Raw genomic sequence first — 55,901 nt, 5'->3', positions numbered from 1 at the left:
GCTCCGGCGCCAGGTTGCTCGAGAACACCGGCCAGACGTCGAACGGCAGCACGAAGCGATTGCCGGAATCGAGCGTCAGGAAATCGACGCCGCGATCGAGCGGCCGCAGCCAGCGGTTGAGCAGGTCGCGCGGCGCGACGCGCTGGCGGCCCAGATCGTCGATGATGTACATGCCCATGTTCGCCTTCATGTGCGGCGGGGCCTGGTAGAAGCCGGCGGCTTCGTCACGGCGCAGGTCGAGCTCGTCGAGCGTCAGCTCGCCGCCGGACATCACGACCGGCCGCTCGCAGAGACGCCAGCGGCGATCGATCGATTGGCCGTCCGTTTGCGACGCCGCGTCGACATGCACGAGCGGGTCGTAGATCTGGATCACTTCGCCGGCCGCGTAGATCGCATACGGTATCGGCACGTGGCCGCCCATCAGCGCGCCGAGCCGTTCCGCGAGGAAGGTCTTGCCGCTGCCGGCCGGGCCGTAGATCAGCAGCGGACGGCCGGAGTTCAGCGCGGCCGCCGCCGAATCGAGGATCGCCGTGTCCATGACGACGCCGTCGAACACCGCCCACACGTCGTTCTGGGCCACGCGCAACTTGCGCACCGAATGGGTGGACAAGCAGTCGAGATACGCGTCGAGCGTCACCGGCGCGGGCCCGCTGTAACTGCTGCGCGCACGCTCTTCGAGCGCGGCCACGCGGCCCGCGTCGGTCAGGCGGAACGTCACGTCGAGGTCCGTCTTGCCGCGATGGGTCAGTTCGACCAGATGCTCGCGCACCAGGAACGCGAAGATGTCGTCGAGTACCGCGAGCGGCAGGCAGTGGCGCTCGATCAGGTCGCCGTAGGACGGGCGGCCGAGCACCAGTGTCGACTTCAGCACGAGCCCTGCGACGAACGCCTGGCTCAGTCCGGTTTCCTCGAGCGAGCGCGGCGCCGCCGGCAGTTGGGCGCCCGGCTTCGCGTGCGCCTCCCGCGTCGGCGACGGAAGCGGCAGGTGTGCAACCTGCGCTTCGCGTCTCGGTTCGGTGGGGATCGTGTTCATGTTCGGTCCATCCTCGTTGCAGGTCGGCGCGCTACGCGCACGATACGAACAGCATGCCCAGCGTGCCAGCGGCGATCGCGACGCCATACGGCAACGCACCGACCGACGCGAACGCCACGGGGCCGTCGGTTGCCCCTGCACGCGCGCCGGACGAGCGACGCGCAATCAGCGCGACGACATTCGCCCACATCTGGTGCGTGCGTCCGCGCAGCAGCGCGAAACCGATCGCGCCGATTCCGCCGGCCAGGAAGGCGGCCAGCACGATATAGAAAGTCATCTGTGCGCCGACCCACGCGCCGATCGCGAGCATCAGCTTCACGTCGCCCGCAGCCATCCCGCGCAGCAGATAGAACGGCAGCAGCAGGCCGAAGCCGGTCGCGGCACCGGCAAGCCATGCGAGTGCGCCGGCCTGGACGCCGTGCAGCGCGCACTGGGCAATCAGCGCGCCGCCGAGCCCGACCAGGACGAGCCGGTTCGGGATGCGTCGGCTCGTGATGTCCGTGCTGGCCGCGACGACGACGAGCAGCGTCACGCACAACGGAACCGGAAAAGGCAGCGCGGCAGGCAACATGGCGAACCTCGATTGAACGTAGTGCCCGGGATCACTGACCCAGTGCGGTATTGACCACATCGGTCACGACCGACGCGATCATGTTGTACGCGTCGTCAAGCGAGCCGCCCAGCGTCATCACGCTTGCCAGGACGAGTGTGGCAAACAGCGCCGCGATCAACGCATACTCGATCGACGTCACGCCCTGCTCGTCGCCGATCCATCGCAATACCGATACCGCGCGTTCCCTGGCCCGCATGGCAGCCTCCGATTCGGTCGATCAAGGAGCGGGGGCGGCTCGAGCGCTGCACCGGCCGAGCCATCCGCCGTTCGTTCCATCCGACATCCGTGGGTGTTGCGTCCGGCCCTGCACGCGCGACGGATTGGCGACGAACGGGCCGGACCCACCGTTCGCCGCCCCGTCATTCAGAGCGCTGCCCCGAGGTCGTCTGCAATCAAGTTGAAGACGTCGTTGAGGTCTTTGCCGACCAACGTCAGTGCTGCAACGAGGGTGACTGCAATCAGCGCGGCGATCAGGCCGTATTCGATGGCCGTCACGCCTTGCTCGTCTTGAACGAAACCGCGGACCTTCTGAATGAACGTGGACATGGCTATTCTCCTTTCGCACTACTATGGGATTCCCTTTGTCGGGGATCGACGCAGGGAGCGGGTACTACCGGCACAACAAACGAATTCGGATGAGACGCTCAGCGACGCACACGGCAAGGTACGAGCCTCGCTTGTTGAACGAACGTCGGTGAGCTGATGCGTGCGATATGCATGCGCGCTGCGATCAGGCGAATGGCACGATCGAGCAGAACGGTGAAACGACCGCTCCGGGCATGAATACGGATTGAACGGATGACGCCAACGCGTCGATCGTGTTGCGGGTCTTCTGCACGGCGTGCAAGCCGCGGTGTGCTTTGGTCTTTCATTTTTATTCCCCAATGCTGTCATGTGATTCTTGTCGCGCGGACAATGCCGTCGCCTATTCGCTCGGTCGACGTTTTCTGGCGGCTTTCAAGGCCTGGGCGGCGTATTTCCCCGACGCGCCATGGATCCGTTGCTTTCCGCAGGTGATTGAGCCCGGTTTTGTCAGTCTGTTGCGTCAACCGGTCTTTCATCACGTCGTCGACTGTCGTGCGGACCATCTCGCAAAGAGCAGGCCAGCCTTGAAGAAATCCAGGCGCAGCAAGGGTTCCGGCGATTCGCCCGGATGCCCGGTCCCGGCGCGATGCCCGAAATGTTTCAAGTTTGATATACGCGCGCCGGCCCGCCCGGACGGCCAGCCGGGCGCGGCCGCGCTGCGCAAGGGCTCCAAAAAATTTTGTCGGGACTTTCCCGAATCCGCGAAGTCGTGTATCCGACGCCCATTCCGGACGGTGCCGGTCCGGCCAAAAACCCGGAATGTTTCAACCGAGAAACATCCGTTGCACCGCCCCGGTTTTTTCAGACGCGAAAACCCGGTTTTCAGCCTGATTGCCGCCGATTCGATATCGCTCGATCCAGCCGGTGGTTTGCGTCACGCGATTTTTTCTCCAACAATGCATTCACCGGACAGCGCCGTTGAATGCGATTCGAGCCGGATACACGACAACACAAAAAAGGCTGCGGAACACCAGGCAGCCTTCACTGCAGACGGGGCATCATGTACACGGCCAATCGTGGAGTGCGCTATCGCGCCAAACGCTGTGCTCAATGGCTGACAGCAGACCGAATCGTTCCGTACAGCTGCATCATGCTGCTGCTGTCCGCGGCTTTTCTGGTCACCTGGGCCGTCGTAACGGATGCCTTCACATCGCAGGCGACCGCCCGGCCGGGCGTCGACTTCTCCGTCTTCTGGACCGCATCGCAGCTCGTGCTGCAAGGCCATGCCGCAGCAACCTACGATCCGGTCTTCTTCTCCCATGCCGAGGTAGCGCGATTTGGTGCCTATATGGGTCACCAGTCGCTGCCCTGGCTCTATCCGCCGACGATGCTCCTGTTCGTCGCGCCGATTGCCCTCGTGCCTTTCCTGCCCGCGTTCTTCCTCTTTTTTGCGGGCAGTCTTTTATGCTATGCGTATGCCGTCCTGCGACTGTCGGGACTGCGTGCGCACCTGCCCGTTCCGCGCGCCGCCGCGCTGGTCGTGCTCGCCTACTCGGGCGTATTCTGGTCCATCCTGTATGGGCAGAACAGCGTCCTCACCGCCGGCATCGCCGCACTCGCACTGCATTGCCTCGGCCGACGCCCGATCGTCGCCGGCGTGCTGATCGGGCTGCTCGCGATCAAGCCACAGATGGCGATGGTGTTTCCGTTCGTGCTGATCGCGACGCGCGCATGGCGCACCTTCGCGGCGGCGGCGGTCGCAACCACGCTGTTCGCGGCGGCCGGCATTGCGTTGACCGGCACCGAATCCCTGACCGGCCTGGCGCATGCGATGTCGATCGTGCGCGGCATGCATTTCACCCTGCCTGCCTACTGGTTCGTTTCGCCGTCGCCGTTCGCGGCACTGCGGCTCGCGGGTGCATCGATTCCGGTCGCGCTCGCCGCGCAAGCGGCCGTGGGCCTGCTCGCCCTCGCGGCCGCTGTCCAGGTCTGGCGTCGCACGGCCGACATGCGCCTGCGCGCCGCGGCACTGGCGGTCGCCACGCTGTTGACGACACCCTATCTGTGGCATTACGAACTGGCCTGGCTCGGCATCGCGATCTTCTGCGTGATCGCCCACGGGCTCGACGAAGGCTGGCTGCCGGGCGACCAGATCGTGATCGTGCTCGCGTGGCTGCTGCCGGTATTCGAGGTATTCAACCGGATCTCGAAGCTGCCGCAGATCGGCCCGGTCGTGCTGCTCGCCGTCCTGTTCGTCGTCGTGCGTCGCGCCAACCTTGCACCTCGGAGCGCACCATGAAATCGCCGCTCCCCCTCATGCACGCGGATTCGGCAATGGACGCCCATCCGGAGCTGCCGATCGCCGGCCCGCGCCGTTTCCCGCATTGGCTCAATCGTGATCGGGTGCGCCTCTATGCGGCAGCGGTATTGTTTGCCGAACTGCTGTTCATGTTCGTGTATCTCGCGCGCGTACATTGGTCGCAAACATCCCTGCCAGAACCCCTGGCACAGGATGTCGCGCCGATCTGGAGCGCCGCGTGGCTCGCCGCGCACGGCCTCGGGATCCACGCGTGGAACCTGCCGTCGCTGTTCGAGGTCGAGAAGATCGCGCTCCCGCTGATGAACGCCGCGAACGGCTCGCTGCCGTGGCTCTACCCGCCCACGATGCTGATGTTCGTGCTGCCGCTCGGCTGGCTGCCGTACATGTTCGCGCTGGTGCTGTGGCTGGGCGCCACCTACGCGCTGTTCGTGACGACGATCCGTGCAACCGTACAGCGCGAGGGCGCGCTGATCTGCGCGCTCGCGTTCCCCGGCGCGTTTCTCGCGGTGATCGTCGGGCAGACGAGCCTGCTGACCGCGACGCTCGCAGGCGTCGGGCTGCTGACCCTGAATCGACGTCCCGTCATCGCCGGCATCTGCTTCGGGATGCTGACGATGAAGCCGCAGATGGCGGTACTGTTTCCGCTCGCGCTGCTGTGCGCCGGACAATGGCGTGCGCTGGCCGCATGGGTCGCGACGATCGCCGGCGGCTTCGTGCTGTCGACGCTGATGTTCGGCTTCGACGCCTGGGTCGCATTCGCGCACGGCTTGCACGCCGCCTACCAGATCGTCGGCGCCGGCCACGCGCGGCTCACGCGCATGCCGACCGTGTTCGTGCTCGCCACCAGTCTCGGCTGGCCCCATTCCGTCGCGCTCGGCCTGCAACTGCTGTCGGCCGCGAGCGCCGCGTTCACCGTCATGTACGCGTGGCGCGGTGCATGTTCGTATGCGCTGCGCGCCGCGACGCTCGCGTGCGCGTCCCTGGTCGTCGGCCCCTATCTGTACGACTACGACCTGACCTGGTACGGACTCGTGATCGCGTGGTACGCACGCTATGCGTGGACGCACGGCTGGCGGCGCTTCGACCGTGAATGGCTGCTGCTGATGTGGGTGATGCCGCTCGCCGGCCTGCTGGTCGTGCCGCACCTGTCGTTCCAGTTCATGCCGCTCGTCACGCTCGCATCGCTGGCGCTGCTCGTCGCCCGGATTGCACAGGAACGACACGACGCGCCGTCGATGCCCGACGCACGCGACCATTCGACCGAGACCGGCTTCACGCATCCGGTCCGATCGCACCACCGCCCGGCGCACGGACTGCGCCGCATCGGCCGCGCGAGCTTCCGCGCCGATCGCTGACACGTGATTACAGGGGAAACCATCATGCGCGAACCACTCTACACACCGCTCGTCTCGCTGGTCGTACCGTTCTACAACGAAGGCGAAGCCGTCGAACGCTTCTTCGACGTGGTCATTCCGCTGATGGCCGGCCTCGAGACGGTCCGCTTCGAGATCGTCTGCGTCAACGACGGCAGCCGCGACGACACGCTCGAACGCCTGATCCGGATCAGCATGAGCGATCGCCGCGTGCGCGTCATCGATCTCACCCGCAACTTCGGCAAGGAAGCGGCACTGACGGCCGGCCTCGACGAAGCCGACGGCGACGCCGTGATCCCGCTCGACGCGGACCTGCAGGATCCGCCGAGCCTGATCCCGGTGATGCTCGAGCACTGGCGCGACGGCGCGGAAGTCGTCGCCGCGAAGCGCAGCAACCGCGCATGCGATTCGTTCGCGAAGCGCACCGCCGCCGCGATCTACTACCGCGTGCACAACCTGCTGTCGGACGTGAAGCTGCCGGAGAACGTCGGCGACTTCCGGCTGATGGATCGCAAGGTCGTGAACGCACTGCGCAGCCTGCCCGAGCGGCATCGTTTCATGAAAGGCCTGTTCGCATGGGTCGGCTATCAGACCGTGATCATCGAGTACCAGCGCGAGGCGCGCAGCGCCGGGCACTCGAAGTTCTCCGGCTGGAAGCTGTGGAACTTCGCGCTCGAGGGGATCACGAGCTTCAGCACCGTGCCGCTGCGCAGCTGGACCTACATCGGTCTCGGCATCGCCGCGCTCGCGTTCCTGTACGGCGCGTTCATCATCGGTCGCACGCTGCTGTTCGGCAACCCGGTGCACGGCTACTCGTCGCTGCTGTCCGCCGTGCTGTTCATCGGCGGCATCGAGCTCATCGGCATCGGCGTGGTGGGCGAGTACATCGGGCGCATCTACGACGAATCGAAGCAACGCCCGGTCTATCTGATTCGCCGCCGCTACCAGGCGCACGGCAAGGTGATCGAGCTGCCGGTCGCGCGCGATGCGCGCCGCGCGGCCGCACGCCGCCGCTTGCAACCGGCCCGCGTCCAGCCGGCCCGCGTGCGGGTCGGCGAGCGCTGACCGGCGGAGGCGGCGATGTTCGAACTGCTCTATGCCGAGCGCGTGCGGCTGGCGCGCTTCGGCCTGTCCGGACTTTGCTCGACCGCGCTGCATGTGCTGATCGCGTCCGCGATGTACGCGCTGATCGACGCGACGCAGGTGATCGCGAACGCCACCGCGTTCGTTTGCGCGACGGCGTTCTCGTATCTCGCGAATACGCTGTGGAGTTTCTCGTCGACGGTGCAGTCGCGCAACCTGCTGCGCTACCTGACCGTCGCGGCGGCCGGCTTCGTCGAAACCATGCTGCTCGCGCGCGCCGCCGAACTGCTCGACGTGCCGCGCGGCTGGGCCATCGTCGCGATCGCGCTGCTGATCCCGCCGACGATGTTCGTGTTGCACCGGTCGTGGACGTATCGGTGAAGCGGTGCTGTGCCATCGCGTGGCCGGTACGGCAGCGTTCTGGCGGTGGCACCCTGCACGCAATCGCCGTCACGGAACGGCTGCGCGACGCGATACGGTAGCGGACAGGCGTCATGGCATCGCTGCCGGACCGCACGTACACGGATCGCCGCCCGACGCAACGGCACGTCAACGGTTGAGTTCCTCGAGTCGCAAGCCGTTGGTCCTCGGCCCGAAGAAACCGATCGATACCGCGACCGCCAGCATGCACGCGGTGATGCCGGCAAATACCCCGGGCAACCCGAAATCCCGGAGCAGGAACGCGATCGAAAAACCCGACATCATCGCGCCGACCCGGCTGGCCGAGTACACGATGCCGTTGGCCCGGCACCGCACCGCCGTCGGAAACAGCTCCGCCTGGTACGCGTGGTAGCAGACCGAGATGATCTGGCCGGCGAAGCTGATCAGTACGCCGAGCAGGATGAGCGGCACCACCGCCTTGACCTGCGCGAACGCCGTCCCGCACACGATCACGACGAGCGCGGCGCCGACGATCAGGTACTTGCGCTGGATCCTGTCGGCGACGGCCATCGCCAGCAGCGGCCCGACCGGCAACGCGAACGCGATGATGAACGAATACAGCAGGCTCTTCGTGACCGTGATGCCCTGGCTGATCAACAGCGTCGGCACCCAGTTCGCAAAACCGTAATAGCCGATCGCCTGACAGAAGTTGAAGACGACCAGCATCGCCAGGCGCGATCGATACGGCGGCTGCCACAACGCCGCGAGCGATGCGCGTCGATGCCGCGGCTGCTCGACGGCCGGCGACGGCGGCGGCAGCGGGTGCCCCGCCTGACGTTCGACGATCGCCTCGATGTTCCGCACGATCGCGTCGCTCTTGTCGACCTGCCCGTGCGTCGCGAGCCAGCGCGGACTCTCAGGCACGCCGCGCCGGATGAACCACACCAGCAGCGCGCCGAGCGCGCCCGCGAGCACCACGACGCGCCATCCGTCGATACCGAATACCGTGGTCGGCACGAGCCAGTACGACAGGATCGCGGCGACCGGCGCCGCCGCGAACATCACGCTCTGGTTGAACGCCATCGCGCGGCCGCGCATCTGCTGCGGGACGAGCTCCGTCACGTAGCTGTCGATCGTGATGATCTCGACCCCGACGCCGATCCCGGTGATGAAGCGCCAGAGGATCATGCCTTCGGCGGTCGTCTGGCATGCCATGATCACCGACCCGATCGAATACCAGAGCAGCGATACCGTGAACACCGCGCGCCGTCCGTAGCGATCGGGCATCCAGCCCAGCCCGAACGTCCCGACGAACAGGCCCGCAAACGTCGCGGCGATGAAGCCGGCGATCCCGGTGAAGCCGAAGAACGCGTGCGTGGTCGTTTGCAGCACCCCGCTCTTCGCCATGCCCGGTGCGATATAGCCGGTGAAGATCAGGTCGTAGACCTCGAAAAAACCGCCCAGCGAAATCAGCAGCACCAGCATCCACAGATGGCGGGTAATGGGCAGGCGATCCATGCGCGCGGCGATCGTGGCGCCCGGCGTGACGCCGACATCGATGAAGGGCGAATCGTGCGGACGGGAATCCGCGGTGACGGTGGGTTGCATGCATGTCTCCTGAATACGGCGAATGTCGGCGGCCTTGTTGTTGGATCGTGGTCCGCCTGCCGGTGTTGCACGCCGCGCACGTCATGCACGGCGCGCGGTTCTCGTCGGTTGGTTGTTTGCTCCAGCACCTCGACCAACCGGATCGCGGCCGAGGCGCTGGCGGGTCATGCGGCCGCGCGGCCGGTCAGCCGTGAAAGAATCTCGTGCGTGTGTTCGCCGACCCGGGCGAGCGCCTGCCGGACTCCCGGCCGGCGACCGCCCATCGTCAGCGGCAACAGGACGACGTCGGTCGTCGTGCCGTCGTCGGTCTCCATCGGCACGAGGCCGCCGCTGGCCTTGAGATGCGGATCGTCGAGCAGCTGCTCCGGGCGCACGATCGGTGCGTACGGAATGCCCGCGGCCTCGAGCTTCGGCATCAGTTCGTCGATGCGGTGGTCCTTCAGGATGCCGCCGAGGACATCGAGCAACGCCGGCCGGACCGCCACCCGCAATGCATTGCTCGCGAAGCGCGGCTCGGCGGGCAGGTCCTGGCGGCCGAGCACGTCGCACAGCGTGACGAACTGCTTGTCGCTGACCGCGCCGATGAACAGCTGTTCGTTGCCGGCAAGCGTGAACACGTCGTACACGCTCCAAGCGGACACGCGCGCGGGCATCGGCGGCGGCGCTTCATGCGTCATCGCATACTGCTGCATGTGCTGCGCGGAGAGGAACACGCAGTTCTCGAAGAGTGCGCTTTGCACTTCCTGGCCGCGTCCCGTGACATCCCGTTCGCGCAACGCGGCGAGCACGCCGATCGCGCCGAACATGCCGCCCATGATGTCGTTGACCGACGTTCCCGCGCGCAACGGCCGGCCCACCGGCCCCGTCATGTACGACAGCCCGCCCATCATCTGCACGACTTCGTCGAGCGCGAGACGCTTCTCGTACGGACCGGGCAGGAAGCCCTTGTGCGACACGTAGACGAGCCGTGGGAATGTCTTCGAAAGCGTGTCGTAGTCCAGACCGAGCTTCGTCATCAGGCCCGGACGGAAATTCTCGAGCATCACGTCGCAGGTGCCGATCAGTTCGACCGCGGCGTCCCTGCCCTCCGGCGTGTTGATGTCGAGCACGACGCTCTTCTTGTTGCGGTTGAAGGTCCGGAAGAAGCCGATGCCGAGGCCCGGCAGCCTGCGCGTCTTGTCGCCGCCGGGCGGCTCGATCTTGATGACCTCCGCGCCGAGATCCGCGAGGATCATCCCGCACGTCGGCCCCATGACCATGTGCGTGAACTCGATCACGCGCACGCCGTCGAGCGGGAGTCTTGCGTTGGTTTCCATGATGTCCTCAGGCGGTGCGCGCAGTCGACGCGCGATGTGTTTTCGGCAAGCCGGCACGCCACAGCGCGCCGTGCAACGTTTCGCCGTCGAGCCAGCGCGCGACCTTGGCGCGCAGCGCCAGCAGCGCCGGCAGGTCGATACCCGTGTCGATGCCCATGTCGGCCAGCATGAACGCGAGGTCTTCGCTCGACGCATTGCCGCTCGCACCCGGCGCATGCGGACACCCGCCGATTCCGGCGAGCGTCGCGTCGAAACGCGCGACGCCGGTTTCCAGCGCGGCATAGACGTTGGCGAGCGCAAGGCCGCGCGTGTCGTGAAAGTGGCCGCAATGGAAGCGGTCGCCGGCAATGCGGCGTGCGCGCTCGAACAGCTCGCGCACGGCCGCCGGCCCCGCGTAGCCGACCGTATCGGCGATGCTGACGCGATCCGCCCCCGCATCGAGCAGCGCCTGCATGCAACGCAGGACCTCGTCCGGTTCGACGCGCCCCTGGATCGTGCAGCCGAACGCCGTGCCGATGCCGCCTTCGATCAGCGTCGCCGACCCGGCGGCATCGCGCTCCGCACGGATGCGCGCGACTTCGGCGACCACTTCGTCGGGCGTCTTGCGCAGGTTCGCGAGGCTGTGTTCCCGGCTCGCGGACAAAGGCACGAGCAGCAGGTCGGCGCCGGTCTCGATGGCGCGCTGCGCACCTTTCAGGTTCGGCACCAGCACCGACACGGTGAGGCCCGGCAGCGTTTTCGCGTAGGCGACGAGTTCGGCCGTATCCGCCAGTTGCGGCAGAAGCCGCGCCGGCACGAAGGAGCCGGCTTCGATCTCGCGCTGGCCGGCCGCGTACGCGTCGGCGATCCATTCGATCTTGCGCGCGGTCGGCAGGATGGCCTGGATGCTCTGCAGGCCGTCACGCAATCCGACCTCGCGAATCACGACATGGGTGGGAAAAGAAGGCATGGCGTTGCTGTCTCCGCAATCTGGGGCCGGTCATGGCGCGCCGGCGATAGCCCTACTTTAGAGATTCCCGAAAAAACGTAAAGAATCGATTTGGAACCGAAAACGTTCCGAAACGGAATCCCAGGAATCGGGCGGCGGCCGCATCGTGACGGCGCCGACCATCGCCATGCAGGCATGTCGAAAGGCACGTCCGCGGCGCGCCGCACCCGCGTCGTCGTGGTAATTTCTGACATTCCCGGATTACCCGGAAACCGGCTGAATCGACCCAAAACCTTCCGACCCGGAACGTTTCGACACGCGGAGACTGCACCGATGCGCGACATCGACCTCAAGACACTGCGGTTGTTCGTGGCCGTGTGCGACCACGGCAACATCGCGCGTGCCGCGAAGGAAGCACACATCGAGCCTTCGGCGATCAGCAAGCGCATCGCGCAGCTCGAGAGCGATCTCGGCGTGCCGGCGCTGACGCGGTCGCGACGCGGCGTCACGCCGACGCCGGCCGGCATCGCACTGCTCGAGCATGCGCGCAGCATGCTGTTCACGATGGACCGGATCGCGGCCGACGTCACCGCGATCGGCGACGGGCTGCAAGGGCGCGTGAGCATCTGCGCGTCGGCGTCGGCGATCGCGGAAGTGTTGCTGGACGACATCGCGTCGTTCATGCGCGATCCCGCCAACCGGAACATCAAGGTCGACGTGGAAGAGCGGCTGTCGCGCGACCTCGTCCGGCAGGTGCGCGAAGGGGCATCCGCGATCGGCGTGTGCTGGGACAACGTCGACTTGCAAGGGCTGCAGGCGCGTTCATATCGCCATGACCGGCTGGCGCTCGCCGTGCATCCCGAGCATCCGCTGGCCGGCCGTCAATCGGTCGGCTTCGACGACACGCTCGAATTCGAGCATGTCGGCCTGCCGCCGGCCACGGCCGTTCACACGATGCTCAAGCGGGCAGCCGCGGACCGCGGCCGGACCGTGTCGTACCGCGTGATCGTGTCGAGTTTCGACGCGGCGTTTCGCGTCGTGGCCGCCGGCCTGGGGATCAGCGTGATTCCGGTCGAAGTCGCGGCGGCTTACCGGCAGTCGCTCGGCGTGCAGGTGATCCCGCTCACCGATGCATGGGCCCGGCGTCGCTTCATCGTGTGTTTCCAGCGCTTCGATACGCTGCAGCCCGCCGCGCAGCGGATGGTCGATCATCTCGCGAGTCGCGCGGCGCGTGACGACCACGGGCAGTAGCGAATTCCGGCTCGTCGGCATGCGCGGCAGTACCCATTGAACCGGACGGGCGACAGCCCGAAGCATTCACCGATTCGTCACGGAACGGTCTCGCTCGATGCGCGCGACGCCTGCTAGCATGGCCCATGGCCTGTCCGAATCGCGACGACGGTTGGGTTGTAAAGATGTCGCGTGGCGTGGTGGTGATCGGCCAGCCGACTCCGTGCCGGTCACGCCGGCGCGCTTCGACGCGGACGCGTGCCGCAGCACGAATCGTGCTCTGCCCGCACGCGACTTCCATCCGACGGCCGGCTGCGCCGCATGCTGTTGCGCGCGCCGCCCGAACGAGATTCGTCCATGCCCAGGAAAAAATCCAGCCTCTGGCTACGGCCTTTCGACCTGTTGACCGCCGCGACGCGCACGCGGCCCAAAAGGAAGACGACCCAACCGGCGGCGCCTGCCAAGCGCACTGCCAAGCGCCCTGCCGACACACGGGCCACGCGTCGCACCGGGTCCGTGCCCACCGCCCGGACATCGCCCCGCCAGGCACCCGGCACGTGGCTGCGCTCGTTTCATTCCGCGCGTCCGGCCGCCGGCCGCCTCGTCAACCATCTTGCCTACGCGCTTTACCTGCCCGCCGCGCCGGCGACGACCTCGGGCATGCCCGTCGTCGTCATGCTGCACGGCTGCAAGCAGACGGCCGAGTCGTTCGCCGCGGGCACCCGTATTTGCCGCGTCGCCGAGCGCGCCGGGTTTGCCGTGCTGTTTCCCGAACAGGCGAAGACCGCCCACTCGCATCGCTGCTGGAACTGGCATGGCGATGCGTCGCAGTCGGAGGCCCCGGCGGTCGCGTCGCTCGTCGACGCGATCGTGCGCGAGCGCGGGTTCGACCGCGACCGCGTCTATCTGGCCGGCATGTCGGCCGGCGCCGGGCTGGCCGCGCGTCTGGCGATCGAATTTCCCGATCGCTTCGCGGCCGTCGGCCTGCACTCCGGTCCGGCCATCGCGCCGCCGTTGTCGACGATGGCCGCGATGAGCCTGATGCGCCGCGGTCTGCGCGACGATCCGATACGCGTCGTCGACGCATGCGTCGACGTGCGCGCCTTTCCGGGCATGCCCGCGCTCGTCGTGCATGGCGGACTCGATACGGTCGTCGCCGAGCACAACGCACGGCAACTCGGCGTCGCGTTCGCGCGGCTCAACCGGCTCGTCGACGAACAGGGTGAACCGCGCGTCGGCGAGCAACAAACGTACGCGCTCGACGATGCGGCGTACACGGACTATCTGCGCGGTGGCACGCTGATCGTCCGGGTCTGCATCGTGCGCCGCCTCGCGCACGCATGGAGCGGCGGCGATCCGCGCGAAGCATTCCACGCCGCGACGGGGCCGGACGCAACCGCGATGTTCTGGCATTTCTTTCGACGGCGGCGGCGCAAGCGGGCGCGGTGACGACGCCTCACCGCGCGCTCATGCCCGTTGCTCGACTGCCGCCGCGTCCACGTGGCCTTCCGCGCGCCGGATCGGCAGTCGAACGCAGAACGTCGTGCCGCGCCCCGGCTCGCTCGTCACATCGATTGCGCCGCGATGGCGCTCGACGATGCCGTGCGACACCGACAACCCCAGCCCCGTTCCCTGCCCGACCGGCTTCGTCGTGAAGAACGGATCGAAGATCCGTCGCACGATGTCGGGCGTCATGCCGGTTCCGGTGTCGCTGATCGCGATCGACACCTGCTCGCCGTCGCTCGACGTGCGGATCGTGATCACCCCGCGCTCGGGAATCGCGTGCGCCGCGTTGACGAGCAGGTTCATGAATACCTGGTTCAACTGCGACGGAATACATTCGACGTGCGGCACGTCGCCGTATTCGCGCACGATGTCGGCCTTGTACTTGAGTTCGTTATGGGCGACGTTGAGCGTGCTTTCGAGGCCCGAGTGGATGTCGACCACGCTCCACTCGCCGCTGCCCGGCCGCGAGAAATCGCGCAGATCCTGCACGATGCGCCGCACCCGCACCGCTCCATCGATCGATTCGTCGATCAGCGTCACGATCTCGTCGCGCACGTAGTCCAGATCGGCCGCGGCGTGCAGCGCCGCCAGCGCGTCGCGCGCCGGGGGCGCCAGCTGCGGCAGCGCGGCTTCATGCGCGGCGATCACGTCCAGCAGGCTTCGCACCCACGTCCTCAGCGTATTGAGGTTCGCGCTGATGAAGCCGATCGGATTATTGATTTCGTGCGCGACACCGGCCGCGAGCTGGCCGATCGACGCGAGTTTTTCCGATTGCAGCAATTGCACGTGGGTGTCCTCCAGCGCCCGCAGCAGGCGCCGCTGTTCGTCCTTCTCCTGTTCGAGCCGGATCTGCGCCGCCCGGCGCTCCACGATCTCGGTCGCCATGTTCTCGCGCGTGCGTTGCAGCATCGCCGTCGTCTGCTCGTAGCGCCGCAACGCCGTTTCGAGCTCCGCGGTCCGCAATCGCACCAACCGTTCGAGCGTGTCCGTCATGCCGCGCAGAAAGGTCGTGCGTGCATCGAAGCGGCAGACGAGCAGCGTGACGATCAGCGTCGCCGTGGTGAACAGCGCAATGGTCGTCGCGAGCCACGGCGCATCGATACCGTTCGCGGCACCGCAGCGCGCATCCGGCGCGAAATGCGCGGCCGCCATCGCGGTGTAGTGCATGCCCGTGATGGCGATGCCCATGATCAGCGCGGCGCCGATGCGTTGCGCGGTCGCATGGCGCGCCTGTTGCGCGCGCAACGTCTGCGCCATCCAGAGCGCGACGGTCGACGCGATCACCGCCACGCCGATCGACGCCGCGAACAGCGCGGGATCGTAGCGGATGCCCGGCGCCATGCGCATCGCGGCCATGCCCGTGTAGTGCATCCCGACGATCCCTGCGCCCATCAACGCGCCGCCAACCAACAGGCGCCCGCGGCTCAACCGCGCGCGCGTGACGACGTTCAGCGCGAAATACGACACGAGCACCGCGATCGCCAGCGACGCGCCGGTATCCGGCAGCGCATACCCGAGCGGAATCGGCAGCGACAGCGCCAGCATGCCGACGAAATGCATCGACCAGATCCCGGTGCCCATCGCGGCCGCGCCGCCGGCCAGCCACGCGCGCTTGAGCTTCGGGTCGTCGAGCAGCGCAATGAACGCGGCCAGGTCGAGCGCCGTATAAGCGGCCAGCGTCGCGATGACGAGCGACAGCAGGACTAGCAGCAGGTTGTAGGTGCCATGCATGATCGAGCGTCCCGGTCGAATTGAACGCGTTGCCGCGACGCGCGGTCGATCGCGCGCCACGGCCGTGCGGTGTGCTGGATGTCACGCAGGCGGTGTGTCGGCCGGCGTCGGCGCCGGCGCCTGCGTTGACACGGCAGTGCCGGTCAGCACGAGAATGTCGAACGAGGTGCCTTCGCGTGCCTCGAAGCGGCGCACGAGCTCGATCTGGTGCGCCGACATCACGCTGCCCTTCGTCATCAACAGCACGCCGCGATGCGTGCGCAGATCGTCGGCGAGCTGCATCCCTTCGCGCAGCTGCGCGGACCGGATCTCCGCGACGGACGCCGCGATGCCCAGGCTCGCCGGATCCCGCGTCAGCTCGATGAAGCGCGCGACGAGCAGCGGGTCGTAACGCACGCCGGCCTGCGAGTGCAGCACGTCGATCGCCTGCTCGACCGAATGCGGCGAACCGATCTCGCCGTTGCGCAGCCCTTCGAAGTCGCGCGCGATCGCGACGATCCGCGAGCCGAGCGGAATCGCGTCGCCCGCCAGCCCGTCCGGCGTGCCGCGCCCGTTGAATCGCTCGTACTGGTGCAGCACGATCGACGCGACCTTGTGCAATTGCACGACCGGCGTGAGCACCATCTGCGCGCGCAGCGGATGCTGCTGGAACAGGCTGTGTTCGTCCGTCGTCATCCTGACGATCGGCTTGTGCAGCAGTTCGTCGGGCAATGACAGCTTGCCGATGCCGTGCAGCAGTCCCGCGAAATACACGTCCTGCGCGTGCAGGCTGCTCATCCCGGCCGACAGCGCGAGACGGCGCGCGATCTCGCCGACGCGCATCGCATGGCCGCTCGCCGATCCGCAGCGCATCTCGATCATGCTCGCGCAAACCTGGACCATCGCGGTGAAGCTGCTTTTCAGGTCGTGCTGCGCCGCTTCGAGGAACATCACGGTTTGCGCGAGTTCCTCGGTGCGCGCGCGCACCTGTGTTTCGAGTTCCGTGTTGAAACGGCGCAGCGTTTCGTTCTGCGCCTCGGTCAGCGCGGCCAGCCGCGCGGCTTCGCCGCGCAGGCGCCGCTGCTCGAGCGCCTGCGCGATGGTCATCAGCAGGTCGTGATCGTCCCACGGCTTGTTCAGGTAGCGATACACGCCGCCTTCGTTGACGGCCTCCACGATCGACGCGATGTCGGAATAGCCGGTCAACAGGATCCGCATCGTGTCCGGGTACAGCGAGCGGGCGCGTGCGAGAAACGCCGCGCCGCTCATGTTCGGCATCCGCATGTCGGACACGATCAGGTCGACGTCGGTCGACGCCAGGATGTCGAGCGCGGCTTCGCCGCTTTCGGCGGTCAGGATGTCGTAGCGCGCGGGCCGCAACACGCGCTTGAGCGCGGACAGCACACTGGGTTCGTCGTCGACCAGCAGGATCGACGGGGTCGCCGTGGCGTTGTCGGATGCGGCTTCGGCGATCGTTTCGGGTGGTGCTTCGTTCGTTCCGTCTATTGCGGATGTCGTCATGGCTGGCCTCGGATGGATTTATCTTCACCACCTCTGTGACATCGGCCGGATCACGCACATTCCGTATCAGGGAAAACGCTGACAAGCACGATGCAGACGCCGGCGTCATGAAAGCCGCATGCAACCACCGCGCCGACTTCCGGTATCGTTGCCGGATGCGCCGTCACGGCGCACGTCGCATCACGACCCGTTCGCATCATTCACCCCCTATGGAGCCTTCATGATTCTGGAAATGGCATCGCTCGAAATCGATCCGTCGCAGGCCGAGCCATTCGAGGCGGCGGTTCGCCAGGCACTCCCGCTGTTCGCCCGTGCGCGCGGCTGCGGCGGCGCCGAGCTGCACCGCGTGATCGAACGCAGCGGCGGCTACCTGCTCGTCGTCAAGTGGGACACCGTGGACGACCACATGGTGCATTTCCGGCAATCGGACGACTTCCAGGCGTGGCGGCAACTGGCGGGCCCGTTCTTCAAGAGCCCGCCGCAAGTCGTGCATACGGAAGTCGCGGTCAGGTAATCCCGCGATCATTGAACCGACACCCGAGGATGGCGCTTCCCGCGGCGCCCCGAGCGCCCGCGCAACCCGCGCACCCGATTCCCCCACGAGCCCTTTCATGCCCATCGATCCTTCCGTCCTCTCCGCGTTCACCCCGACCGGCAAGCTGCGCGCGTCGATCAATCTCGGCAACTCGATCCTTGCGAACCGCGACCCGGCCACAGGCGAGCCGTTCGGCGTGTCGATCGACCTCGCGCGCGCGTTCGCCGAGCGGCTGTCGGCCGAGCTGGAACTCGTGGTGTTCGACGCCGCCGGCAAGTCGGTGCAGGCGCTGACCGAAGAGCGCGCCGACTTCGGCTTCTTCGCGGTCGATCCGCTGCGCGGCGAAACGGTCGCGTTCACCGAACCGTACGTGCTGATCGAAGGCTTCTATCTCGTGCGTGACGATTCGCCGATCCGCGGCAATGCGGACGTCGACCAGCCGCACAACCGGGTGGCGGTCGGCAAGGGCAGCGCGTACGACCTGTTCCTCACGCGCGAGCTGAAGGCCGCGCAGATCGTGCGCGCGCCGACGTCGCCGGCTGTCGTGCCGACGTTCGTCGAACAGCAGCTCGAAGTCGCGGCCGGCGTGAAGCAGCAGCTCGAAGCCGATGCCGCGAAGACGCCGGGCCTGCGCCTGCTCGACGAGCGCTTCATGGTGATCCGCCAGGCGATGGGCGTGCCGAAGAGCCGCGGCGAAGCGGCCGCCGCGTTGCTCGGTGCGTTCGTCGAAGAGATGAAGGCGTCGGGCTTCGTCGCGGATGCGCTGAAGCGCCATGGGATCACGGGCGCGTCGGTCGCCCCCCTGGCGTGATCAGGATCGGACACCGGCTGACGCGACGACGGCGCCGGTGTCTCGTTCGACATCGGCGCCGCACGCCGGAAGCGTTGCGCGGACCTAATCGCTATTGGCGCGCCGCCACTGCATCGGCGACATCTCGTACCGTGCGCGAAACGCGCGGCTGAACGCCGCCTCGGACGTATAGCCGACGCGGTTCGCGATATCCGATACCGGCGCGCGGCTGTAGCGCAACAGCTCCGCCGCCCGGTCCAGACGCCAGGTCGTCAGATAGCTCAGCGGTGCCTGGCCCACGACCCGCTGGAAGCGATCCGCGAACGCCGAGCGGGACAGGTTCGACAGCTCGGCAAGGTCGTTGACGGTCCATGCGCGGCCGGGATCCGCGTGAATCGCGGACATCGCCGGATTGATCCTGCTGTCGATCGCGCCGGACAGCCAGCCGTGGCCCGTTTCCCCCTCCGTCGCCCAGGTGCGCAGCAACTGGACGAAGATGACGTCCAGCAACCGGGAGATCATCGCGGCGGCGCCCGCGCGCGGGCTCAATGCCTCGTCGAGGATGAAATGGCAGCTCAGCTCCAGCCACTCGAACGGCCGTTCCCGCAAACCCTTCAGCACCAGCACCGGCGGCAGCACGGACAGCAGGCGCCGCGACAGCACGCCGTCGAAGCCGAAATCGCCGCACAGCCACGTGGTGTCGCCGCTGCCTATCGTCAGGCGCTCACGGTCGTAGTACTGTGGCGCGAGCTCCGTGACGAGGCGGGCGGAACGGCCCGGCCGGTCGGCGATGACATGGCCGTGGCCATGCATCAGCATGACCAGGTCGCCCTGCGACGCCTGATAGCGCTAGCCGAGCCCCTCCACCTCGATCGTCACGCTGCCGCTTCGAATGATATGCAGGCGGTATTTCCCGGCAGGAAAGCGCAACCCGAAAGGCGCCGATGCCGCGCAGGTGAAAACCGTGTTGCCACGGATGCGGATCAGCTCCAGCACGTCGGAAAAGGCGTCGCGCCTGAACGCGAACGGATCTGCGCCATCGTCCAGCCCGGTCGGCGTTTCAGCAAAGAATTCCGGTTTTTCAGCCATGTCGCGTAGTCGGATGGTCCTTAAGATGGACACATCATTCACGCCGGGCGGTGCCGATGTCAAAGAGATTCGACGGAGCGCCCGGCACACTCGCGGGCGTGACGGGCGTCATCCAGCGACCACAGGAGCAGGCATATGAATCCGGAAACGCGTACCGACACGGTTGTATTGATACATGGCCTGTGGATGACGCCGCTGTCGTGGGAGCATTGGGTCGCCCGCTACGAGCAGCGCGGCATGCGGGTCATCACGCCAGGCTATCCGGGCATCGAGCCGGGCACGGCCGGGGTCGAGGCACTGCGCCGCGATCCGTCGCCGCTCGTGAACCTCGGCGCGCGCGAAATCTTCGAGCACCTCGCCGCAACGATCGCGGCACTCGACACGAAGCCGATCATCATGGGGCATTCGTTCGGCGGCGCGTTCGTGCAGCTCCTGCTCGACGCGGGCTTCGGCACGGCCGGCGTATCGATCGACGGTGCGGCGGTGAAGGGCGTGTGGGCGCTGCCGTTCAGCGAGATCAAGGCGACCTTCCCCGTCCTGCGCAATCCGGCCAACCTGCATCGCGCCGTGCCCATCACCGAGACGGAATTCCACTACGCGTTCACGAACAACCTGAGCCTCGCGGAATCGAAGCCGGTCTATGACCGCTACGCCGTCCCCGTGTCCGGGCGCATCCTGTTTCAGGGCGGCTTCGCGAACGTCACGCCGAATGCGGCGACGAGCTACAACTTCGCGAACGACCAGCGCGCACCGCTGCTCTTCATCGCCGGCGGCAACGACCACATCCTGCCGCCGACCGTCCAGCGCGAGAACTACGAGAAGAACGCGAAACGCTCGCGGGCGATCTCGGCATACCGGCTGTTCCCCGGCCGCAGTCATTACACCTGCGGCGAGCAAGGCTGGGAGGCGGTCGCCGACTTCGCGCTCGACTGGGCGCAGGCGCCGGTGGCAGGCGATCTCGGTCACGGTTGACGGGCGCCGGGGCGCTCGTCGCGAAGTCGCGTTGCGTTGTACAGGCTCTGCGCCGACGCCAGCCCTTGAAGGTTGCGCGATGCCGCCGTGGACCGCGCGGCCGCGACGTCCCGGCCTTCGAAACGGCCCGGCCAACGATATGCGCGTTCATGATGCTGCGCGGTGTCCCGCTGTCGTTGCGCCCGCAGGCGATCGAGGTGCGGCCGTCGCGGGACGCGCGGGCGACGGGGACGCAGCGGCGCTTGGCCCGGAAGCCGGCTGCGGCGCGGGTCCTGCCCCTGCTCCTGCTCCGGGTGCGGGTCTGGGCGCAGACGCCGTATTCGGCGACGACGCTGCCGGTTGGCTGGCGCTGGCACCCGCTGCCGAGCCTGACGCCGCGGAACCCGAAGCCGCGGGAGCGGTGACCGGCGGCGCGCGCAGCCCGCCGTCCAGCGAGGTCCGGCGCGCGGCCATGTCGGCCTGTTCGGCGCTGCGCTGCGCGGTGCGATCGGCAGACAGGCGCGCCGCTTCGGCATCCGGATTGATGGTATTGACGCGGATGCGTTCGATGTCGCCCACGCCCGCCAGCCGGTTCAACGGTACGTAATCCGTACGAAACACCAGTTCCACGCCGCTGCTCAGGTTGACGTCGGCGTGCGAACTCTCGGTCGTCTGGGTCCGGTCGGTCGACACGTAGCCGATCGTGCTCTGCACGTTGGCCTCGGCGCCCCAGGGCCCGAAGCGGGCACCCCCGCTCACGCCCACCGTGTTGCGCGTATCGAATTGCGAACCGCGATCGTTGGCGGCGGCGCTGCTCGCGTCGATATGGAAATTCATCGCGGCGTTGAGCCGCCCGCTCTCGATGACGATGCGCTGCAAACCCATCTGCACCATCGTCGCGAGCAACTGCTGGCGGTTGCGTGCCAGCACCTGTTGCGCGAGCGGCACCAGGCGCTCGGGATCGGAGGCCGACACCGCATCGCCCGGGCCCATTCCCAACGCACTGCGCAGCGCCGCTTCGGTCGGCGGCGTCGCGCCCGGGCGCAACGCCAGCCGGGTCGCGGCATCGCGCTCGGCCTGCAGTTCCTGCTGGCGCTGGCGGCGCTCGTCCGGCGGCAGGCCCGCCAGTTCGTCGGCGTCGTCCGCGGCCTCGTCGTCGCCGGTGACCTCGTACGCGGTCGGGAAATGCTCGGCCAGCCACTGCCGCGCGCCGGCGATGCCGACGTTGCTGTCCGCGAAGCCTTCGGTGGTCTGCGCGACATTGCGGATCAGGTCGACGAACGCAGTCAGCTGCTGCTGGTTCGAATCGTTCATCGCCTTGAATACACCCGTGATCAGCTCGGTGACGAAGCGCGGGAACGACACCGCGTCGAGCACCGCCCGCGTGGTGCCGGCCATCCGGTCGATGGCGGTGCCCGAATACTCCGAGCCCGCGTTCTGCGCGACGGCCAGCGCGGTGCCGGGACGCGCCGCGAGCGCGTCGTGGTCCAGCGCGAGCGAGCCGATCCGCACCAGCCCGGACGCGAGATCGCGGCGCGTGGCCGGATCGAGCGTGTCGAAGCCCTGCTGCGCGGAGAGCAGTTCGCGGACACGATGACGAACGTCGGGCCGCGGCGCCGGCGAACGCGCAAGGTGCGCGGTTGCCGTCATGTCAGCGGCTCCCCCGCGCGGCGAGTATCTCGCGACGCCTGAAGCCCGGCCGCGAGGGCGACGGCACGCGAGCCGCCTTCGGCACCCCGGTTGTGCCGCCCGTATCGCGACGGCCTGAGCGACGCGGTTTCATGTCAGCGCCCCAGTGCCGCCCACGCGTTCGGCGGCGCTCCCGCCCGCGAAGCCGGCGGCCCGGCGCGGCCGGCGTCCGCAATGACCGGCGCCGGGCCGTCGGGTTTCTCGCCGAGGCTGAGCGTCGCCTCGATCCAGTCGGCGGCGGCGGCGATCACCGGATTGTCGGTGCTCAGCAGCGGCGACGCGCCGTCCAGCACATCCGCGACGTCCGCCAGCCACGCGATCACGGTCATCCCCGCCTTGCCGCGCCGGACATAGGCGGCGGGCGGGCGCGGCGGCTGCCGCGAGAGCCGGCCGATGCCGGAAACCACGCCCCAGATGTCGCGCGCGGCGAAGCCGTGACGCAGGTCGGCATGGCCGAGGATCGCGAACGCGTCCCTGAGCATGCCGACGATCTCGCCGGCCATGAACGCGGTCACGCCGGTACAGGCGGCGCCGAGGTTCTGCGCGAGCGCGCGGGCGGCGTCGCGGACCCGCGCCTGATGCCCGAGATCCCCGCGCGGGTCGGCGCCCGGCGTCTCGTCGAGCTTGTAGAGCGCCTCGCAAAGCTCGAGCATGCACTCCTCGAACGGGACGTTGCGCCCGGCATCCGCGGCCGCCGGGCCGTACGCGGTGCCGAACAACCGCGAATAGAACGCCGCACGCTCGCCGGCCGCGAGCTTCTCGGCGCGGTGGCGCCACCAGTTGGCGACCAGCGGCTCCGCGCCGCCGAGATCGACGCCCACGGCGCCGCTCGCGGACAGGCCGGCGAGCGCCTCGACCGCGGGGATCACGCCCGCGGGCTCGAGATCGGCCGCCAGATAGAGCGACGCGAGCGCCCGCAGCTGCGCCTTGTCGACGCGTGCGGCAACGGGATCGGGAATCGCGATGTCGCCGAGCTCGTCGAGCGCGAACGCCAGGCCGTGCGCGGTCGCGCGCTCGACGAGCCGCTCCCCCGACCGGATGGCGGCCGCGAGCCCGGCATCCGCCGGCGGGGCGATGAGCATGCGCGCCATGATTCAGTGCTGCCCGGCGGGCAAACCGGCGGCGGGGGCCGGCTTGTTGGGGTTGTACGGCGTCGAGTTGCCCTGGATCACCGACATCATCTCGGGCGTCGCCATCTTCTCGAGCGGCAGGTAGTCGCTCTTGAAGTTGACGCGGACTTCGCCCGACAGCTTCGCTTTCACCTCCGCCTTCGATTCGCTGGTGTCGTCGAGCGCCGACCCGACGGTGGCCACGTGTTCCTGCTGCCCCTCGAACGCGGCGTCGGCGGAATACGGCGTGTACCAGCTGCCGTAATGCGCGTTGAGCGATTCCTTGTACTTCTGGCTCTCGCGGTCGTGCATCGACGCGGTGTAGGTACGCTTCGCGGTGTCGCTGGCGCGCATGTCGAACACCACCTTGGCGTTGATCGACCCGTCGGTGACGACGATGCGATTGATGCCGAGCATGACCATCGACGACAGCAGCTGCTGACGCTGCTTCGCCATCTGCAGGCGCGCCGCGGTGACGAGGCGCAGCTCGGACTTGTCGTCGGACAGGTCGGTCACCGGCGGATCGAGGTTGTAGTTCCGGCTGATCTCGGCAAGCCGTTGCTGCGCGTTGTCGCCCTGCGCCACCAGCCGCGTCGGCGCCGCGGCGGCGGCCGCGCCGGCGCTGTCCGCGTCGAACGCGTCGGCGCCGTCCTGCGCCTGCACCGACAGCACGTCAGGGAACGAATCGGCGAGATAGTCGCGGCCGGCCCCCTCGCTGATGTTGTCGCTCATGAACTGGGCGGTGGTCTTGGCGACATTCGCGATCAGCTCGCCATACGCGCGCATCTGCTCGATCGAGCTTTCGACGATCGCCTGGAACACGTTCTTGATCAGGCCTCCTACGAATTTCGGGAAATCGACCTTCTGCACCATCTGGCCGAACTGCTCGACGCCCTGCTTCACCGCGCCGGCCTGGAAGTCCTTGCCGGCGAAGCCGGGATCCTGCGCGAGCTGGCGCTTGGTCGCGGTGACGGGATCGTCGGCCAGCGCTGCGGCGGCCGGCGCCGGACGCGGCTGCGCGATCGGGCGCGCGAGGCCGGTCGGCGGCAGTTCGCCGTTCGCCTCGCGCTCGGCGATCTCGGCATGCACGCCGTTCGGATCGGCCAGGTAGGCGAGCACCCGCACCGTGTCGGCGGCGATGCGGCGGCGCTCGTCGTCGGGCAGGTCGAGGAACGACGGAATCGCGGTCAGCAGGCGGCGCACCTCGGGCCGCGTCGCGTCGAACGCGGCGGCGCTCGTCGGCGGCCGCACCGGGTGAAGCGCGTCGGGGGGAGCGGGCAGGCGCATGGCTCAGTTTCCCCTGGTCGGAGCCGGCGCGGCGGCCGGAGCCGGAGCCGCAGCCGCGGCCGGGGCTGAAGCCGGCGCGGCAGCCGGTGCGGCCGCCGCCGCGGCCGTTTTCGGACTGGGCAGCACGTTGGGATCGGCCGGCGTCGCGTTGCCGGTGATGGTGGCGATCATCTGCGGCGTCGCCATCTTGTCGAGCGGCAGGTAGTCGCTCTTGAAATTGACGTCGACCGCGCCGGACATCTGGATCTTGGTCTGCATCGCCGCGTTGCTGGTTTCCGACGCGGCAGTCGACGCGGTGATGATCGGCTTGTTCTCGTATTCGTAGTCGCCCTTCGCGTAGTAGTCCGCACTGTACTGGCGGCCGTTGTCCTTGTCGTTGCTCGAGTCGTACTTGCCGCCGCGATCGTAGGTGCCCTTGCCGGCATGGGTCGTCTGCACGTTGCCGTCCTTGTCGCGGGCGAGGTCGACCGCGGTCGCGCTACGCTGCTTGGAAAGCGTGTCCTGCGCGCGCACGTCGTAGATGATCTTCGCGGAGATCTTGCCGTCGGTGACGACGATGCGGTTGATGCCCATCAGCACGATCGAGGCCAGCATCTGCTGGCGCTGCTTGGCGAGCTGCATCTTGAAGCGGTTGACGATGGCCAGCTCGGAGGCTTCGTCCGACAGGTCGAAGGTATCGCCGTCGCCCATCTGCAGGCGGGCGCGCACGGTCTTCGACGCTTCGTCGGGGTCGACCCCGTCGCGCACCTGCACGCGCGGGCTCGGCGTATCGCCGCTGTCGTCCATGCCGATCTCGAACAGGTCGGGAAACTGGCCGACCATATGATCGCGCGCCTGGTTCTCCGTCACGTGCTCGTCGGCGAACTGGCCGAGCGATTTCGCCACCTGCGCGATCATTTCCTGATACGCCTTCATCTGCTCGATCGAGCTGTGGGTGATCGACTGGAACACGCCGCTGATCAGGCTGGCGACGAAGGTCGGAAACTTGACCTGGTTCAGCAGCTCGCCCGCGACCGCGGCACCCTCGTGCGCGGCCGACGCGGTGAACGTGGACTTGCCGATGCTGTCGACGGCCTGGTTGTGCGTGTTGAAATCCGCCTCGTGCGCCGAATGATCGGTGTCGTCCAGCGCGCGCGCCGGCGCGGTGCCCACACCGCCCGGAATCTCGTGGCCGGCGAACCCCTCGGGCCGCGCGAGGTAATCGGCGATCAACGCGGTGTTGCGCGCGATGTCGCGGCGATCGGCGTCGGGCATTGCGTTGAACGCCTGCGACCGGGTCAGCATCTGCGCGACGCCGTGGCGCACTTCGTCGGCCGGCACCGGCGGCGTGTGACGCGGGGCGGCCGCGGCGGCGCGCGGCGGCGGCGCGATCGGCGTGGAACGGGCAGCTTGCGGGAACATGGCGACCTCGCGGGAAACGCGTGACGAAGCGATTCAGTTGGCCTGGGCGGACGCGTCCACCGGCAGTTCGAACTCGATGGGGCGCAGGTAGAGACTCACCCGTGCCGGGCAGGCCGCGTCCGTGCGCAGGCTGATGATCGAGAAGCGCCCCGGCCAATGCGCGTCCTCCGGCGTGAACGCGCCCATCCATCGCTCGAGCGCCTGCAGCCCGCGCGGCCGCTCGGCGAGCCCCATCGTCAGCAGGCTGAGGAACGCCGGCGGCACGTCGGGGATCGCCGACAGCAGCACGTAGAGTTCGACATCCGGCCCGTCCGGCCCGAGCCCGAAGGCGAGCAGCGCGCCGTGCGGCGGCAGGTCGAACCGACCGCCGAGCACCAGCCCCAGGAGCTGCATGATGCCGGGCAGGCGATGACCGATGCCGAGCGCATCCATGACCGGCTGCAGATCGGTGAGCCGCAGTGCCTGCGTGCATGCGAACGTGAGCCGCTGGCCGCCGAGATCGCGCTGGGCCGCCATCGTGGTGAACAGCGGCTTGAGCCCGGGCACCATCCGCAGCGCGGCCTGGACGATGCCGGCCAGGTCGCGCGGCAGGTTATCGATCGTGCCGGTGTCGCCGGGCAGCTCGTAGTACACCTTGGACGCGTAGAGGCCGTCGCGGTCGTAGCTGGAGCCGAAGAACGCGCCGTAGTCGAGGTTGCCGCCGGGCCGCGCGAAGCCCCGGAACGGTTCGCTCGCCTGGTCGAACCAGTGCAGCGCTTCACGGCCGATGAAGTCCCGGATCAGCTTGCGCATTTCGCGGGTCGACTCGTCGCGCCGGTCGATCGCGGACGCCTCCGGCGGCAACGGCTCGATCGTGAAGCGCAGCTTGCCCGGCTGGCTTTCCGAGAAGCTGGGCTCGAACGGTACCGCCATCGGCATCAGCGCGTTGTCGCGGAACCGCAGATCGTCGGCGCCGTCGCCGAACGTGCGCAGGAACAGGTCGCGCGACGGCGCGAAGGGATCGGCGGTGCCGAGGCTTCGCGCGGCGCTCTTCAGGCGGCGTTCGACCCGGGCGACGACCGGTTCGCGGAATGAGGTCAGGGGCATGGCTCGGCTCCGGCAGGGTTCGGGAATGGCGCAGCGCACGCAACGCCGGTTCAGTGCGGGCGGTTCGAGTAGAAGCTCGCGCCGTTGTGCGTGCCGACACCGTAGCCCGCCTTCACCGGCACGCCCGCGCCGAGCCCGATGCCCGCGCCGATGTCGCCGACGCCGTCCAGCATCTCGCGCGCCATCGCCGGGATCGGCACCGGCTTCGACGTCATCTGCGGCGCCTCGCGCGGCTGCGAGAACTGCTCGATCTGCGTATCGGTGGTCGCGGTATCGGCCAGCCACAGCTCGCACGCGTTGACCAGGTCGTAGTCGGTGGGGTCGACCGTCGACTTGTGGTTCGACGAGACATCGGGATTGGCGATCTGGTCGATGCTGAGCAGCGGGCCGGTCGCCTTGTTGACGCGATCGACGTTGTTGGCCAGCCATGCGGTGATGATCGTGCCGCAGGTCGCCAGCGTGCGATAGCGCGAGCTGGTGCGCGCGCCGCCCAGATCGTAGGTCGCGACCTGGTCGATCACCTGCCACATGTCCTTGGCGCCGTAGCAGCCGCGGATCTCGGGATCCTGCAGCAGATCGATCATGAACTTGACCTGCGACTGGATCTCGCGCGCGGCGTAATGCGCCATGCCGTAGCCATGCAGCGACAGGTTGCCGGCGAGATCGCGGGCGGCCTTGCGCACCTGCTGGTGGTTGATCGGGTTCGGCACGCTCGCGCGCAGCAGCGAGTCGACTTCGGTCTGGCGCACGAACGACGACACCGACGACACGAAGCGGATCCACAGGTCGTTGAACTCGCGGTTGCCCGCGGTGTTCGGATCGCCGCCCGGCACGCCGAGCGTGATGGCCGCGAAGTTCTTGCGCTCCTGCTCGGAGATGCGGTTCGGCGTTTCGCGCCAGTAGCGATAGAGCAGCTTGCCGGCATTGCCCGGGCCGATCGGCAGCGTGCCGTGCTGGAACTGCTCGACGATGCGGTCGACCACCTGGAACACCTTGAGCTCGTCGAACATCGCGGCGACGATCATCGGGCCCATCACGCGCACGTTGTCGGCGACGATGTTCGCGTCCTCCAGATCCTCGAGGTTCGGCAGGTCGATGCCGAGATCGGCGATAGCGTCCTCGCCGCCGATGTTCTGGACGGTGTTCAGCTCCTCGTTGATGCGGCGGCGCAACTGCGGCTCGTCGGCCTGGATCTTGCGGGCCTGCAGGCCGCGCATCACGCGCGCGAATTCGGTGGTGACCACGCCCGGCTGCTCGCCGCCACGGCCGTCGGGATCGCCCTCGATACACAGCAGCGCCAGCGTCCGCTGCGCGAGCGCGCCGTACGAATTGGCCTCGCCCACCGCCGCGAAGAACTGGCGGGTAAAGGCGTTCATCAGCACGTTGTCGTCGTCCGGCACGGTCCTGCCGCCGTCGACCTTCACGGGCGGCGGCGTGGCGCCGTCCACCGCGAGGATGCCCAGCACCAGCGCGACGAGCGTGATCGACGCGGGCTCGGGATCCGCGCCGTTCGCGCCGTTCACACCATTGACGCCGCCCGCGTCGAGCGTGCCGAACACCAGCTGGCCGTTGATTTCGGAGAGCAACGGCGGGTTGACCAGCGACTTGCTGGCGAGCAGTTCGCGGGTGGCGACGAACAGCGGATCGCACACCTCCGCCACGCCGCCGGACGGCTGCGTGTCGTAGACGACCGCGAGGATGGCCTTGCACAGCGCGAGCTGCTCCCGCTCGGCGGCGACCGGCGGCCGCTTCAGCGACTCGAGCCGGTTGACGATATCGACCAGCCCGTCGCGTGCCCGGGTCTCGAGGTCGACGAGGTCGAGGAAGCGGACTTGATTGTTGACGTGAAACATTTAACTTCTCCTTGAAATCCGGTCGGTTCGGGGGAGTGAGCGGGATCCCGTGTGCAAGTCAGCCGTCGTCGGCACGGCCGTCCTTGCCCGTGCAACCGTCGTCGCCCGCCGCTTCATACGCGTCGATGCGGCCGGACAGCGCCCGCAGTGCCGCCGCCGCGTCGAGGATGCCGATGCCGCAGCCGTCGGCCGCGCCGGGCGCGAACGGGCGCGCGGTGGCAACGACCAGATCGCGTACCGTCGCGCCGTCGAGCGGATAGGCGCGACGCTGCGCGTGCGCGACGAGCAGCGCCGCGGCGCCCGCGACGAACGGCGCGGCGAAACTGGTGCCGGTCGCCAGCTGATAAGCCTCGATCGCGCTCGTCAGCACCCGTTCGCCCGGCGCGCACAGCGCGACGTGCGGGCCGCGCGTCGAGAACGCGGTCGGCCGGCCGTCGTCGCCCACGGCGCCGACCGCGATCACTTGCGGATAGGCGGCGGGCCAGTAGCGGGTCACGCGGCCGTCGTTGCCGCTCGCGGCGACCAGGATGCAGCCGCGCGCGGCGGCATACGCGACCGTGTCGGCATGCGGTTTCGGACGATTGGCGGCGATCGTCGCATCGTCGGTGCCGAAGCTCATGTTGATCACCTTGGCGCCGAGGTCGACCGCCAGCTTGAGCGCGCGATCGAGGTCGGCGATCGCGCCGAGCCCGATCGCATGCGCCTTGCCCGGCAGCCGGGCGGCCGCCAGCGCGCGCATCGGCAGGATCCGGCAGTCGCCGCCGAGCCCGCGCGGCATCGCCACGCCTTCAGCGGCGATGATGCCCGCGCAGCCCATGCCGTGACCGACGAAGCGATCCTCGGGAAAATCGCCGCGATGACCGTGACCGCTCAGCAGTTGCACGCCGGGCGACAAGTCGCCGGGCTCCAGCCGCACCGTATCGGCGCCCGCGCGGAATGCATGGGCGAATTCGGGATGCTGGCGGGCGATGCCGCTGTCGATGAGCCCGACCGTGACGCCGCTGTCGCCCCGCTCGATCGCGTGCGCGTCGGCCATGCGCACCAGCGCGCGCGCATCCTGCGCGAACCGCGCGGCCGGCGGCACGGGCGCGAGGCGGCCGGGCGCGTCCATCGGGACCATCGCCACGTAGTTGGGCGTCACGCTTTCCACGGTCGCGAGCTGGGCGAGCGAGTCGCACAGCGCGCCGATCGGCGTGCCCGCCGGCACGCGCAGCAGCAGCGTGCGGGCCATGCCCGTCATCTGTTCGATCGCGTCGTATCCGAGGTGCGCGTGCCCGGGCACCCAGCGCCCGGCTGCCGCGCTGAACGGGCGCACCGCGAGAAAGCGGCCGGCGAACGCGGCCAGGATGCGGTCGACCGGGCCACCGTCGATGCATTGCGCGGCGGCCAGCGCGCCGCGCGTCACGTCGCGGATCGACGGCACATGCTCGGGCGCTTCGCCGAGCACCAGCTTGACGAGCAGGCTGGTCGGCAGGCTGAACTGACGCTCGCCGGGCGATGCCCAGGGCGTGCCGAGTGCATGGATCGTCATGGCCGAGCCTCCTCATGACCGGGAACGGCGGCCAGGGTCATCGGCTTGGCCGCGGGCGCCGGCGGCGCGAAGGCGCTCAGGTCGAACGCCAGGGCGGCGGCATGCCGGCTCGTCGGCGAGACGGCGAGCTCGCCGGCCCACTGGTCGCGACCGGGCGCGAGCAGCAGTTCGTCGTCCGCCGATTGCAGCACGGCAACCGGGCGATTGCCGATCCGCACCAGCGGCGCGTGCGTGCCGTTGACGAGATTGCGTCCGATCACGCGCAGCAGCGGCGACGCATCGGGCTGCGCATCGGTGGCGGGCGCCACGGGCTCGACCCGCTCGACGCTCGGCGCGGACGCCCGATCGAGCGCCCGGCGCAGCCGGTCCACGGACAGATTGGTGACGCGGCCGATCGCATGCACCATGTCGCGCTGCTCGGCCTGCTGAAATTGCCTGACCGTGCGCACGCCGGCCCATTCCAGCCGCTTGCGGTCTTCGGCCGAGAGCTCGTCGCCCAGCGCGTCGAGCGGCTGGTCCTTGCTGTCCTCGGACAGCGCGATCGCGTTTTCCTCGATCGCCGGCCGCGTGATGGTCGTGAAGACGAGATGGAAGGTGCTGCTGTCGGTGTCGCCCGGGCCGGCGGGACGAATCCAGACCTCGCTTTCGACGAATTCGACATGGGCGCGCAGATCGAGGTTGACGTCCTTGATCGCGAAGGTCAGCGGCAGGTTGAGGTTGCGCGCCTTAATCGCCATCGCCGCCTGCGCGTTGTCGAGCTGGCTCTGCACGGCCTGGATGAAATCCTCGAGACGCAGGCTGGCGTTGCTGTTCATTGCCCCGCTCCATCGATCGGCACGGCTTCGAGCACGATCGCGAGCCGTGCCGGCTCCGGATCGAAGGCCGTGCGGGTCAGGAACCGCGGCAGCTCGCCGACCAGCTCGATGCCGTCGGCGCCCCGCGCGATGCGCAGGTCGAGCGGCAGTTCCATCACCATCGAGCGCACCTGCAGCCCCTGCGCCGCGCCCGCGGTCAGCTGTTCGGCAACGTCGGCGAACGCGCCCAGCGTCTCGCCCAGCGGCCGCGGCGCAATCATGCCGGTTCTCCCCGGCTGGATGCGGGCGCCGCTGGCGCGGTGGGTGCGGCCGGTGCGGCGGGCGTTGCAGACACCGCCGGCACGGTGGCGGGCGCCTGCGTCGCGGCAGGCGCGGGCGCCGCCACCGGCGCAACCTGCACAACCGGGGCAGCGGGCTGGGCGGCCGTCGCCGCCGGCGGTGCGATCCGCGCCGCCGGCCGGCTGTGCCGCTCCAGCAGATTGCGCGACGCCTCGTCGACGAAACGGTCGAGCGGCAGCGTCTCCGACGCGAAATTGATGCTCACTTTCCCGGTCAGCGTCGCCTTGAGATCGGTGTCGGTTTGCGCATTGACCGCAACGGTCGACACCGTGGTGACGACATCGCCCGAGCTACCCCGTCCGCCCCAGGTCGTCTGTCCCGACGACGGGTCGTTCGACGTCGCATACTGCACGGCGGCCCGATCGCGCGCCTTGGCCTGGAAATTGAGGCTGGCGGCGATCGTCCCGTCCTTGACCACGACCCGCTGCATGCCCAGCAGCACCATCGTCGACAGCGTCGACAACCGATGCTGCGCGACGCGTTCGCGGGCACGGGGCAGCACCACCGATTCGAGCGTCTGGGCGTCGAACGCGCCGTCGGCCGCACCGAAATCGGCGAGCCACGCGGGCGCGGGGGCCGCGTCGTCGTCGCCGGGCCGGACCACCGGCGCGAGGCGGTATTCGCCGCCGTCCTGCGTCAGCGTCACGTCGTGCGGATACTGTTCGACCAGCCACGCGCGCGCCTGCCCGTCGGTCACGTTCTCCTGCGTGAACTGGTCCAGCGGCTTGGCCACCGCGCCGACCAGGTCGGCGAAACTCTCGACCTGCTTGATCGAGCTGTCGACGATCGCGTCGTACGTGCCATGCACGAGGCTCGCGACGAAGGTCGGAAAGTCGATCGCATCGGCCAGCGCCGCCGCACGCCGGCCGATGGCGTCCGTCGCCTTCTCCTTGGGCGGCGCCGACGCACCCGGGGCACCGGGCGCCCCGCCGCCGGCCGGCGCCGCTTGCGGCAACGCGCCGTCCTGCCTGCCCGGGTCGCCCGATCCGGACCCGTCGACGATCTCGCGGCCGAACGCGTCGCGAGCCAGTGCCACCGCGGGCACGATCGCGCCGCGTGGTGGCGGAGGGGGAATGTGGCGAGCCATCGCGCGTGTCCCTCAGGGGTCAGGCAGGTTGCGGTTCGCGCGGCGCGGGCTGCGCGCCGCTTGCCGGGAGCGGCGGCGCGCTGTCGGCGCCGTGCACGGTCTGGAAGCGGCCGTCGCCGCTCAGCACCACTTCCGTCACGCCGACCTGATCCTCCTCGCCGGCATGCCGGAACGTAGTGGTGATGCGCAGCGTGACGCTCGCCCGCCCGGGCGTGCCGGAACCGCGACCGATATCCGCGCGGACGACCGCCGTCCAGCCGTCAAGCATCTGTCCCTGGCCCGCGGCAATCGTCACGTCGCCGACCGCGCCGCCCTGCCACGCCCAGTCGATCGACACCGGCGCCGACGTGCGGCCGCTCGGCCCGTCGATGTACGGCCAGTCATCGAGGGTGATGCGCTGGCCGGACATGCGCGGCTGGCCGGCGCCGCCCGCCAGCGCATTGGGGGGCTGGACCAGCCCGGCCAGCTGCGCGAGATCGTAGCTGCGCCCGTCGCGGCGCTCGGTGCGCCGGGTCAGGGTCACGCCGAAGCCGAACTCGCCGCCCGCGGGTGGCGGCTCGACACCGAGCGCGTAGCCCGCGCCCGCCGCGCTGCCGCGATTGATCAGGTGACCGAACGTGCCGCCCGAATGCATGAGCTGGATCACGCCGATGCCGGCCGCTGCCTCGTACTCCGATACGAAATCCTCGTAGGTCATGATGTAGCGGCTGCCGGTCGCGTGGGTCGGCGGAATGGTCCGCGCGCCGGGATGGCCCGGCGTGCCGACCACCCGGTCCAGCGGATCGGTGATCCGCACGAAATACGCGTCGCCGCTGCGATACATGCCCGTCACCACCACCGCATGGAAGAAGTTGACCGGCGCGCGCACGACTTCGGCGACCCAGATCGGCCCGTTCGCTTCCAGCAGCCGCCGAAAGCCTTCGGGCGCGAAGCACGCATTGGGTTCGACCGTGAGCGTCGACACAGCGGCGAACCCCGCCACCTCGGCCGGCGCCAGGCCGTCGCGCATCTGGCGCTCGAGGCTGATGCAGCGCGCCAGCAGCGTCGGATCGACGCTCTGGTTGTCGCGCCAGCCGAGCACCATCGACGCAGCCGTCGCCCAGCACCCCATGTCGGTGGGCTGCGGGGTCATCTGCACGTCGTCCCAGTTCACCGTCCAGTCGTCGGCGCCCAGCGTGCGCGCCGCGTCCGCGGTAACCGACAATGCCTGGCTCATGCCGAAGAAGCCGCGGCTCGGGATCGGCGCCTTCAGATGGCCGACATACGCGAGCGTTCCCGGGGCCATCGTGCCGGTCGACAGGCTGGCGAGATCGCCCGGCGGCACCCAGTGCGGCGGCACGCTGACGATCGGCTTGCCGGCGTCCTGGAACGACTGGGCGACCAGTTGCGAGCAGAAGAAGCTGTCGGTGTCGGCGCCCTCGCCGAGCTCGATGCGGCCGACGAAGCGGCGGCAGCGCTCCGCCGCATCGCCCGACAGCAGGTCGCACGCGCGGCGATCGATCAGGTAGCCGCCGCAGCGGACCAGCCCGACATAGTTGAAGCCGCGATCGAGGTAGTGCGCGGCGGCATCGGCGACCTGCCGCTGCTGCGTATCGGTCAGGCCCGGCACCCGAAACGCGACCGCGAGGCGCGCGTCGGCCAGCGCATCCGCGAGCGGGCGCAACTGGACCCCGCCGGGAATCGCCTCGATCACCTGCCCGCCCTGACCGACGTAGAGCATCGCGTGGCTGACCTCGGCGCCCGAGCCGGCGCGAATCACGCCGGAGCCGGGATTGCCGGTGGTGCTGAGAATGATGTCGCCGATCTCCAGCGCGTCGGTGCCGATCGACAGGCCGCCGACGCCGGGATCGAGCGGAATGTCGTCGCCGAGGCCGCGGGCGGCGAGCCCCAGCGCCTGGCCCGCCGCTTGCGGCTGGCAGGTGCGGCTGGTGACGAGCCGCATGTAGTAATCCCAGTCCCAGTTGCCGTCGGGGCATGCGGTATGGCCGGTCGAGGTGTCGGCCTCGCGATGGCCCATGATCGTCGTGCGGTTGACCGGCAGCTGATACTTGTCGCACAGCGATGCGACCAGCGCCGCCGAGGTTTCGTACTCGAGCTGGGTCGGTGCCAGCGCGTCGAAATGCTGGACGGTGCCGTTGCGACGCGGGTAGTCGGCGCCGCCGCGCTTCACCGCAATATGTTCGATGCCGATGCTGCGCTGGTTCGAGCCCTTGCAGTGCCACGCCGTGTCGGCCTCGGAGACGAACTGGACGACTTCGCCCTCCTGCCCGACCAGGTAATGCGAACTCACCTTGGACGACGCATTGGTGAAGGTATTCACCACCTGCTGGACGGTGGGCACGTCGGCGATGTGGATGATGATGCGGTCGATCGTCTTGCTGCCGCGCCCCTCGTCGAAATTCGGGCTGGCCGCGGTGCGCGTGACGAGACTGTTCTCGCGCGCCCCGAGCGCCAGCGCACTGGCCGTCGCGGGTGGATCGGCGGCCGTATCGTCGTCGCTGTATGGCGGCGTATCGATGCCGTAGGCCTCCGGATCGGCGCCCAGGCCGCGCGACCACGCGAGCGACGACGACGACGGCGACGGCGACGGCGTGGCGAGCGTGCCCGCCGCGGCGCGCGAGACGCCGACGAAGAGGCTCACCGGGCTGCCGACGCTGACGCCGGCCGACAGCGTGACGCCGACGAATTCGCCGCGGGCATTGAACAGTGCCGAAATGCCGCCGGCCGGGCTTTCGCCGACCATCACGCCCGCCGTCGTGCCGGTGCCCGAGAAATCGTCGATATGGCCGCGCAGCAGGCTGATCTGGCCGGTGAGGCTCGCCGACACGATGTAGCCGAAGTCGAGCTCGCCCGACACGAAGACGCCGATGTCGTCGCCATTGGCGTCGAAGATGAGGCCGACCGCGCCCGCGCCCCCGGTTTCCAGCCCGGCGCCCGCGCCGGCGCCGATCGAGACCGACAGGCCGTTGCGCAGCGCTACCGGCAGCAGCAGCATCAGCGACGCGGTGGCCGGGTTCGCGCTCAGTATCGCGCGCAGCGCGGCCCGCTCGACGGTCGACAGCTTGCGCGGTCGTGGCCAGGTAAAGCCGCGGCGCTCGCCGGCAATGCGGAACTCGGTATCCTCGCTCATGCCCTGCGACACGGGTGCCGGTGCGACGGCGAGCGCCGGGCGCGCGGCCGGCGCCGCTGCGGGCGGCGTCGCTGCGGGCGGCGTTGCGATCGGCGTGGCGGCATTGAGCGGCGGAAGCGGACCGAACCCGTCGTCGTAATGGACGTCATGGCGCGGCGCAGCGGGCGCGACGGCCTGCTGCGGCGGGACGGAAACGGCGCCCGGCGCGGCAGGCGCCGGGACGGCGGTCGCGCCCGGCCGCGCGTTGTCGCCCGCCCAGTTCAACAGCGGACTCCTGACGGCGGCGGTGCCGCGCGTCGGGAACACGCGGACCCTGCGCAACCCCCGGTCGCTGAGCCCCGACAGCGACACGTACGGACTGTCGGCATTCGGCAGCACGTCGACCGTCCACGCATCGGCATCGGGCGACGCGGCGGTGGCGAGTCCGAACCACAGCCGGCTCGCGCCCGCGAAGCGCGCCAGCACCGCGGGCGGCACCATGAACACCGCTTCGCCGCGCGGGATCGCCAGCAGGCCGTCCTCGCGGCTGGTATAGAACGTCGACGACGTGCGCCCGTCCTTGCGCATGAACAGCGCGGGATCGGTGGCGATCACCAGTTCCGCGACGCACGGCGCGTGGCCGACGCGAATCGTGAAGCCCAGCATCGGGAAACGGTCGGTCAGGACCATGCGGTTGGGATGGAGTTGCGCTGCCATGTCGTGTCCTCAGCTCTGGTTTTGATCGGGCTCGTCGTGACGGCCGCCGAGCATCGGCTTGCTGCGCGCATCGATCGCGCGCCGTTCGAATTCCTGCGGGGGAAGCATCTCCAGATCCGGTTCCGGGTCGCCGATGTCGGGGATTTCGTGGTGCGTCGCCTCGAACTGGGCAATCGCACGCGCCAGCAGCTGCGCCAGCAGCTTGGCGTGAACCGGGCTGATCGCGACGCGGCTCATCAACTGGACGTTGCCGGACTGCGGCTCGACCTGCCCGGCATCGATCAGGAACTCGAACGCGTTGTGCCCGACCTCGAAATAGTTCGCATAACTGGCGAGCAGCGGCCGTGGCTGGCCGGCCGGCTGGGCCGGATCCGGCGAGGCGTCCGGGAGTGGCTCGATGACGTGCACGACGGCCTCCTTGCGTGGCGACGGGCGGTCTGTCCGTTCTGCTTCGCAAGGAGCGGGCCAATGCGTGTGCGCCGGCGCAAGCGCATGATTTGCCGTGGAATTTCCCGGCCGAGGCGGGATTCGCGAGCGCTGCCCGGCTGTACCATGTGACAGCCGGGGCTGTTACACCGGTGCAGTGTTGCCGGCGTCCAGGTTGTACTTGGCCAGCTTGCGGTACAGCGTCATGCGCGACCAGTTCATCTGGCGCGCCGCCTCCATCTTGTTCCAGTTGGTCTCGCGCAGTACCGAGACCAGCCGCTCGCGCTCCTGTTCGCCGGCGGAAAAGTCCTGCAGGAACAGGCGGCGAAACGCCGGCGGCAAGTCACCCAGCCCGAACGGGCGCCCTTCCGGCGCATCGATGAACAACGCCTCGATCAGGTTGCGCAGCTCGCGCACGTTGCCCGGCCACCGGTAGTGCCGCATGCACTCGAGCAACGCGGGATCGGGCCGCCCCACCCGCATCGCCCGCCGCTGGTTCTGTTCGGCGACGAAGTGATCGACGATCGACGCGATGTCCTCCGGCCGTTCCCGCAGCGGCGGTATCTCGATGCGCGCGACGTTCAGGCGATAAAACAGGTCGGCACGGAAACGGCGTTCGGCGACCAGGTCCTCCAGTCTTTCGTTGCTGGCGGCCACGATCCGGACATCGACCGGACGCCGGCGCAGCGAGCCGACCGGCATCACCGTGCGGTCTTCGAGCAGGCGCAGCAGCTTGGCCTGGACGGCGGGTGGCATCTCGCTGACTTCGTCGAGGAACAGCGTGCCGCCGTCGGCCTCGACGAAGCGGCCGGGAAACGCGTGCTGGGCGCTGGTGAAGGCGCCGCGCTCGTGGCCGAACATCTCGGATTCGAACAGGCTGTCGGGCACCGCGGCGCAGTTCACCGCGATGAACGGCTTGTCGGTCCGGGGGCTGAGGCGATGGACGGCGGTGGCGACCCGCTCCTTGCCGGTGCCGGTTTCGCCGGTCACGAGCACCGTCGTATCGGTCTGCGCGACCTTCGCCAGATAGCGGCGCAGGTCGGTCATCGCCGGGCTCGAGCCGTGCAGCCCGAGGGACGTCGCGCAAATGCCTCCGGTCGTGCTCATGCGCGCGCCGTTCGGCTAGCAAACCGTTGACGGATGATGCGCAGCCCCGATTTTCATCGCCACGTCCCCCGGTGGATGTTGACGCACAAGGCAACCATCCCTATGGCGATTGTCGGCACGCGTTTAATTAGTACTGTGATGCGTGTTGAATGGATGAGCCGCGTGTCACGGCGCCGGCCGATAATCAGTGTAGTGTCTAGATCGACGTTCGTACAACCTGCCGACCACCGACGCTTGCGCACGACCTGCCGGCTCGCCCGTGCGCGGGTGAGCCGATCGGCCGGGGCATGTGCAGACGCGGTAACGAATATGTCATTTCACACATGTTCATCAATCCGTCCGTCATCAAGGCACGGCGACCGGGCCCGCGCATCCCGCACTTCCTGACGCAGTTGCTCCATCTGCCGGAGTACGAGCCGCGCGTGGCGGTACAGCGCCTGCCCGGCCGCGGTCGGCTTCACGCCCTGCGGGCTGCGCACCAGCAGCGTGACGCCGATGTCGCCTTCGAGCTTCGCGATCTGCTGGCTCAGCGACGGCTGCGCGACGAACAGTTTCTCGGCCGCTTTCCCGATGCTCCCATATTCCACGATGCTGACGAAGTAACAGAGCTGACGCATGTCCATGGCGGCCCGGTCGACACGAAAGTCATAGGATGCCCCTATGACCGGCACACTCAAACGGCATTTCCGATGCGCGTGCGCTTCGCCTAAAGTCTCTTCATGCCCAGTCAGAGCAGCCGGCCTGCCCGGCAATGGAGGTAACAGTGGATGCTCCCCGGTCGCATGCCAGCGACGATGCCCAACCGGTCGCGACCGACCTGATCAGCGCCGAACGTGCGGTCGCCCTCGCGGCCACGCTCGATCATCCGATCGTTCCCGCGGCGGGCGACGTATTGCCGCCTGCCTGGCACTGGCTATATTTTTGGTCGATCGCGCAGCAGGCCGAGCTCGGCCCGGACGGCCATCCGCGCAAGGGCGGCTTCCTGCCGGACCTCGGGCTGCCGCGGCGCATGTGGGCCGGTGGCCGGCTGACGTTCGAACGCCCGCTGACGATCGGCGCGATCGCGACGCGCACGTCGCGCGTGCTGTCGATCGAACGCAAGGAAGGCCGCAGCGGCACGCTCGGCTTCGTCACCGTCGAGCACGTAATCGAATCCGCGGGCGAGGTCGCGATCCGCGAGGAACACGACATCGTCTATCGCGGCCCGGCCGCGCCCGGCGCCGCCGCGCCCCCGCCGAAGGCCGCGCCCGACCATGCGCAATGGCAGCGCGACGTCGCGCCCGACGAAGTCATGCTGTTCCGCTATTCCGCGCTCACCTTCAACGGCCATCGCATTCACTACGACCGCACCTACGTGCGCGACGTCGAAGGCTATCCGGACCTCGTCGTGCACGGCCCGCTGATCTCGACGCTGCTGCTCGACCTCGTGACGCGCTCGCTGCCCGGCGCGACGATCGGCGAATACGCGTACCGCGCGGTGCGGCCGACCTTCCTCGGCAACACCTTCAGCGTGTGCGGCCGCCTCGCCGACGACGGCAAGAGCATCGACCTCTGGGCCAGGGATCACGACGGCTGGCTGACCATGTCCGCGAGCGCGACCCTCGCATAGGGCCTGTTCCGACGCTTTCCGACACGCCTGCCGGCGAGATCCCTGCGCTGCTGCCGCCCGGTATCGCGCCGGGCGACGATCCGCGCATGGATCCGGTGCCGGCGCTCGGCCAGCATACCGATGCCGTGCTGCGCGAACTCGGTTACGCCGACGAACAGATTCACACGCTGCACGCGTCCGGCGCCGTCTGACCGGGCCTTTCCGCCGGGTGTCGGCGCTCAATAGGCCGCGACCTTTTCGGCATCCCGCCGCTCAATGGGCTTCCTGGATTTCGCCAGTGCCGTGACAAACAACATGGTTGCGATTCCGCCGGCAATCAGTGCCGGGTAAGCTGCCAGGATCTGGAACAAGGAATACTTCCAGCTCAACGGACGCCCGACGCCCAGCATTGCCGCATAGAACCACGAGACTGCGGAGACGACGCCCACGAAAATGGCAACCATGCGCCGTTCAAAGGAAAGCTTCAGCAGGGACCCCGCCTTCTGCAATGCCGGAAGAACCGCGGAGTGCAACGCGATACCGTTGAAGGTCAGCAACGCGACGATGCCGATCTTGGCCTGCAGCTTGGGGTTATGGAGATACGTGAGACCCTGGGTCCGCATATCGAAGGCAATGATCGCGATGCCGGTGACCCAAAGCACCGTCAGCGCCAACGTGACGGTGTGCTGCAGACTGGGCAGGTTGACCTGGGCAAGATCGGCAGGCGCGTCGGAATCCAGAAGCCGCTTGATCATGGCAATGTCACTGGTCAGCACGAGACCGATCGCGACACAGCAGGCGATGAGATGAACAAAGACGATTCCCATTCGTACGAATTCCACTTTCCGTTTCCTTTTCGCGCATTGCGCAAATTTAAGTTGTAAAGGTCGAAAATCGGGTTGAGTCTCCCCAATGCATTAGTAGTCCGATGCAAATAATTAATTCGACCGCGAATCCCGCTGTCAAGTCGGTTCCAGTCCGGCATGACAGGCACAACTCGGCGAGCCGATCACGGCGCGCCGGATCCTATCGGGCTGCATGTAGTCGAATCGATACCCGTTGCGAGTTCGACCGCTTGATCAAGTCCGCACGGTCTGCGGGCTTGCAGAGTCGGATGGGTGGCCATCCAGGTGTCCGGCACGTCGTTGACATGCAGAATGAAACATCGCCCAACCGCCGGACGCCGCCGGACGACCCGCAAAATTTACGGCATGTGGCCTCGACGAATCAACCCGACTTGTTACGAAATGCAAAGACGGTTACGGGTGATAAATCGGATCGGCGCAGGGTCGGACCCGGACGTCATTCCCATGATCAGGAGTGCGGCGTAATGTCGCCATTTAGATCTGGCATCGCCCGACGCCCTACTTCCTTTTACATTTCCACGAAAAATGCTGAAGGGGTCGCAGGCAACAATGCACGTTGCGAAATTTTCATATGTGGAATAGGTCATTTTCACCTGATCAAATTGGCATCCAGCATCGAATTTTCAGACGGAATGATCCACGTATGCGAACCCGGCGGGCGAATCAAGTTGCCGTCAAACCTGCCGACGCTGACATAGAATGAAAAGAGCGCTGATGGCAAAAAGGGGTGCCAACATGAGACGCCTTTATTTCCTCGTACCCGATACGCAGATGGCGAAGGCGATCGTCGATGACTTGCTGCGCGCGCGCATCATCTGGCGCCACATCCACGTCCTCGCCGATCACAGTGTCACGCTCGATGAGTTACCCGAAGCGTCTCTACTGCAAAGCAGCGATGTCGTGCACGCGCTCGAGCGCGGCGTCGCACTCGGCGGTGCGACGGGCGCGCTCATCGGCCTCGTCGCGCTGGTCTTCCCTCCTGCCGAGCTCGTGATCGCGGGCGGCGCCGTCGTCGCCCTGACGTTGGCGGGAGCGGGCTTCGGCGCGTGGACGGCCGGGATGATCGGCATCGCCGAGCCCAACGCGCGACTCGAGCGATTTCGGGAAGCGATCAAGGAAGGCCAGATTCTGATCATGGCCGACGTGCCGGCATTGCGAGAGCAGGAAATCGAGCAGATGGTCGCCCAGCATTTTCCGAAGGCGGATCTGGAAGGCGGCGAGCCTACGACACCGGTTTTCCCCTGACAAACGAAAACAGGCATGCACGGCACCCGAGGCCGTCCCCGCGTCGAATGTGCGGCCTCAGGCCAGTGTGAAATCGGCAATCGTCCACGCTGAAGAATTGTCGGGGTACTTACGGTAACCCGGCACGAGGGCTGTTCCGTGACAGCCCCAACCCGTTTGGCGTTGCACCCAATCAGACGCCCACGATCGCGCGTCATCACAATCCGCGTTCCATGTCGCGCCGGCTCCCGCCGGCACGCCGATCCTGAACGTCGAGCAGAACGTCGTGTTGCCATGCAAGGCGCAGGGTTTTTGCACCTTGCGTTGGCACTCATATCTGCCATTCTGAATCGAACAAGGGACGTATTTTCGACGCGCGTGACGCGTGCTGAACCCCAGTGCCGGAGCTGAACCGTCAGCAAGGAGGTCGTATGGAACTGCACATTCAATCACACCATTGGGTGCGGCGCACACCGGACTGGCTCGCCGCAGCCGTCGCCGGCCTTGCGGGTGGCGCGCTGGTGATCGTGCTCGAATTCTTCTGGTCGACCATGGTGCTCGATGAAAGCCCGTGGCAGCCGACCCACAAGATCGCGGCGATGGTGATGGGCCACGGTGCGCTCGAACAGATGTCGGTCTTCAGCTTCGGCATCGTGGGAACGGCGCTGCTGTTGCACTACGTGCTCGGCGCGATCATGGGGATGATGCTCGCCGCGATCATGGCCCCGTTCCGCTTCGATTCCAGCGTCGGCATGGAGGCTGTCGTCGGGCTGGCTTTCGGGATCGTCGCGTACGTGTGGAACTTCTACGTGATGACCGCCGTGTTCCCATGGTTCATCTCGGAGCGGGGTTCCGGACCCTTGTTGGCCAACCTGCTGTTCGGCGTGGTCACCGCCGTCGTCTACGGCATGCTCGAACGGCGCAAGCAGAAAGCGATGCAGTGACATGCGGTTGCTTCCCGCCGCGCGAAACGACCGCCCCGACACCCCATGCCGGAGGCGACCGTTTTGCTTGTCATCGCGGCAGGGGGTGCCGACATGCGTGCGATGCGTGCAGGGGGGCGTGCTTCCTCCTTGCGCTGCCTTGCACGATGCAGAGGAGCGAACTACCTTTTCTTTTGAAGCCGCCGACGACACTTGGTGAATCGGTCTTGGCAGACTGCCGATAAAAAGTGATACGAAATGCGGCATGGCGGCACGACGATGCCCGGAGCGCCGGTTGGCGGCCCCGGCGAGTGACGCGCGGCGAGGCGGCCCATGGTGCTTGCGATTGCCCTGATCCTGATCATCGTGTTGGCGGTGGGGTTTCACTTTGCCAGTCCCTGGTGGATCACGCCGATCGCGTCGAACTGGGTGCGCATGGACGACATGCTGACGATCACGCTCGTCATCACCGGCGCGTTCTTCATCGCAATCAACCTGTTCATCGCGATCGCGCTGATGCGCTACCGCCACCGCGGCGGCCATCGCGCGGCCTACGAGCCGCACAACAGGCGGCTGGAATGGTGGCTGATCGGCCTGACCGCCGTCGGCGTGGCGGCGTTGCTGGCACCCGGTCTCTTCGTCTACGCGGACTACATCCGGCCGCCGCACAACGTGCTGCGGATGGAGGTGCTCGGCCGGCAATGGCAATGGCGCTTCCGCTTCGCCGGCCCCGGCGGCAAGCTGGGCACGACGGACGTGCGCTACATCAGCAACGACAACCCCTTCGGCCTGAACCCCGCGGACCCCAACGGCCGCGACAACTACCTGATCGAGACGCCCGAGGTGCACCTGCCGCTGAACCAGCCGGTCCAGGTCCTGACACGGTCGCTCGACGTGCTGCACGACTTCTATGTCCCGCCGTTCCGTGCACGCATGAACATGGTGCCCGGCATGGTGACGAGCTTCTGGTTCACGCCGACCAAGGCGGGGCGTTACGACATCCTGTGCGCGCAGCTTTGCGGAATCGGGCATGCCGGCATGCGCGGCGTGGTGGTGGTGGAAGACGAGGCATCGTTCTCGCGCTGGCTGGCGCAGCAGCCCACCTTCGCGCAGCGGCAGCAGGCCAGCGTGCAGGCCGCGGCGGCCGCGCCGGGCGGCAGCGCCCAGGCGCTTGCCGACCAGGGCAAGGCGCTCGCGGCGGCCAAGGGCTGCTTCGCATGCCATACCGTGGACGGCAGCCCGCGCGTGGGCCCCACCTGGAAGGGCCTGTACGGCAAGACCGAAACGATGGCCGACGGCAGCACCGCGAAGGTGGACGAAGCCTATCTGCGCGCCTTCATCCGCAATCCGACGGCCCGCGTCGTGAAGGGCTATTCACCCATCATGCCGCATTTCGACCTGAGCGAGCAGGAGCTGACCGCGCTGGTGACCTACATCGAATCGCAAGGCGGACCGGCCACCAGCAGCGCGGCCAACCGCCAGCCCTAGCGGAGCAGACGCAATGCCCTACGCGCACCTCGACCACGCCCCGAAAAGCTTCTGGACCCGCTATGTCTGGAGCCAGGACCACAAGGTCATCGCCGTGCAGTATTCGCTGACGGCCATCGCCATCGGCCTGGTCGGCCTCGTCCTGTCGGACCTGATGCGGTTGCAGCTCGGCTTTCCCGGCAAGTTCAGCTTCATCGACGCCAACCACTACTACCAGTTCGTCACCATGCACGGGATGATCATGGTGATCTACCTGCTGACCGCGCTGTTCCTGGGCGGCTTCGGCAACTACCTGATCCCGCTGATGCTGGGCGCGCGCGACATGGTGTTCCCGTTTCTCAACATGCTGAGCTACTGGGTCTACCTGCTGGCCGTGCTGGTGCTGGTGGCGAGTTTCTTCGTGCCGGGCGGACCGACCGGCGCGGGCTGGACGCTGTATCCGCCCCAGGCCATCCTGCCAGGCACGCCGGGCGTGGAATGGGGCATCGTGCTGATGCTCGTGTCGCTGGCGATCTTCATCGTCGCGGCAACCATGGGCGGGCTGAACTACGTCACCACCACGCTGCAGGCGCGCACGCGCGGCATGACGCTCATGCGCATGCCGCTCACGGTGTGGGGCATCTTCATCGCGACCATCATGGCGCTGCTGGCGTTTCCGGCGCTGTTCGTGTCGGCGGTGATGATGCTGCTCGACCGGACACTCGGCACCAGTTTCTTCATCCCCGCCGTGGTGTCGATGGGGCAGCCGCTCAAGCATGTCGGCGGCAGCCCGCTGCTGTTCCAGCACCTGTTCTGGTTCTTCGGGCATCCGGAGGTCTACATCGTCGCGCTGCCGGCCTTCGGCATCGCGTCGGACCTCATCAGCACCCATGCGCGCAAGAGCATCTTCGGCTACCGGATGATGGTGTGGGCCATCGTCATCATCGGCGCCCTGAGCTTCGTGGTCTGGGCGCACCACATGTTCATCGCCGGCATGGATCCGTACTTCGGCTTCTTCTTCGCCACCACCACGCTCATCATCGCCATCCCGACCGCCCTCAAGGTCTACAACTGGGTGCTGACGCTGTGGCGCGGCGATATCCACCTCACCGTGCCGATGCTGTTCGCCATCGGCTTCATCAGCACCTTCGTCCTGGGCGGACTGACCGGGCTCTATCTCGGCAACGTGAGCGTGGACATTCCGCTGTCGAACACGTACTTCGTGGTGGCGCACTTCCATATGGTGATGGCCGTGTCGCCGATCCTCGTGGTGTTCGGCGGCCTCTACCACTGGTATCCGAAGGTGACGGGCCGCATGCTCGACGACCGGCTCGGGCGCGCGCACTTCTGGGCCACCTTCCTCGGCACGTATGCGATCTACTTCCCGATGCACTATCTCGGCATCCTCGGCATGCCGCGGCGGTATTACGCGTATGAGGGCTACAGCTTCATTCCGCACTCGGCGCAGACGCTCAACACGTTCATCACCGTCGTCGCGCTGATCGTGGCGGTCGCGCAGTTGCTGTTCCTCTACAACCTGGCGTGGAGCCTCGTGCGCGGCAAACGTGCCGACGGCAACCCGTGGCGAGCCACCACGCTGGAATGGCAGACGCCGCAAACGCCGCCGGTGCACGGCAACTGGGGGGCCACGCAGCCCGTCGTCTACCGTTGGGCGTACGAATACAGCCCGCCGGGACAGGTGGAAGACTTCGTCCCGCAGAATCAGCCGCCCGCCACGGAGACTACCCCTGAACCGGCCCACCCGACGCTTCAACCCGGCGAGGTACGCAAATGACCACCCTGCCGCGCCCGTTCGTTCCGGACACGCCGCCTGTCTTGCCGAATGCGAGCCGCGTCGGCCTGATCGTCTTCATGGCCGTGGCAACGGCATTGTTTTCATTGCTGCTGCTCGCTTACGGCATGCGCATGCGCGAGGCCGACTGGCAGCCGATTCCGCATCCGGCGCTGCTGTGGTGGAACACGGGCGCACTGGCGCTGGCAAGCCTGGCCATGCAGCGTGCCCGGCAACTGAGCGCGCGCCGCTTGGCGTGGCTGGTGTCCGGCGGTGTGCTGGCCGCCGTGTTCGTGATCGGGCAACTGATCGCCTGGCGCATGCTGTCGGCGGACGGGCAGACCGTCACCGTCAACCCTTCCAACAGCTTCCTCTACCTGCTCACCGGCCTGCACGGATTGCACGTGCTGGGCGGGCTGGCGGCCTGGGCCGTGACGATCGCGCAGCGCCGGCGTGTGGATCCGTTCCGGGCCCAGCGTGCGATCGCGCTCTGCGCCCTCTACTGGCATTTCCTGCTGGCGGTCTGGCTCGTGCTGCTCGCGGCGATGTGGTGGCTCACCCCCGGGATCGTCGCCGCCATCTGCGGGCCGCTGTATGGAGCCACGCCATGACCTCGCCCACGCTCCCGCCCGAATCCGCTGCCCCCCCGTCCGCCGACGCCGGGCCTGACGGCTGGCGCGGCATCGTCACGGACTGGTCCGCCGACCGCGAAGCCTTCAAGGTGCCGTGGGGCAAGGCGATGATGTGGATCTTCCTGCTGTCGGACACCTTCGTGTTCAGCAGCTTCCTGATCGGCTACATGACGGTGCGCATGTCGACCACGGCGCCGTGGCCCGACACCGCCAAGGTGTTCGGGCTCACCGTGGGCGGCGTGGAGGTGCCGTTGCTGCTGATCGCCATCATGACGTTCACCCTGATCAGCAGCAGTGGCACCATGGCGATGGCCGTCAACTTCGGCTACCGGCGCAACACCAAGCCCGCCGCCGCGCTGTTGCTGGCGACCGCGCTGCTGGGCGCGACCTTCGTGTCGCTGCAGGCCTTCGAATGGAGCAACCTGATCTTCCGTGAAGGCATACGCCCATGGGGCAACCCGATCGGTGCGGCCCAGTTCGGCGCATGCTTCTTCCTGATCACCGGATTCCACGGCTTTCACGTGACCTGCGGCGTGATCTACCTGCTGCTGGTCGCACGCAAGATCCTGCAGCCGGGGTTCGCCGAGCACGGCAACTTCCAGATCGTCGAGATCGCCGGCCTGTACTGGCACTTCGTCGATCTGGTGTGGGTGTTCATCTTCGCGCTGTTCTATTTGTGGTGAGGCAGGCCATGGACCATACCGATCCCGCCGATCGACCCGACGCCGCGCACGGCCAGCAGCATCCCATCGGCATCTACCTGAAAATCTGGGGCCTGCTGTTCGTCCTGAGCACGCTGTCGTACCTGGTGGACTATTTCAACGTGCAGGGGCTGTTGCGCTGGGTGCTGATCGTCGTGCTCATGATCGCCAAGGCCGGGCTGATCGTGTCGATCTTCATGCACATGATGTGGGAGCGGCTGGCACTGGTGTACGCGATCCTGATACCGCCGCTGTGCCTGCTGGTGCTCATGGTGCTGATGGCGGCCGAAGCGCATCATACGTTCGGGATGCGGGAACTCTTCTTTCACTGATCTGTTTGCCTGTTCGTTCTTCAGGCGATTGGCGCTTCGCATGACGTACGATCCGGCGCGAATCGAAGTTCGCCTGGAGATGCTCGAAAGCAGTCTTCGACCGCACCCTATATCGCTCCGTCCCCCAGACCCGGTGCATGCCGGGGCGGCATGCTTGACATATGTACGCAGGAATAGCGAACCCCTGACCCAAGGCGACTAAAATGCAGTCATGGTTGCGTTCCTCGAGGAGGCTGCCATGACTCAGTCAATGATTGGTTGGATAGTGGGTTTTATTGCGGTTGCAGTAGTCGCGATCTCGCTGGCGCGCCGTTACCGGAGCGAACATCCGGGCGTCGGGATGATTCAGTGGCTGGATTCCCATCACATGGGGTGGATGCATCGCAAGCATTGAGATCTGCGCATGGTCGGAAACAGCAGCGCCTTGCCAAAATTTGCCGCAGGCGAATCTCGCAGGGACGGGCGGGCTTGCGCGGTCGACTGCGGCAAGTCTCACCCCGGGTCTGTGCGAGGGAAGCATTGTGGATGACGAAGTGTGCACGACGCTCACGCATGTGGCACGCCTTCGAGTGATGAAGACGATGTCCGGGCGCTATCGCGGAATCGTTCACCTGCACCGCATCGGGGACGAGCCAGGCACCTACGAGAAACACAATACGGAAAGGGATTTCGCAACGGACATCGAGGCGCGTCACGCCGCTCGGGCACTCGCGCGCACATTGTTTGAAGCGCAGACGCCGGACCACGAAAAGGCGTCGGGAATCGATTGAATCTGCGTTGGCGGCTGAATCATCACGCATCGCCGATCGGCATCGCACGGCCGTCAACCCGTGGCGCGGCAGTCGCACAATGCGGCCCGTCGCCTGTCGGGACCCGACGTTTGATCCGACGCATAAAGTGCACCGATCACGGTTCTCGTGTTCGCAATGGCGAGTACACTGAAAACTCGGTAGAAGCAGGAGAATGTGATGATTGACCCTGGCCCCCAAAGCACTTTCCGAGGGCTGCCGCTTACCGTGGAGCAGGACGCGGAAGTGAGGCACTACATCAAGGACCGAACTCGGCGTGGGCTACCATGGGACACGGCGGAGTTGAGCGCGATGCTCAACGACATGCTGCATCCCCCGAGTGATGGTGATGCTGACGGTGACGACGTCACCTCCCCGCCAGACGAAACGAGAGCCGCCGCCGAGCGTGCAACCGCGTCGATCGACGAAGCGATGGACCCCATCGAGGCCAATGAGGAATGGAATGCGGCCATGGAGTCGGAAGGGATGAAAGGACCCCGACGATAACCTGCCGCCGCCAGCCTGCTCGCAGCAGGCTTTGGCGTTCCTGGCGCTGCCAGATCGCTCCGTCAAGCTGCTACCTGAGAAGCAGCGACCTTGTTCCTGCCGGTTGTCTTCGCAAAGTACAGCGCCTCGTCGGCCTCCCTGATCACCGCACTGGGATCGCCGTCTTGATCGGGCGTCCAGGTAGCCAGACCAATACTGGCTGTGACTCGCCCATATTCGCTGCCGGCGTGCTCAAGTGCCAGATCGTCGATTGCCGCACGAATCCGTTCTGCAATCTGCGCGGCTCCGGTTTGCGGCGTGTCCGGGAGCAGCACGACGAACTCCTCCCCACCGTAGCGAGCCGCAGTATCGACCGGGCGTCGGATGTTCTCGCCGATGCAACGGGCGACCGCAGCCAGCGCGTCATCCCCTGCCTGGTGGCCGTAAGTATCGTTGTAAGCCTTGAAGCGGTCGACGTCGACGAACAGCAGCGAGAAGACGGAATGCGCCCGCCTGGCGCGACGCCACTCCCGATCCAGCACCTCCCCAAAACTGCGGCGATTGTTCAGGCCAGTGAGCCCGTCGGTGCGTGCCAGCAGTACCAGTTCGGACTCGGCCCGCATCCGGCGGCGCAGTTGCCCGCTGAGCATGACGGACACCGTGATGAACGCGACGCCGAACGTCGCCACCAGTGCGCCGATCGTCACGGCGCGGTGCCGCCACGCCGCATAAATGTCCTGCTCGCCTTCTGCGACCATGATAATCAGCGGCAGCTTCGGCAGGTGCTTGAAATAGTAGAGACGACGTACCCCGTCGATTGAAGCCGTTTCCGAGAATACGCCCTCCGGCGCACTCTGAAATCGTCGAAAGGTCGCAGCCTTACTGATATCGCGACCGATGACGCTGACGTTGTAAGGTTGACGCATCACCATGATGCCATCCTTGCCGATCAGCGACATCGAACCGTGCGGCCCCAGCGACAGGCCCGCAAACAGGTGGTGGAAGTACTCGAGGTTGAGCCCGATCAGTGCGATGCCGGCGAACGACCCGTCCGGGTTCGAAATGCGCCGCGACAGCGCAATGCTCGGCGTGCCGCTGCGCAAGCGCGACGCGAACGGATCGCTGACATAGAGTCCAACATCGGGATTGTCGCGATGCACGGTGAAGTATTTGCGATCGGCGAAATTGCCCGTGCGGGGTACGTCGTTGGCCGAATCCAGAATGATGTTGCCGTCCGCGTCCAGCACCAGCATCGAGCCGATAAACTGCGCCGTCATCGCTTGGTCAAATAGCACGGCGCGCCGCAAGCTTGGCTGAGCGGCCATTACATCGGGGCGCTGAAGGCCGTGGATCACGGCTTGCAACGATAGGTCGTACAGCTCGAAGTTCCGTTCGATGTCGCGCTCGGCTATCAGGCCGAGATTGCGCGAAGTTTCGCTGGCGCGGTCGAGTGCGTCGTAGCGGCTCTGGAATAGCTGCAGTATGCACAGGCCCATCAATGCGCAGGCGATCACAATGCCGACCACCACGATGACGAAGGGGGCCGCAGTCCGACGATTCATGGTCTCCTCACCGAATAATGAGCTGCGCCCAAGGCCGTGTGTGTTTTCCGCATACTAAATCGGACAGGTGCATTTGAAAACTCGGTGCGATTCCGACCAGAACTCGAACAGCAAAAAGCAACTTTGTGTCCGACCGATGACAACGATCAGTGCCGGACGGTCGTACTGCCCTCTACCCCGCCGACATACCTGCAAACATCACTCCAATGATGCAGCAGTACCTGCTCGTTATCTGACGAGGCACTGCGTTTGAACCTACGCCAGGGCCGACGCTTGCGCTTTCGGGGATCGGTCGTCATCTACCGGGATCGAATGGACACCGCCCTCCCGCCGGACCCTGCGTCCCCGAACTCGACCCGAAGCCGCCGTTCGAGCCGCCAGCGCTGCAACGGCAGTTATCGGAGAGATCCGGCCGTCCGGGCCGGTCCCCTCACGAGCAACGGTTTCGCCTTTGTGGAACGTTTGTCGATTGACCACAAGGCGATCGCTCGACGGCCCAGGCTTACTGGTTGAACCCTGCGTTACGCAGCGCTTCCTCGGCGGCCTCGTGGTCTTGAGCCGATGTTCCGCCGGAAACACCGATGCCCCCGACCAGACGCCCTTCGTGAAAGATCGGTACGCCACCGCCGACCGGCATCAGCCGCGGATGGTGCGCCAGCGGGGCAACGGCAGGTTCGGCCATGTACTGATTCCATTGGTGCGTGGCCATGCCGAACGACGCGGCGGTCCATGCCTTGTCGATGGCGACGTCAACCGTCAGGAACGGGGCGGCATCCGCGCGCTCGAAAGCGCGCAGGTGACCGCCTGCATCGGTAATCGCGATGGTCGCGGCGAATCCTCGCGCGGCGCACGCGTGGCGCGCTTCGGCGATCAGTGCTTGTGCGGCTTCCAGGCTGATCGTGGTCGTGTTGATGATGGGCGATGTCATGTTGATCCTCGTTGTCTGAAGGGTTCGGTAATTGGCGACGACGGCCTTGCCGGTCATGTTGCCGCCTCGACCAGCGATTGAGGCCATGTTATCTTTCGTCGATATGCGGATAAATGCCCGCCGAGCCCAAACACTTTCGTCATTTCAATGAAAATGATTCGACTCGATGACGTCCAGATCTTTGTGCACACGGTGGATTACGGCAGCTTCTCGGAGGCGGCGCGCCAGCTGAATATCGCGCCGGCACACGCGAGTGCATCCGTGCAGCGGCTCGAGAAGGCGCTGGACACGCGCCTGTTCACGCGGTCGACGCGAAGCATGCAATTGTCGGAGGCGGGAGAGCGTTACCTGCCGCATGCGCGGGTCATGATGGGTGCGCTGGAGCAAGGCCAGCAGGCCCTGGCAAACAGCCGGGGGGCGCTGTCCGGCCCGCTGCGGCTGTCCGCTCCGTCTGACTTCGGTCGAAACCTGCTGTTGCCCTGGCTGGATGATTTTCAGCACCGGCACCCTGGCTTGTCGCTGCACCTGAAAATGAGCGACCGTGCGGCCGACCTGATCCGCCAGCCGCTGGATGCAGTCGTGCGCTACGGAGCGCTGCCGGATTCGTCGCTTCTGGCCATGAAGTTGGTCGACAACAACCGGCGTGCATTGTGTGCCGCGCCGTCGTACCTCGAACGGCATGGTGCGCCGGCCAAAGTCGACGACCTGCGGCGGCACAACTGCCTTCGGTACGTCTGGAGCGAGCAGATACATGAGCGCTGGCGCTTTACTCCGCCCGGCGGCGACCGCACCGTGGCGGTCACGGGCAATCGCATCAGCGACGATGCCGATGCGGTTCGTCGCTGGGCGATAGCCGGGGAAGGTCTTATCTATAAGTCGCGGCTGGACCTCATCGATGATCTGAAGGCTGGGCGGCTGATGGAGTTATTTCCGCCGGAATATTGTGAGCCTGCACCGTTGCACTTGATTTGTGCGCACCGCGCGCAACTCACGCCGACGATCAACGAGTTGCATGCCTTTCTACGGGAGCGCTGCGCTGCATTGCTTTCCAGCCATCCCCCAGGTGGCGCTCAGGCTGTACTCGCGACTTGAATGGCCGCAGCCAGGATGCAACGGATGCCTGAACATTCGAACCCCATTGATCACGAAGGGCGACTGTTGGCCGAACTCCGCCTTCGCGCACCGGCGGCTTTTGCGCTCATGCAGCGGCCTCGCGCATCAGTCGTTCGCGCGTCATCCACAGATTGCTCAGAGCGAACAGCGTGTGCAACTCTGCGGGCTCTCATCAAGCCGCGATAGCGCACCTTTAGATGCCACCGTGCGCGGCGATGAACATGGCGACGGCCGACCGGCAATAGGATTCGATTTCGTTGTCGTCCTCTGCTCTCGCCTCATCGAAGCGTGCGATAAGCAGGAGATCCGATCCTTTGAAAAGCGCGGCGAACAAGCGGGCGGACCGGGGAGCATCGGGTATGTTCAGAATTGCTTTCGCGTGCAGCTGGCGCAACACGGCCTCGATCTGGGCGATGACATGGGCGGGCCCGGCTTCGTAATGGAGCTTGCTTAACGCCTTTTGATTCGTCTTGTCGGCCAAAACCATGGCTTCGACACTGCGGACGTCCGGGCTCAACAGCGTGCGAAGCAGGGATGATCCCACCGCCATGAGCTGATCTTCGGCCGAACCGTCGACGCCTTCACAAAGGGCCTGCGGTGCAAACTCATCACAGCGGGCCACCATGGCCGCGCTGAACAGCGCCTCCTTGTTCTGGAAGTGCCGATAGATGCTTAGCTTGGATATCTTCGCCCGCTGCGCGACCTTGTCCATGGTCGTCGCTTGAAACCCCAATTCAACAAAGAGTTCGCAGGCGGCGTCGACAATCGTTTGGCGAAGCGCCTCGTTGGCGGGCCGACCGCGCCGGCCCTGGCTGTTTTCGGTCACGGCAATTCCAGTACTTGACAGTATTCAAATTCTCGCATTACGATACCACGCGGTATCTTAAATGTGCAAGCCAACGGTAGCTTTCGACCGGTTGCCCAGATCAGGTTTCCCCGGGTCGCCCGGCGATATCGAATGCGGCATTGTCCGGCCGTCAACGCAGTGATGGGCGACTTGCTCGCCAATGCCGAAGTCCTGCCCGTTGACTGCATCAAGCGCGTATCGCTGGCCGATATTGCACACCACGCCCAGCCCCCCAATCACAACACGGAGCCCATCACCATGGATGACGTCATCATCATCGGCGGCAGCTTTGCCGGCCTCGCCGCCGCCCTGCAGCTCGGGCGTGCCCGCCGCAAGGTCACGGTTCTCGATACCGGCCGGCCGCGCAACCGCTTTGCGGGCCACTCGCATGGCTTGCTCGGCCACGATCATAAGCCGCCGCTGGACATCCTGGTCGAGGCGCGGCAGCAGTTGACGCGCTATCCAACGATCAGGCTGGTCAATGCCCGGGCCGAGAGCGTGTCTGGCGCCATCGGCGATTTCTGCGTCGTCACTGACGATAACGAAAGCCTGAGGGCGCACCGCCTGATCCTGAGCTATGGCGTCGCCGACCAGATGCCGGATATTCCTGGCTTTGCCGAAAGCTGGGGCACGTCCATCGTGCCCTGCCCCTATTGCGACGGCTTTGAAGTCGCCGGCCAGCATTGGGGCCTCGTCTGGTCCGGCCCGCAGTCGCACCAGTCTGTCAGGCTGTTCCGCGACTGGACGGACAAGCTGACTGTCTTCGCCGATGGTCATGACATTGCGCCCGATATCCAGGCCGATCTGGCGCGCCGCAACCTACCTGTCGTCGATGGCCGGATCGTCGAGATCGCCCATCACAACGGCCATATCGCCACCGTCAATCTCGATACCGGCCGCAATGTCGCGGTCGACATCCTGTTCGCCCATCCGCGCAACAGGCCGTCCGCAAGCCTGCATGAATCGCTGGGCCTCGCCACGGTCGATACGCCCACCGGCGTCGTCCTCGAGGTCGACGAACGCCGCCAAACCAGCATGCCCGGCGTCTACGCCGCCGGCGACCTCGCCACGCCCTTCTTGCCCTCGGTCACCCAGGCATCATCGCAGGGCGCGATGGCGGGTATCTTCGCCCAGCAGTCGATGCTGGCTTGAGAGCACGGACTCCCTTCTCCCGTTGCGTCGTCGTTGTCGAAAAGGTCGGCGTAGATCGGCGCGGTGAAGGACGGATCGTCGAGTTTGACGGAATGGCAGGAGCGGTTGTCCTTCGAGGTCCGGCGCCAGGCGGCACCGGTCTCGACCCTTGAGACGATCACACGCAGGTCTTGCGCCTTATCGCAGGTGGAGGCAGGTTTGTTCGAGACGATACGCACCTTGGCGTCGGTTCGGCTCCCCCTTGCCTCGAACAAGGGGTAGCTGGTTAAGAACGAATCAGAGCAAGGAGATGACATGACAGAGCAAAATGCCTATCAGGTGGCCGACTGGAATGGTCAAAGCGGAGAGCGCTGGGTCGCCAACCAGGCCCGGCTCGACGCAATGGTGTCGGTGTTCGGCCAGGCCGCGATAGAAGCCACCGCACCCATGACGGGCGAGCGCGTGCTGGACGTCGGCTGCGGCGCAGGCGCGTCGAGTCTGGCTCTGGCCGCCTGCGTCGGCGCGGGGGGCCAGGTGCTCGGCGTGGACATATCCGAACCGCTGATCAGCCGGGCGCGCGCGCTTGCGCCACCGGATACGCCGGTCCTGTTCCAGGTGGCCGACGCCAGCGGCGCAGAGCTGCCCGAGGGCGCGTTCGACATCCTGTTCTCGCGTTTCGGGGTGATGTTCTTCGACGATCCGACAGCGGCGTTCGCCCATATGCGACGCGCGCTGCGGCCGGGCGGACGGGTCGCTTTCGTCTGCTGGCGCAGCGCGGCCGAGAACGATTGGGTGCGCCTGCCAATGGGCGCGCTCAAGGGCATCCTCGCGCCGAGCGCGCCGCCCGATCCCGAAGCGCCCGGCCCATTTTCGTTCGGCGACCGGGGGCGGGTGTCGCGCATCCTGACGGCAGCCGGCTTCGCCGACATCGCTATCGCGCCCTTCGATGCTTCCGTCCCGTTCGGCGAGGGCGGGACGCGGGACGCTGCGATCGACGACGCGGTGAAGATGACGCTCGAGGTCGGCCCACTATCGCGCGCGCTCGCTGATCAGCCCGACGACATCCGCGCCCGCGCGTCGGCCGCGGTTCGCGCCGCCTTCGCGGGCCTCCCCGGCGAGCGGTCGGTGATGATCGACGGCGCGGCGTGGATCGTCATGGCACGCAATCCGGCACGCTGACAAGGATTAACAGGGGAGACGCCCCCGCTCGGTAGAGCTGGGCGTCGTTGGCCGCTCAGATTGATGTCCCTTCTGGCCGATGAACGAGCGCTCGCCTTGTGACAATCAGATGGCCGGTTGCGAGGCAGAGCCGACGCCTGAGCGGCCTGCCGGCGGCGAATGTGACCGGCAGTTTGTGGCCGAATACTGCCCAATTTGCCGTCAATTCATGAAGCAGTCGATCGAAGAACCTCCCCCGAAGAGGGCACCGATCGCGGTCGAGTTCCGCGCTCGC

The 55,901-nt window shown here is 67.0% G+C and carries 53 protein-coding genes and 4 pseudogenes (1 of these 57 running past the window's edge); 26 read left to right on the top strand and 31 right to left on the bottom strand.

The genetic code is table 11. From position 1 onward, the window contains the following. The 4 genes from DIE06_RS23055 to DIE06_RS23040 all read right to left on the bottom strand — a co-directional run. Positions 1 to 1,033, bottom strand: partial view of an ATP-binding protein gene (locus tag DIE06_RS23055; RefSeq protein WP_124663323.1) — the 5' portion only. Its footprint begins 368 nt before the window's first position; the window shows 1,033 of its 1,401 coding nt (coding positions 1-1,033); the start codon lies at positions 1,031 to 1,033; its stop codon lies beyond the left edge, outside the window. Between the two features lie 31 nt (positions 1,034 to 1,064). Further along, the gene (locus DIE06_RS23050) at positions 1,065 to 1,604 is read right to left on the bottom strand and encodes a prepilin peptidase (RefSeq protein WP_124663322.1); all 540 of its coding nucleotides are present in this window, start codon (positions 1,602 to 1,604) and stop codon (positions 1,065 to 1,067) included. A gap of 31 nt (positions 1,605 to 1,635) precedes the next feature. Next, complete coding sequence (locus tag DIE06_RS23045; protein WP_124663321.1) at positions 1,636 to 1,842, bottom strand: Flp family type IVb pilin; 207 nt, start codon at positions 1,840 to 1,842, stop codon at positions 1,636 to 1,638. 167 nt (positions 1,843 to 2,009) lie between these two features. Continuing rightward, entirely contained in the window at positions 2,010 to 2,192 is a 183-nt protein-coding gene (locus DIE06_RS23040) for a Flp family type IVb pilin (RefSeq protein ID WP_124663320.1), read from the bottom strand. Between the two features lie 272 nt (positions 2,193 to 2,464). On the opposite strand from DIE06_RS23040, the gene DIE06_RS38400 reads away from it, so the two are divergent. Genes DIE06_RS38400 through DIE06_RS23020 form a run of 5 tightly spaced genes read left to right on the top strand, consistent with a single transcriptional unit; the run spans position 2,465 to position 7,328 of the window. Beyond that, a complete protein-coding gene (locus tag DIE06_RS38400) occupies positions 2,465 to 3,289 on the top strand; it encodes a hypothetical protein (RefSeq protein ID WP_185733453.1) in 825 nt (274 codons plus the stop codon). Beyond that, entirely contained in the window at positions 3,232 to 4,470 is a 1,239-nt protein-coding gene (locus DIE06_RS23035) for a glycosyltransferase family 87 protein (protein ID WP_124663319.1), read from the top strand. The genes DIE06_RS38400 and DIE06_RS23035 overlap by 58 nt, the downstream gene beginning before the upstream one ends. Further along, positions 4,467 to 5,846 carry a glycosyltransferase family 87 protein gene (locus tag DIE06_RS23030; protein ID WP_124663318.1) on the top strand — a complete coding sequence of 460 codons (1,380 nt, stop codon included), beginning with the start codon at positions 4,467 to 4,469 and terminating at the stop codon, positions 5,844 to 5,846. Before DIE06_RS23035 ends, DIE06_RS23030 begins: the two co-directional genes overlap by 4 nt. Before the next feature lie 24 nt (positions 5,847 to 5,870). Next, positions 5,871 to 6,929: a glycosyltransferase family 2 protein gene (locus tag DIE06_RS23025; protein WP_124663317.1), complete on the top strand. Its 1,059-nt coding sequence runs from the start codon at positions 5,871 to 5,873 to the stop codon at positions 6,927 to 6,929. Between the two features lie 15 nt (positions 6,930 to 6,944). Continuing rightward, a complete protein-coding gene (locus tag DIE06_RS23020; RefSeq protein ID WP_124663316.1) occupies positions 6,945 to 7,328 on the top strand; it encodes a GtrA family protein in 384 nt (127 codons plus the stop codon). A gap of 168 nt (positions 7,329 to 7,496) precedes the next feature. Here the strand turns inward: DIE06_RS23020 and DIE06_RS23015 are convergent, their stop codons facing one another. The 3 genes from DIE06_RS23015 to DIE06_RS23005 form a co-directional block, all read right to left on the bottom strand. Next, positions 7,497 to 8,936, bottom strand: a complete 1,440-nt coding sequence (locus DIE06_RS23015; RefSeq protein WP_124663315.1) for an MFS transporter — start codon at positions 8,934 to 8,936, stop codon at positions 7,497 to 7,499. A gap of 164 nt (positions 8,937 to 9,100) precedes the next feature. After that, positions 9,101 to 10,252, bottom strand: a complete 1,152-nt coding sequence (locus DIE06_RS23010; RefSeq protein WP_124663314.1) for a CaiB/BaiF CoA-transferase family protein — start codon at positions 10,250 to 10,252, stop codon at positions 9,101 to 9,103. 7 nt (positions 10,253 to 10,259) lie between these two features. Further along, positions 10,260 to 11,201 carry a hydroxymethylglutaryl-CoA lyase gene (locus DIE06_RS23005; protein WP_124663313.1) on the bottom strand — a complete coding sequence of 314 codons (942 nt, stop codon included), beginning with the start codon at positions 11,199 to 11,201 and terminating at the stop codon, positions 10,260 to 10,262. Positions 11,202 to 11,513: 312 nt separating this feature from the next. On the opposite strand from DIE06_RS23005, the gene DIE06_RS23000 reads away from it, so the two are divergent. Continuing rightward, complete coding sequence (locus DIE06_RS23000; protein ID WP_124663312.1) at positions 11,514 to 12,431, top strand: LysR family transcriptional regulator; 918 nt, start codon at positions 11,514 to 11,516, stop codon at positions 12,429 to 12,431. Between the two features lie 336 nt (positions 12,432 to 12,767). Further along, the gene (locus DIE06_RS22995; protein WP_124663311.1) at positions 12,768 to 13,859 is read left to right on the top strand and encodes an alpha/beta fold hydrolase; all 1,092 of its coding nucleotides are present in this window, start codon (positions 12,768 to 12,770) and stop codon (positions 13,857 to 13,859) included. An 18-nt stretch (positions 13,860 to 13,877) separates the two neighbouring features. On the opposite strand, the gene DIE06_RS22990 is transcribed toward DIE06_RS22995, so the two are convergent. Both DIE06_RS22990 and DIE06_RS22985 read right to left on the bottom strand, forming a co-directional pair. After that, positions 13,878 to 15,647, bottom strand: coding sequence for a histidine kinase (locus DIE06_RS22990; protein WP_124663310.1), 1,770 nt, complete (start codon positions 15,645 to 15,647; stop codon positions 13,878 to 13,880). 81 nt (positions 15,648 to 15,728) lie between these two features. Next, positions 15,729 to 17,147, bottom strand: coding sequence for an HD domain-containing phosphohydrolase (locus DIE06_RS22985; RefSeq protein WP_124663309.1), 1,419 nt, complete (start codon positions 17,145 to 17,147; stop codon positions 15,729 to 15,731). Positions 17,148 to 17,367: 220 nt separating this feature from the next. On the opposite strand from DIE06_RS22985, the gene DIE06_RS22980 reads away from it, so the two are divergent. Beyond that, positions 17,368 to 17,661 (top strand): antibiotic biosynthesis monooxygenase, encoded by a 294-nt coding sequence (locus tag DIE06_RS22980; protein ID WP_124612774.1) that lies wholly within the window; start codon positions 17,368 to 17,370, stop codon positions 17,659 to 17,661. Positions 17,662 to 17,758: 97 nt separating this feature from the next. After that, on the top strand, positions 17,759 to 18,493 hold the full coding sequence (locus tag DIE06_RS22975; protein ID WP_124663308.1) for an ABC transporter substrate-binding protein: 735 nt from the start codon (positions 17,759 to 17,761) through the stop codon (positions 18,491 to 18,493). Positions 18,494 to 18,577: 84 nt separating this feature from the next. Here the strand turns inward: DIE06_RS22975 and DIE06_RS39090 are convergent, their stop codons facing one another. Continuing rightward, on the bottom strand, positions 18,578 to 18,877 hold the full coding sequence (locus DIE06_RS39090) for a helix-turn-helix transcriptional regulator (RefSeq protein ID WP_260433747.1): 300 nt from the start codon (positions 18,875 to 18,877) through the stop codon (positions 18,578 to 18,580). Between the two features lie 75 nt (positions 18,878 to 18,952). Next, positions 18,953 to 19,561: pseudogene (locus DIE06_RS39085) on the bottom strand (cupin domain-containing protein); the annotation flags it as partial. A gap of 135 nt (positions 19,562 to 19,696) precedes the next feature. Between DIE06_RS39085 and DIE06_RS22960 the strand changes: the two are divergent. Beyond that, on the top strand, positions 19,697 to 20,533 hold the full coding sequence (locus DIE06_RS22960; protein ID WP_124663305.1) for an alpha/beta hydrolase: 837 nt from the start codon (positions 19,697 to 19,699) through the stop codon (positions 20,531 to 20,533). A 147-nt stretch (positions 20,534 to 20,680) separates the two neighbouring features. On the opposite strand, the gene DIE06_RS22955 is transcribed toward DIE06_RS22960, so the two are convergent. From DIE06_RS22955 to DIE06_RS22890, 14 genes and pseudogenes are all read right to left on the bottom strand, one after another. Continuing rightward, entirely contained in the window at positions 20,681 to 22,162 is a 1,482-nt protein-coding gene (locus tag DIE06_RS22955; protein ID WP_124663304.1) for a hypothetical protein, read from the bottom strand. Positions 22,163 to 22,296: 134 nt separating this feature from the next. Next, positions 22,297 to 23,292: a hypothetical protein gene (locus tag DIE06_RS22950; RefSeq protein ID WP_124663303.1), complete on the bottom strand. Its 996-nt coding sequence runs from the start codon at positions 23,290 to 23,292 to the stop codon at positions 22,297 to 22,299. Positions 23,293 to 23,295: 3 nt separating this feature from the next. After that, positions 23,296 to 24,597 (bottom strand): hypothetical protein, encoded by a 1,302-nt coding sequence (locus tag DIE06_RS22945; RefSeq protein WP_124663302.1) that lies wholly within the window; start codon positions 24,595 to 24,597, stop codon positions 23,296 to 23,298. 3 nt (positions 24,598 to 24,600) lie between these two features. Continuing rightward, entirely contained in the window at positions 24,601 to 25,998 is a 1,398-nt protein-coding gene (locus tag DIE06_RS38395) for a hypothetical protein (RefSeq protein WP_185733452.1), read from the bottom strand. 33 nt (positions 25,999 to 26,031) lie between these two features. Next, a complete protein-coding gene (locus DIE06_RS22935) occupies positions 26,032 to 27,084 on the bottom strand; it encodes a hypothetical protein (protein WP_124663301.1) in 1,053 nt (350 codons plus the stop codon). Between the two features lie 50 nt (positions 27,085 to 27,134). Then, positions 27,135 to 28,937: a hypothetical protein gene (locus tag DIE06_RS22930; RefSeq protein ID WP_124663300.1), complete on the bottom strand. Its 1,803-nt coding sequence runs from the start codon at positions 28,935 to 28,937 to the stop codon at positions 27,135 to 27,137. Between the two features lie 58 nt (positions 28,938 to 28,995). After that, the gene (locus DIE06_RS22925; RefSeq protein WP_124663299.1) at positions 28,996 to 30,468 is read right to left on the bottom strand and encodes a S8 family serine peptidase; all 1,473 of its coding nucleotides are present in this window, start codon (positions 30,466 to 30,468) and stop codon (positions 28,996 to 28,998) included. Then, on the bottom strand, positions 30,465 to 31,283 hold the full coding sequence (locus DIE06_RS22920; protein WP_124663298.1) for a hypothetical protein: 819 nt from the start codon (positions 31,281 to 31,283) through the stop codon (positions 30,465 to 30,467). Before DIE06_RS22920 ends, DIE06_RS22925 begins: the two co-directional genes overlap by 4 nt. Further along, entirely contained in the window at positions 31,280 to 31,543 is a 264-nt protein-coding gene (locus DIE06_RS22915; RefSeq protein ID WP_124663297.1) for a hypothetical protein, read from the bottom strand. Before DIE06_RS22915 ends, DIE06_RS22920 begins: the two co-directional genes overlap by 4 nt. Then, the gene (locus DIE06_RS22910; RefSeq protein WP_124663296.1) at positions 31,540 to 32,709 is read right to left on the bottom strand and encodes a hypothetical protein; all 1,170 of its coding nucleotides are present in this window, start codon (positions 32,707 to 32,709) and stop codon (positions 31,540 to 31,542) included. Before DIE06_RS22910 ends, DIE06_RS22915 begins: the two co-directional genes overlap by 4 nt. A gap of 19 nt (positions 32,710 to 32,728) precedes the next feature. Continuing rightward, a complete protein-coding gene (locus DIE06_RS22905; protein WP_260433742.1) occupies positions 32,729 to 36,535 on the bottom strand; it encodes an N-acetylmuramoyl-L-alanine amidase in 3,807 nt (1,268 codons plus the stop codon). A 9-nt stretch (positions 36,536 to 36,544) separates the two neighbouring features. Further along, entirely contained in the window at positions 36,545 to 36,943 is a 399-nt protein-coding gene (locus DIE06_RS22900) for a DUF3467 domain-containing protein (RefSeq protein WP_124663295.1), read from the bottom strand. A gap of 162 nt (positions 36,944 to 37,105) precedes the next feature. Next, positions 37,106 to 38,068, bottom strand: coding sequence for a sigma-54-dependent Fis family transcriptional regulator (locus DIE06_RS22895; protein WP_124663294.1), 963 nt, complete (start codon positions 38,066 to 38,068; stop codon positions 37,106 to 37,108). Between the two features lie 371 nt (positions 38,069 to 38,439). Further along, a pseudogene (locus DIE06_RS22890) lies at positions 38,440 to 38,691 on the bottom strand (LysR family transcriptional regulator); the annotation flags it as partial. 128 nt (positions 38,692 to 38,819) lie between these two features. On the opposite strand from DIE06_RS22890, the gene DIE06_RS22885 reads away from it, so the two are divergent. Further along, positions 38,820 to 39,677: a MaoC family dehydratase N-terminal domain-containing protein gene (locus DIE06_RS22885; RefSeq protein ID WP_185733451.1), complete on the top strand. Its 858-nt coding sequence runs from the start codon at positions 38,820 to 38,822 to the stop codon at positions 39,675 to 39,677. Between the two features lie 11 nt (positions 39,678 to 39,688). Next, positions 39,689 to 39,868: pseudogene (locus DIE06_RS22880) on the top strand (CoA transferase); the annotation flags it as partial. Positions 39,869 to 39,895: 27 nt separating this feature from the next. On the opposite strand, the gene DIE06_RS22875 reads toward DIE06_RS22880, so the two are convergent. Further along, a complete protein-coding gene (locus DIE06_RS22875) occupies positions 39,896 to 40,483 on the bottom strand; it encodes a hypothetical protein (RefSeq protein ID WP_124663292.1) in 588 nt (195 codons plus the stop codon). A gap of 774 nt (positions 40,484 to 41,257) precedes the next feature. Between DIE06_RS22875 and DIE06_RS22870 the strand changes: the two genes are divergently transcribed. The 10 genes from DIE06_RS22870 to DIE06_RS22830 all read left to right on the top strand — a co-directional run bounded on the left by DIE06_RS22870 (position 41,258) and on the right by DIE06_RS22830 (position 48,888). Then, entirely contained in the window at positions 41,258 to 41,767 is a 510-nt protein-coding gene (locus DIE06_RS22870) for a DUF1269 domain-containing protein (protein WP_124663380.1), read from the top strand. 410 nt (positions 41,768 to 42,177) lie between these two features. Next, positions 42,178 to 42,690 (top strand): hypothetical protein, encoded by a 513-nt coding sequence (locus DIE06_RS22865; protein WP_124663379.1) that lies wholly within the window; start codon positions 42,178 to 42,180, stop codon positions 42,688 to 42,690. A 312-nt stretch (positions 42,691 to 43,002) separates the two neighbouring features. Then, positions 43,003 to 44,157, top strand: a complete 1,155-nt coding sequence (locus DIE06_RS22860; RefSeq protein ID WP_124663291.1) for a c-type cytochrome — start codon at positions 43,003 to 43,005, stop codon at positions 44,155 to 44,157. Between the two features lie 13 nt (positions 44,158 to 44,170). After that, positions 44,171 to 45,931 carry a cytochrome c oxidase subunit I gene (ctaD, locus tag DIE06_RS22855; RefSeq protein ID WP_124663290.1) on the top strand — a complete coding sequence of 587 codons (1,761 nt, stop codon included), beginning with the start codon at positions 44,171 to 44,173 and terminating at the stop codon, positions 45,929 to 45,931. After that, complete coding sequence (locus DIE06_RS22850; RefSeq protein ID WP_124663289.1) at positions 45,928 to 46,539, top strand: cytochrome c oxidase subunit 3; 612 nt, start codon at positions 45,928 to 45,930, stop codon at positions 46,537 to 46,539. The genes ctaD and DIE06_RS22850 overlap by 4 nt, the downstream gene beginning before the upstream one ends. Further along, positions 46,536 to 47,243: a heme-copper oxidase subunit III family protein gene (locus DIE06_RS22845; RefSeq protein WP_124612799.1), complete on the top strand. Its 708-nt coding sequence runs from the start codon at positions 46,536 to 46,538 to the stop codon at positions 47,241 to 47,243. Before DIE06_RS22850 ends, DIE06_RS22845 begins: the two co-directional genes overlap by 4 nt. 8 nt (positions 47,244 to 47,251) lie before the next feature. After that, positions 47,252 to 47,593, top strand: a complete 342-nt coding sequence (locus tag DIE06_RS22840) for a cytochrome C oxidase subunit IV family protein (RefSeq protein WP_124612800.1) — start codon at positions 47,252 to 47,254, stop codon at positions 47,591 to 47,593. Positions 47,594 to 47,831: 238 nt separating this feature from the next. Next, positions 47,832 to 47,987, top strand: a complete 156-nt coding sequence (locus tag DIE06_RS38390) for a hypothetical protein (protein ID WP_185733450.1) — start codon at positions 47,832 to 47,834, stop codon at positions 47,985 to 47,987. 178 nt (positions 47,988 to 48,165) lie between these two features. Then, positions 48,166 to 48,363, top strand: a complete 198-nt coding sequence (locus tag DIE06_RS22835; RefSeq protein WP_124663288.1) for a hypothetical protein — start codon at positions 48,166 to 48,168, stop codon at positions 48,361 to 48,363. Positions 48,364 to 48,561: 198 nt separating this feature from the next. Next, positions 48,562 to 48,888 carry a hypothetical protein gene (locus DIE06_RS22830; RefSeq protein WP_124663287.1) on the top strand — a complete coding sequence of 109 codons (327 nt, stop codon included), beginning with the start codon at positions 48,562 to 48,564 and terminating at the stop codon, positions 48,886 to 48,888. Between the two features lie 62 nt (positions 48,889 to 48,950). On the opposite strand, the gene DIE06_RS22825 is transcribed toward DIE06_RS22830, so the two are convergent. Both DIE06_RS22825 and DIE06_RS22820 read right to left on the bottom strand, forming a co-directional pair. Beyond that, a complete protein-coding gene (locus DIE06_RS22825) occupies positions 48,951 to 50,429 on the bottom strand; it encodes a sensor domain-containing diguanylate cyclase (protein WP_124663286.1) in 1,479 nt (492 codons plus the stop codon). Between the two features lie 502 nt (positions 50,430 to 50,931). Continuing rightward, complete coding sequence (locus DIE06_RS22820; RefSeq protein WP_260433741.1) at positions 50,932 to 51,414, bottom strand: heme-binding protein; 483 nt, start codon at positions 51,412 to 51,414, stop codon at positions 50,932 to 50,934. A 96-nt stretch (positions 51,415 to 51,510) separates the two neighbouring features. Between DIE06_RS22820 and DIE06_RS22815 the strand changes: the two genes are divergently transcribed. Beyond that, positions 51,511 to 52,449 (top strand): LysR family transcriptional regulator, encoded by a 939-nt coding sequence (locus DIE06_RS22815; RefSeq protein ID WP_124663377.1) that lies wholly within the window; start codon positions 51,511 to 51,513, stop codon positions 52,447 to 52,449. 106 nt (positions 52,450 to 52,555) lie between these two features. Here DIE06_RS22815 and DIE06_RS22810 read toward each other — a convergent pair. Together DIE06_RS22810 and DIE06_RS22805 are read right to left on the bottom strand one after the other, a co-directional pair. Next, positions 52,556 to 52,676, bottom strand: a pseudogene (locus DIE06_RS22810) (IS5/IS1182 family transposase); the annotation flags it as partial. Further along, the gene (locus DIE06_RS22805) at positions 52,664 to 53,296 is read right to left on the bottom strand and encodes a TetR/AcrR family transcriptional regulator (protein WP_124663285.1); all 633 of its coding nucleotides are present in this window, start codon (positions 53,294 to 53,296) and stop codon (positions 52,664 to 52,666) included. The gene DIE06_RS22805 and the pseudogene DIE06_RS22810, both read right to left, overlap by 13 nt. Positions 53,297 to 53,575: 279 nt before the next feature. Here DIE06_RS22805 and DIE06_RS22800 point away from each other — a divergent pair, with 279 nt between their 5' ends. Next, the gene (locus DIE06_RS22800) at positions 53,576 to 54,469 is read left to right on the top strand and encodes an NAD(P)/FAD-dependent oxidoreductase (protein ID WP_124663284.1); all 894 of its coding nucleotides are present in this window, start codon (positions 53,576 to 53,578) and stop codon (positions 54,467 to 54,469) included. Here the strand turns inward: DIE06_RS22800 and DIE06_RS39580 are convergent. Continuing rightward, on the bottom strand, positions 54,364 to 54,765 hold the full coding sequence (locus tag DIE06_RS39580; RefSeq protein WP_124663283.1) for a DUF736 domain-containing protein: 402 nt from the start codon (positions 54,763 to 54,765) through the stop codon (positions 54,364 to 54,366). The two genes, DIE06_RS22800 and DIE06_RS39580, sit on opposite strands and share 106 nt — an antisense overlap. Between DIE06_RS39580 and DIE06_RS22790 the strand changes: the two genes are divergently transcribed. Continuing rightward, on the top strand, positions 54,764 to 55,627 hold the full coding sequence (locus DIE06_RS22790; protein WP_124663282.1) for a class I SAM-dependent methyltransferase: 864 nt from the start codon (positions 54,764 to 54,766) through the stop codon (positions 55,625 to 55,627). The genes DIE06_RS39580 and DIE06_RS22790 overlap by 2 nt on opposite strands. 79 nt (positions 55,628 to 55,706) lie before the next feature. Continuing rightward, positions 55,707 to 55,901: hypothetical protein (locus DIE06_RS38700; RefSeq protein WP_221624063.1), on the top strand; the 195-nt coding region annotated here is incomplete at its 3' end.

This window comes from Burkholderia sp. Bp8998, from assembly GCF_003854235.1.
Taxonomy (GTDB): Bacteria; Pseudomonadota; Gammaproteobacteria; order Burkholderiales; family Burkholderiaceae; genus Burkholderia.
The sequence above is the reverse complement of the archived record's forward strand: the minus strand, read 5'-3'. Positions and strand labels throughout refer to the sequence as shown.

Bases quoted from the DNA above. Each gene is read 5' to 3' on its own strand.
- DIE06_RS23050 (WP_124663322.1), bottom strand. From the start codon at position 1,604: ATGTTGCCTGCCGCGCTGCCTTTTCCGGTTCCGTTGTGCGTGACGCTG.
- DIE06_RS23045 (WP_124663321.1), bottom strand. From the start codon at position 1,842: ATGCGGGCCAGGGAACGCGCGGTATCGGTATTGCGATGGATCGGCGAC.
- DIE06_RS23040 (WP_124663320.1), bottom strand. From the start codon at position 2,192: ATGTCCACGTTCATTCAGAAGGTCCGCGGTTTCGTTCAAGACGAGCAA.
- DIE06_RS23035 (WP_124663319.1), top strand. From the start codon at position 3,232: ATGTACACGGCCAATCGTGGAGTGCGCTATCGCGCCAAACGCTGTGCT.
- DIE06_RS23030 (WP_124663318.1), top strand. From the start codon at position 4,467: ATGAAATCGCCGCTCCCCCTCATGCACGCGGATTCGGCAATGGACGCC.
- DIE06_RS23025 (WP_124663317.1), top strand. From the start codon at position 5,871: ATGCGCGAACCACTCTACACACCGCTCGTCTCGCTGGTCGTACCGTTC.
- DIE06_RS23020 (WP_124663316.1), top strand. From the start codon at position 6,945: ATGTTCGAACTGCTCTATGCCGAGCGCGTGCGGCTGGCGCGCTTCGGC.
- DIE06_RS23015 (WP_124663315.1), bottom strand. From the start codon at position 8,936: ATGCAACCCACCGTCACCGCGGATTCCCGTCCGCACGATTCGCCCTTC.
- DIE06_RS23010 (WP_124663314.1), bottom strand. From the start codon at position 10,252: ATGGAAACCAACGCAAGACTCCCGCTCGACGGCGTGCGCGTGATCGAG.
- DIE06_RS23005 (WP_124663313.1), bottom strand. From the start codon at position 11,201: ATGCCTTCTTTTCCCACCCATGTCGTGATTCGCGAGGTCGGATTGCGT.
- DIE06_RS23000 (WP_124663312.1), top strand. From the start codon at position 11,514: ATGCGCGACATCGACCTCAAGACACTGCGGTTGTTCGTGGCCGTGTGC.
- DIE06_RS22995 (WP_124663311.1), top strand. From the start codon at position 12,768: ATGCCCAGGAAAAAATCCAGCCTCTGGCTACGGCCTTTCGACCTGTTG.
- DIE06_RS22990 (WP_124663310.1), bottom strand. From the start codon at position 15,647: ATGCATGGCACCTACAACCTGCTGCTAGTCCTGCTGTCGCTCGTCATC.
- DIE06_RS22985 (WP_124663309.1), bottom strand. From the start codon at position 17,147: ATGACGACATCCGCAATAGACGGAACGAACGAAGCACCACCCGAAACG.
- DIE06_RS22980 (WP_124612774.1), top strand. From the start codon at position 17,368: ATGATTCTGGAAATGGCATCGCTCGAAATCGATCCGTCGCAGGCCGAG.
- DIE06_RS22975 (WP_124663308.1), top strand. From the start codon at position 17,759: ATGCCCATCGATCCTTCCGTCCTCTCCGCGTTCACCCCGACCGGCAAG.
- DIE06_RS39090 (WP_260433747.1), bottom strand. From the start codon at position 18,877: ATGTCCGCGATTCACGCGGATCCCGGCCGCGCATGGACCGTCAACGAC.
- DIE06_RS22960 (WP_124663305.1), top strand. From the start codon at position 19,697: ATGAATCCGGAAACGCGTACCGACACGGTTGTATTGATACATGGCCTG.
- DIE06_RS22955 (WP_124663304.1), bottom strand. From the start codon at position 22,162: ATGACGGCAACCGCGCACCTTGCGCGTTCGCCGGCGCCGCGGCCCGAC.
- DIE06_RS22950 (WP_124663303.1), bottom strand. From the start codon at position 23,292: ATGGCGCGCATGCTCATCGCCCCGCCGGCGGATGCCGGGCTCGCGGCC.
- DIE06_RS22945 (WP_124663302.1), bottom strand. From the start codon at position 24,597: ATGCGCCTGCCCGCTCCCCCCGACGCGCTTCACCCGGTGCGGCCGCCG.
- DIE06_RS38395 (WP_185733452.1), bottom strand. From the start codon at position 25,998: ATGTTCCCGCAAGCTGCCCGTTCCACGCCGATCGCGCCGCCGCCGCGC.
- DIE06_RS22935 (WP_124663301.1), bottom strand. From the start codon at position 27,084: ATGCCCCTGACCTCATTCCGCGAACCGGTCGTCGCCCGGGTCGAACGC.
- DIE06_RS22930 (WP_124663300.1), bottom strand. From the start codon at position 28,937: ATGTTTCACGTCAACAATCAAGTCCGCTTCCTCGACCTCGTCGACCTC.
- DIE06_RS22925 (WP_124663299.1), bottom strand. From the start codon at position 30,468: ATGACGATCCATGCACTCGGCACGCCCTGGGCATCGCCCGGCGAGCGT.
- DIE06_RS22920 (WP_124663298.1), bottom strand. From the start codon at position 31,283: ATGAACAGCAACGCCAGCCTGCGTCTCGAGGATTTCATCCAGGCCGTG.
- DIE06_RS22915 (WP_124663297.1), bottom strand. From the start codon at position 31,543: ATGATTGCGCCGCGGCCGCTGGGCGAGACGCTGGGCGCGTTCGCCGAC.
- DIE06_RS22910 (WP_124663296.1), bottom strand. From the start codon at position 32,709: ATGGCTCGCCACATTCCCCCTCCGCCACCACGCGGCGCGATCGTGCCC.
- DIE06_RS22905 (WP_260433742.1), bottom strand. From the start codon at position 36,535: ATGGCAGCGCAACTCCATCCCAACCGCATGGTCCTGACCGACCGTTTC.
- DIE06_RS22895 (WP_124663294.1), bottom strand. From the start codon at position 38,068: ATGAGCACGACCGGAGGCATTTGCGCGACGTCCCTCGGGCTGCACGGC.
- DIE06_RS22885 (WP_185733451.1), top strand. From the start codon at position 38,820: ATGGAGGTAACAGTGGATGCTCCCCGGTCGCATGCCAGCGACGATGCC.
- DIE06_RS22875 (WP_124663292.1), bottom strand. From the start codon at position 40,483: ATGGGAATCGTCTTTGTTCATCTCATCGCCTGCTGTGTCGCGATCGGT.
- DIE06_RS22870 (WP_124663380.1), top strand. From the start codon at position 41,258: ATGAGACGCCTTTATTTCCTCGTACCCGATACGCAGATGGCGAAGGCG.
- DIE06_RS22865 (WP_124663379.1), top strand. From the start codon at position 42,178: ATGGAACTGCACATTCAATCACACCATTGGGTGCGGCGCACACCGGAC.
- DIE06_RS22860 (WP_124663291.1), top strand. From the start codon at position 43,003: ATGGTGCTTGCGATTGCCCTGATCCTGATCATCGTGTTGGCGGTGGGG.
- ctaD (WP_124663290.1), top strand. From the start codon at position 44,171: ATGCCCTACGCGCACCTCGACCACGCCCCGAAAAGCTTCTGGACCCGC.
- DIE06_RS22850 (WP_124663289.1), top strand. From the start codon at position 45,928: ATGACCACCCTGCCGCGCCCGTTCGTTCCGGACACGCCGCCTGTCTTG.
- DIE06_RS22845 (WP_124612799.1), top strand. From the start codon at position 46,536: ATGACCTCGCCCACGCTCCCGCCCGAATCCGCTGCCCCCCCGTCCGCC.
- DIE06_RS22840 (WP_124612800.1), top strand. From the start codon at position 47,252: ATGGACCATACCGATCCCGCCGATCGACCCGACGCCGCGCACGGCCAG.
- DIE06_RS38390 (WP_185733450.1), top strand. From the start codon at position 47,832: ATGACTCAGTCAATGATTGGTTGGATAGTGGGTTTTATTGCGGTTGCA.
- DIE06_RS22835 (WP_124663288.1), top strand. From the start codon at position 48,166: ATGAAGACGATGTCCGGGCGCTATCGCGGAATCGTTCACCTGCACCGC.
- DIE06_RS22830 (WP_124663287.1), top strand. From the start codon at position 48,562: ATGATTGACCCTGGCCCCCAAAGCACTTTCCGAGGGCTGCCGCTTACC.
- DIE06_RS22825 (WP_124663286.1), bottom strand. From the start codon at position 50,429: ATGAATCGTCGGACTGCGGCCCCCTTCGTCATCGTGGTGGTCGGCATT.
- DIE06_RS22820 (WP_260433741.1), bottom strand. From the start codon at position 51,414: ATGACCGGCAAGGCCGTCGTCGCCAATTACCGAACCCTTCAGACAACG.
- DIE06_RS22815 (WP_124663377.1), top strand. From the start codon at position 51,511: ATGATTCGACTCGATGACGTCCAGATCTTTGTGCACACGGTGGATTAC.
- DIE06_RS22800 (WP_124663284.1), top strand. From the start codon at position 53,576: ATGGATGACGTCATCATCATCGGCGGCAGCTTTGCCGGCCTCGCCGCC.
- DIE06_RS22790 (WP_124663282.1), top strand. From the start codon at position 54,764: ATGACAGAGCAAAATGCCTATCAGGTGGCCGACTGGAATGGTCAAAGC.
- DIE06_RS39580 (WP_124663283.1), bottom strand. From the start codon at position 54,765: ATGTCATCTCCTTGCTCTGATTCGTTCTTAACCAGCTACCCCTTGTTC.